This is a genomic window from Bradyrhizobium lablabi, assembly GCF_001440475.1.
Lineage (GTDB): Bacteria > Pseudomonadota > Alphaproteobacteria > Rhizobiales > Xanthobacteraceae > Bradyrhizobium > Bradyrhizobium lablabi.
The window spans coordinates 84146-140243 of the sequence record NZ_LLYB01000060.1; the positions used below are offsets into that span (position 1 = coordinate 84146).

At 62.7% G+C, this 56098-nt stretch carries 58 protein-coding genes (1 of these 58 only partly in view); 39 read left to right on the top strand and 19 right to left on the bottom strand.

The features are described 5' to 3' along the window. The 6 genes from CQ14_RS13250 to CQ14_RS13275 form a co-directional block, all read right to left on the bottom strand. Window positions 1–1058, bottom strand: a 1058-nt coding sequence (locus CQ14_RS13250) for a CpaE/TadZ family protein (RefSeq protein ID WP_245320341.1), incomplete at its 3' end; no start/stop codon positions are given. Next, window positions 1055–1810: a CpaD family pilus assembly protein gene (locus tag CQ14_RS13255; RefSeq protein ID WP_057858329.1), complete on the bottom strand. Its 756-nt coding sequence runs from the start codon at window positions 1808–1810 to the stop codon at window positions 1055–1057. The genes CQ14_RS13250 and CQ14_RS13255, both read right to left, overlap by 4 nt. Before the next feature lie 9 nt (window positions 1811–1819). Next, entirely contained in the window at window positions 1820–3277 is a 1458-nt protein-coding gene (locus CQ14_RS13260; RefSeq protein WP_245320328.1) for a type II and III secretion system protein family protein, read from the bottom strand. Between the two features lie 41 nt (window positions 3278–3318). Further along, window positions 3319–4110 carry a Flp pilus assembly protein CpaB gene (gene cpaB / locus CQ14_RS13265; RefSeq protein ID WP_057858331.1) on the bottom strand — a complete coding sequence of 264 codons (792 nt, stop codon included), beginning with the start codon at window positions 4108–4110 and terminating at the stop codon, window positions 3319–3321. Between the two features lie 126 nt (window positions 4111–4236). Next, window positions 4237–4761, bottom strand: coding sequence for an A24 family peptidase (locus tag CQ14_RS13270; protein WP_057858332.1), 525 nt, complete (start codon window positions 4759–4761; stop codon window positions 4237–4239). A 212-nt stretch (window positions 4762–4973) separates the two neighbouring features. Continuing rightward, window positions 4974–5138 (bottom strand): Flp family type IVb pilin, encoded by a 165-nt coding sequence (locus tag CQ14_RS13275; RefSeq protein WP_057858333.1) that lies wholly within the window; start codon window positions 5136–5138, stop codon window positions 4974–4976. 308 nt (window positions 5139–5446) lie between these two features. Here CQ14_RS13275 and CQ14_RS13280 point away from each other — a divergent pair, with 308 nt between their 5' ends. From CQ14_RS13280 to CQ14_RS13310, 7 genes are all read left to right on the top strand, one after another. Further along, a complete protein-coding gene (locus CQ14_RS13280) occupies window positions 5447–6277 on the top strand; it encodes a sterol desaturase family protein (protein WP_057858334.1) in 831 nt (276 codons plus the stop codon). Window positions 6278–6296: 19 nt separating this feature from the next. Further along, window positions 6297–7754: a hypothetical protein gene (locus tag CQ14_RS13285; RefSeq protein ID WP_057858335.1), complete on the top strand. Its 1458-nt coding sequence runs from the start codon at window positions 6297–6299 to the stop codon at window positions 7752–7754. After that, on the top strand, window positions 7751–8803 hold the full coding sequence (locus tag CQ14_RS13290; RefSeq protein ID WP_057858336.1) for an acyltransferase family protein: 1053 nt from the start codon (window positions 7751–7753) through the stop codon (window positions 8801–8803). The genes CQ14_RS13285 and CQ14_RS13290 overlap by 4 nt, the downstream gene beginning before the upstream one ends. Before the next feature lie 59 nt (window positions 8804–8862). Beyond that, window positions 8863–9690 (top strand): sterol desaturase family protein, encoded by an 828-nt coding sequence (locus tag CQ14_RS13295; protein WP_057858337.1) that lies wholly within the window; start codon window positions 8863–8865, stop codon window positions 9688–9690. A 136-nt stretch (window positions 9691–9826) separates the two neighbouring features. After that, window positions 9827–10327, top strand: coding sequence for a pilus assembly protein N-terminal domain-containing protein (locus tag CQ14_RS13300; RefSeq protein ID WP_057858338.1), 501 nt, complete (start codon window positions 9827–9829; stop codon window positions 10325–10327). A 164-nt stretch (window positions 10328–10491) separates the two neighbouring features. Beyond that, a complete protein-coding gene (locus tag CQ14_RS13305; RefSeq protein WP_057858339.1) occupies window positions 10492–11025 on the top strand; it encodes a TadE/TadG family type IV pilus assembly protein in 534 nt (177 codons plus the stop codon). A gap of 20 nt (window positions 11026–11045) precedes the next feature. Beyond that, window positions 11046–11618 (top strand): TadE/TadG family type IV pilus assembly protein, encoded by a 573-nt coding sequence (locus CQ14_RS13310; RefSeq protein WP_057858523.1) that lies wholly within the window; start codon window positions 11046–11048, stop codon window positions 11616–11618. Between the two features lie 136 nt (window positions 11619–11754). Here CQ14_RS13310 and CQ14_RS13315 read toward each other — a convergent pair whose 3' ends face one another. The 3 genes from CQ14_RS13315 to CQ14_RS13325 all read right to left on the bottom strand — a co-directional run bounded on the left by CQ14_RS13315 (window position 11755) and on the right by CQ14_RS13325 (window position 14007). Continuing rightward, the gene (locus tag CQ14_RS13315; protein WP_002714433.1) at window positions 11755–11967 is read right to left on the bottom strand and encodes a cold-shock protein; all 213 of its coding nucleotides are present in this window, start codon (window positions 11965–11967) and stop codon (window positions 11755–11757) included. A 271-nt stretch (window positions 11968–12238) separates the two neighbouring features. Then, entirely contained in the window at window positions 12239–12526 is a 288-nt protein-coding gene (gene infA / locus CQ14_RS13320) for a translation initiation factor IF-1 (RefSeq protein WP_057838523.1), read from the bottom strand. 23 nt (window positions 12527–12549) lie between these two features. Then, window positions 12550–14007, bottom strand: a complete 1458-nt coding sequence (locus tag CQ14_RS13325) for a DEAD/DEAH box helicase (protein WP_057858524.1) — start codon at window positions 14005–14007, stop codon at window positions 12550–12552. Between the two features lie 541 nt (window positions 14008–14548). Between CQ14_RS13325 and urtA the strand changes: the two genes are divergently transcribed. From urtA to CQ14_RS13400, 15 genes are all read left to right on the top strand, one after another. Further along, window positions 14549–15865, top strand: a complete 1317-nt coding sequence (gene urtA / locus CQ14_RS13330; RefSeq protein ID WP_057858340.1) for an urea ABC transporter substrate-binding protein — start codon at window positions 14549–14551, stop codon at window positions 15863–15865. A 143-nt stretch (window positions 15866–16008) separates the two neighbouring features. Beyond that, window positions 16009–17622: an urea ABC transporter permease subunit UrtB gene (gene urtB, locus CQ14_RS13335; RefSeq protein ID WP_057858341.1), complete on the top strand. Its 1614-nt coding sequence runs from the start codon at window positions 16009–16011 to the stop codon at window positions 17620–17622. Beyond that, window positions 17619–18785, top strand: coding sequence for an urea ABC transporter permease subunit UrtC (gene urtC / locus CQ14_RS13340; protein ID WP_057858342.1), 1167 nt, complete (start codon window positions 17619–17621; stop codon window positions 18783–18785). The genes urtB and urtC overlap by 4 nt, the downstream gene beginning before the upstream one ends. A gap of 4 nt (window positions 18786–18789) precedes the next feature. Beyond that, window positions 18790–19551, top strand: coding sequence for an urea ABC transporter ATP-binding protein UrtD (gene urtD / locus CQ14_RS13345; RefSeq protein WP_057858343.1), 762 nt, complete (start codon window positions 18790–18792; stop codon window positions 19549–19551). Between the two features lie 3 nt (window positions 19552–19554). Continuing rightward, window positions 19555–20250, top strand: a complete 696-nt coding sequence (gene urtE, locus CQ14_RS13350; RefSeq protein ID WP_057858344.1) for an urea ABC transporter ATP-binding subunit UrtE — start codon at window positions 19555–19557, stop codon at window positions 20248–20250. Window positions 20251–20292: 42 nt separating this feature from the next. Next, window positions 20293–21129, top strand: coding sequence for an urease accessory protein UreD (locus tag CQ14_RS13355; RefSeq protein WP_057858345.1), 837 nt, complete (start codon window positions 20293–20295; stop codon window positions 21127–21129). Between the two features lie 24 nt (window positions 21130–21153). Then, a complete protein-coding gene (locus tag CQ14_RS13360) occupies window positions 21154–21456 on the top strand; it encodes an urease subunit gamma (protein ID WP_057858346.1) in 303 nt (100 codons plus the stop codon). A gap of 9 nt (window positions 21457–21465) precedes the next feature. Continuing rightward, window positions 21466–21771: an urease subunit beta gene (locus CQ14_RS13365; RefSeq protein WP_057858347.1), complete on the top strand. Its 306-nt coding sequence runs from the start codon at window positions 21466–21468 to the stop codon at window positions 21769–21771. A 173-nt stretch (window positions 21772–21944) separates the two neighbouring features. Further along, window positions 21945–23660 carry an urease subunit alpha gene (ureC, locus tag CQ14_RS13370; protein WP_057858348.1) on the top strand — a complete coding sequence of 572 codons (1716 nt, stop codon included), beginning with the start codon at window positions 21945–21947 and terminating at the stop codon, window positions 23658–23660. A 48-nt stretch (window positions 23661–23708) separates the two neighbouring features. Then, window positions 23709–24008 carry a putative quinol monooxygenase gene (locus CQ14_RS13375; protein ID WP_057858349.1) on the top strand — a complete coding sequence of 100 codons (300 nt, stop codon included), beginning with the start codon at window positions 23709–23711 and terminating at the stop codon, window positions 24006–24008. A 25-nt stretch (window positions 24009–24033) separates the two neighbouring features. Further along, on the top strand, window positions 24034–24333 hold the full coding sequence (locus CQ14_RS13380) for a putative quinol monooxygenase (RefSeq protein WP_057858350.1): 300 nt from the start codon (window positions 24034–24036) through the stop codon (window positions 24331–24333). A 67-nt stretch (window positions 24334–24400) separates the two neighbouring features. Continuing rightward, window positions 24401–25039, top strand: a complete 639-nt coding sequence (locus CQ14_RS42190) for an urease accessory protein UreE (protein ID WP_082649845.1) — start codon at window positions 24401–24403, stop codon at window positions 25037–25039. Then, complete coding sequence (locus CQ14_RS13390) at window positions 25020–25757, top strand: urease accessory protein UreF (protein WP_057858352.1); 738 nt, start codon at window positions 25020–25022, stop codon at window positions 25755–25757. The genes CQ14_RS42190 and CQ14_RS13390 overlap by 20 nt, the downstream gene beginning before the upstream one ends. 135 nt (window positions 25758–25892) lie before the next feature. Then, window positions 25893–26525: an urease accessory protein UreG gene (gene ureG, locus CQ14_RS13395; RefSeq protein ID WP_057858353.1), complete on the top strand. Its 633-nt coding sequence runs from the start codon at window positions 25893–25895 to the stop codon at window positions 26523–26525. 370 nt (window positions 26526–26895) lie between these two features. Beyond that, window positions 26896–28545: a CHASE domain-containing protein gene (locus CQ14_RS13400; RefSeq protein ID WP_057858354.1), complete on the top strand. Its 1650-nt coding sequence runs from the start codon at window positions 26896–26898 to the stop codon at window positions 28543–28545. Between the two features lie 346 nt (window positions 28546–28891). Here CQ14_RS13400 and CQ14_RS13405 read toward each other — a convergent pair whose 3' ends face one another. Beyond that, window positions 28892–29440, bottom strand: coding sequence for a sigma-70 family RNA polymerase sigma factor (locus tag CQ14_RS13405; RefSeq protein ID WP_057838540.1), 549 nt, complete (start codon window positions 29438–29440; stop codon window positions 28892–28894). Beyond that, window positions 29440–29637: a NepR family anti-sigma factor gene (locus CQ14_RS13410; protein ID WP_057838541.1), complete on the bottom strand. Its 198-nt coding sequence runs from the start codon at window positions 29635–29637 to the stop codon at window positions 29440–29442. Before CQ14_RS13410 ends, CQ14_RS13405 begins: the two co-directional genes overlap by 1 nt. A gap of 303 nt (window positions 29638–29940) precedes the next feature. Between CQ14_RS13410 and CQ14_RS13415 the strand changes: the two genes are divergently transcribed. The 10 genes from CQ14_RS13415 (at window position 29941) to CQ14_RS13460 (ending at window position 42893) form a co-directional block, all read left to right on the top strand. Then, window positions 29941–30747, top strand: coding sequence for a response regulator (locus CQ14_RS13415; RefSeq protein ID WP_057858355.1), 807 nt, complete (start codon window positions 29941–29943; stop codon window positions 30745–30747). A 153-nt stretch (window positions 30748–30900) separates the two neighbouring features. Next, complete coding sequence (locus tag CQ14_RS13420; RefSeq protein ID WP_057858356.1) at window positions 30901–31899, top strand: DUF808 domain-containing protein; 999 nt, start codon at window positions 30901–30903, stop codon at window positions 31897–31899. 288 nt (window positions 31900–32187) lie between these two features. Beyond that, window positions 32188–32793 carry a LabA-like NYN domain-containing protein gene (locus CQ14_RS13425; protein ID WP_057858357.1) on the top strand — a complete coding sequence of 202 codons (606 nt, stop codon included), beginning with the start codon at window positions 32188–32190 and terminating at the stop codon, window positions 32791–32793. 278 nt (window positions 32794–33071) lie between these two features. Further along, entirely contained in the window at window positions 33072–33953 is an 882-nt protein-coding gene (locus tag CQ14_RS13430; protein ID WP_057858525.1) for a DMT family transporter, read from the top strand. A gap of 84 nt (window positions 33954–34037) precedes the next feature. Next, window positions 34038–35324, top strand: coding sequence for an MFS transporter (locus CQ14_RS13435; protein ID WP_057858358.1), 1287 nt, complete (start codon window positions 34038–34040; stop codon window positions 35322–35324). Window positions 35325–35710: 386 nt separating this feature from the next. After that, window positions 35711–36316: a hypothetical protein gene (locus CQ14_RS13440; protein ID WP_057858359.1), complete on the top strand. Its 606-nt coding sequence runs from the start codon at window positions 35711–35713 to the stop codon at window positions 36314–36316. Window positions 36317–36341: 25 nt separating this feature from the next. Beyond that, window positions 36342–36926, top strand: coding sequence for a hypothetical protein (locus CQ14_RS13445; protein WP_057858360.1), 585 nt, complete (start codon window positions 36342–36344; stop codon window positions 36924–36926). A gap of 29 nt (window positions 36927–36955) precedes the next feature. After that, window positions 36956–38350, top strand: coding sequence for a Dyp-type peroxidase (locus CQ14_RS13450; protein ID WP_057858361.1), 1395 nt, complete (start codon window positions 36956–36958; stop codon window positions 38348–38350). Next, window positions 38347–39687 carry a catalase gene (locus tag CQ14_RS13455; protein ID WP_057858362.1) on the top strand — a complete coding sequence of 447 codons (1341 nt, stop codon included), beginning with the start codon at window positions 38347–38349 and terminating at the stop codon, window positions 39685–39687. Before CQ14_RS13450 ends, CQ14_RS13455 begins: the two co-directional genes overlap by 4 nt. After that, on the top strand, window positions 39684–42893 hold the full coding sequence (locus CQ14_RS13460) for an AAA family ATPase (protein WP_057858363.1): 3210 nt from the start codon (window positions 39684–39686) through the stop codon (window positions 42891–42893). Before CQ14_RS13455 ends, CQ14_RS13460 begins: the two co-directional genes overlap by 4 nt. 20 nt (window positions 42894–42913) lie before the next feature. Here CQ14_RS13460 and CQ14_RS13465 read toward each other — a convergent pair whose 3' ends face one another. After that, entirely contained in the window at window positions 42914–44350 is a 1437-nt protein-coding gene (locus tag CQ14_RS13465; RefSeq protein WP_245320329.1) for a sensor histidine kinase, read from the bottom strand. 85 nt (window positions 44351–44435) lie between these two features. Between CQ14_RS13465 and CQ14_RS13470 the strand changes: the two genes are divergently transcribed. After that, window positions 44436–44822 (top strand): hypothetical protein, encoded by a 387-nt coding sequence (locus CQ14_RS13470; RefSeq protein WP_057858364.1) that lies wholly within the window; start codon window positions 44436–44438, stop codon window positions 44820–44822. A gap of 33 nt (window positions 44823–44855) precedes the next feature. Here CQ14_RS13470 and CQ14_RS13475 read toward each other — a convergent pair whose 3' ends face one another. The 3 genes from CQ14_RS13475 to CQ14_RS13485 all read right to left on the bottom strand — a co-directional run bounded on the left by CQ14_RS13475 (window position 44856) and on the right by CQ14_RS13485 (window position 48205). Beyond that, a complete protein-coding gene (locus CQ14_RS13475; protein WP_057858365.1) occupies window positions 44856–45707 on the bottom strand; it encodes a carbohydrate ABC transporter permease in 852 nt (283 codons plus the stop codon). Beyond that, window positions 45704–46576, bottom strand: coding sequence for a carbohydrate ABC transporter permease (locus CQ14_RS13480; RefSeq protein ID WP_057858366.1), 873 nt, complete (start codon window positions 46574–46576; stop codon window positions 45704–45706). The genes CQ14_RS13475 and CQ14_RS13480 overlap by 4 nt, the downstream gene beginning before the upstream one ends. A gap of 249 nt (window positions 46577–46825) precedes the next feature. After that, window positions 46826–48205 (bottom strand): ABC transporter substrate-binding protein, encoded by a 1380-nt coding sequence (locus CQ14_RS13485; RefSeq protein WP_057858367.1) that lies wholly within the window; start codon window positions 48203–48205, stop codon window positions 46826–46828. Between the two features lie 415 nt (window positions 48206–48620). Between CQ14_RS13485 and CQ14_RS13490 the strand changes: the two genes are divergently transcribed. Further along, entirely contained in the window at window positions 48621–49811 is a 1191-nt protein-coding gene (locus tag CQ14_RS13490; RefSeq protein WP_156434952.1) for an acyltransferase family protein, read from the top strand. Between the two features lie 70 nt (window positions 49812–49881). On the opposite strand, the gene CQ14_RS42200 is transcribed toward CQ14_RS13490, so the two are convergent. Further along, window positions 49882–50043: a DUF2934 domain-containing protein gene (locus CQ14_RS42200; RefSeq protein ID WP_082649846.1), complete on the bottom strand. Its 162-nt coding sequence runs from the start codon at window positions 50041–50043 to the stop codon at window positions 49882–49884. 79 nt (window positions 50044–50122) lie between these two features. Next, window positions 50123–50302: a DUF3072 domain-containing protein gene (locus CQ14_RS13495; protein WP_057858369.1), complete on the bottom strand. Its 180-nt coding sequence runs from the start codon at window positions 50300–50302 to the stop codon at window positions 50123–50125. A gap of 97 nt (window positions 50303–50399) precedes the next feature. Between CQ14_RS13495 and CQ14_RS13500 the strand changes: the two genes are divergently transcribed. Together CQ14_RS13500 and CQ14_RS43545 are read left to right on the top strand one after the other, a co-directional pair. Then, window positions 50400–50684, top strand: coding sequence for a hypothetical protein (locus CQ14_RS13500; protein WP_057858370.1), 285 nt, complete (start codon window positions 50400–50402; stop codon window positions 50682–50684). Beyond that, window positions 50674–50868 (top strand): hypothetical protein, encoded by a 195-nt coding sequence (locus CQ14_RS43545; protein ID WP_057858371.1) that lies wholly within the window; start codon window positions 50674–50676, stop codon window positions 50866–50868. The genes CQ14_RS13500 and CQ14_RS43545 overlap by 11 nt, the downstream gene beginning before the upstream one ends. A gap of 259 nt (window positions 50869–51127) precedes the next feature. Here CQ14_RS43545 and CQ14_RS13510 read toward each other — a convergent pair whose 3' ends face one another. Continuing rightward, window positions 51128–53050 (bottom strand): AsmA family protein, encoded by a 1923-nt coding sequence (locus CQ14_RS13510; RefSeq protein ID WP_057858372.1) that lies wholly within the window; start codon window positions 53048–53050, stop codon window positions 51128–51130. 278 nt (window positions 53051–53328) lie between these two features. Between CQ14_RS13510 and CQ14_RS13515 the strand changes: the two genes are divergently transcribed. The 3 genes from CQ14_RS13515 to CQ14_RS13525 are packed head-to-tail and all read left to right on the top strand — an operon-like array spanning window position 53329 to window position 55372. Next, window positions 53329–54036: a CoA transferase subunit A gene (locus tag CQ14_RS13515; RefSeq protein ID WP_057858373.1), complete on the top strand. Its 708-nt coding sequence runs from the start codon at window positions 53329–53331 to the stop codon at window positions 54034–54036. Window positions 54037–54057: 21 nt separating this feature from the next. Next, the gene (locus CQ14_RS13520) at window positions 54058–54708 is read left to right on the top strand and encodes a 3-oxoacid CoA-transferase subunit B (RefSeq protein ID WP_057838558.1); all 651 of its coding nucleotides are present in this window, start codon (window positions 54058–54060) and stop codon (window positions 54706–54708) included. Between the two features lie 4 nt (window positions 54709–54712). Then, window positions 54713–55372: a GNAT family N-acetyltransferase gene (locus CQ14_RS13525; RefSeq protein WP_057858374.1), complete on the top strand. Its 660-nt coding sequence runs from the start codon at window positions 54713–54715 to the stop codon at window positions 55370–55372. Between the two features lie 99 nt (window positions 55373–55471). Here CQ14_RS13525 and CQ14_RS13530 read toward each other — a convergent pair whose 3' ends face one another. Then, a protein-coding gene (locus CQ14_RS13530) for an ABC transporter permease (protein WP_057858375.1) crosses the window boundary here: on the bottom strand, window positions 55472–56098 show its end. 1020 nt of this gene lie beyond the right edge of the window; only the last 627 of its 1647 coding nucleotides appear in the window; the start codon falls outside the window, past its right edge; it ends in the stop codon at window positions 55472–55474.

Genomic DNA, 56098 nt, shown 5'->3' on the forward strand with positions numbered 1-56098 from the left:
GCCTTGGCGAACTCGGCGGCGGGGATCTCCGGCCGCTTCGGGATGCCGACCTGGTTGAGGCAATAGAGCGGCGCGCGGTCGTTCGGCCGCGATGCCTTCAGGAGGTCGAAGATGTTCTTGGTGTTGCGCAGATTGGCAAGATCGGGCGCCGCGACGATCAGGATGTCGTCGGCCGCGATCAGGGCGCGCTTGGTCCATCCCGACCATTGATGGGGAACGTCGAGCACGATGCAGGGCATCGTGGTGCGAAGCGTGTCGAAGATCGAATCGAATGCCTCGGCGCCGAAATCGTAGACACGGTCGAGCGTCGCCGGCGCCGCCAGCAGGCTCAGATGATCGGTGCATTTCGACAGCAGCCGGTCGAGGAACGCGGTATCGATCCGGTCGGGCGAGAACACCGCATCCGCGATGCCCTGTGGCGGATCCTGATTGTAGTCGAGCCCGGCGGTGCCGAAGGCAAGGTCGAGATCGGCGACCACCGAATCCAGCGCCAGATCGCGTGCGATCGCCCAGGCGACGTTGTGGGCAACGGTGGACGCGCCGACGCCGCCCTTGGCGCCGACGACGGCGATGATGCGGCCGACGGCCTTGGCTTCCGGCGACGAGAACAGGTTGCAGACCGAGCGCACGACGTCGATGGCATTGACCGGGGCGATGACGTAGTCGCTGACGCCGCGGCGGACCAGTTCGCGATAGAGCATGACGTCGTTGATGCGCCCGATCACGATCACGCGGGTTCCGGCGTCGCAAACAGAGGCGAGCTGGTCGAGGCCGACGAGAATGTCGTTGCGGCCTTCGGTCTCCAGGATGATGACGTTGGGGGTCGGGGCCGAGCGATAGGCCTCGATGGCGGCGGCCATGCCGCCCATCTGGATCTTGAGATGGGCCTTGCCCAGGCGGCGGTCTTCGCCCGCCGACTGCACCGCGGCCGCCGTTTCCACCGTCTCGCAGAAAGCCTGCACCGACACCCGCGGCGCCGGCGCGATGTGATCCTCGGTCGACGGCGCCGTGATTTCCGGCTGCTGCTGTTCTGTATTCTGGCGCGAGTAAGTGATCATTTGCCGGTATCGCTGAGTTTGGCCTTGTCGGCCTCGGGATAGGTGGTCGTGGTCGTCATGCCCTTGCGATATTTGTCGAAGGCGATGGCACGGCGCGGAGTAAAGGCTGGGGTTTCGGGACGCGGCTGCGCGAGGTCGGCCGGATTGTCGACCATCGCCGCAAGATTGCGCTGATTGGCGCAGCCGAAATTGTAATAGGACTTGTTGTCGAAGTAGTTCTTGTTGTTGATCGACGGACCGAGATCCTCCGGCCACAGGCCGCATGGGCCGGCCACCGCCGAAATCTTCGGATAGTTGAGACGGATCGCGGCCATATGCCTGGGATCTTCGGGACGATACTGGCGGACATTGACCGCGCGCGGCGGCACGCCGGCGGCGGAGAAGGTCGCCTGGATCTCCCGCAATGAATCCTCGGCCGCCCGCGCATTCGGCGTATTGACGGGCACGTCGACGCTGATGGCGCCGGTGCCTTCGCGAAGCCAGGTCTGCGCCAGGTACATGACGTCGGCGCGCTGGGAGGCGGAAAGGCCGCCGCGTCCGCGACCGACGAAAACGACGATCGAGCGGTCGGCTTCCTGGACCGCGATCGGGTGGCGCAGGCGGTAATCCTCGGGCACGCTGGCTGTTGTCGCCGGATCGACGACGGCATGCTTGCAGGCACCGAGCGCCACGGAAAGACCGATCAGCGCTACGGTCAGGCGGAGCGCGCGCTTGCGATCGGCGGGTCTTGGGAATGTGCTCTGTGATGTCATCGTCCCGCCTCAGTCCGTAATAAAGCCGTAGGTGCCGCGATAATTCCGAGTCTTTTCGACGCGGCCCGGAACGCCGTAGATGCGATTGATGCTGCCGAGCAGGTCGGCCTGCGGGTCCGCCACGGCGGCGAAGCCGTCGTCGGGGCGCGACAGGTCCTTCTGCGCCACCGCGCGGACCACGTATGGCGTGACCAGAACCATCAGCTCGGTCTGGTTGTTGACGTAGTCGCGGCTGCGGAACAGCGAGCCGAGGATCGGCAGTTGCGCCAGGCCGGGCAGGCCGTTGATGGCCTGCTTGGTCTGCTCCGCGATCAAGCCCGCCATGGCCATCGCGCCGCCGGAAGGAATCTCCAGCGTGGTTTCCGCGCGGCGGGTCTTGATCGAGGGAATGGTTAGCGCGTTCGTCGAGTTGTTGTTGAGCGCCTGCGTCAGCGTGATCGAGTTGTCGTTCGACAGTTCCGACACCTCGGTCATGACGCGAAGGCTGATCCGTCCTTCGGTCATCACCACCGGCGTGAAGTTGAGCGAAATGCCAAACTTCTTGAACGAGATCTGGGTCGTACAGACGCGTGTGACCGGATCGCAGGCATAGCCTGCGGGAACGGGAAATTCGCCGCCGGCAATGAAGGTCGCGGATTCGCCCGAGATCGCGGTCAGGTTGGGCTCGGCCAGCGTGCGAACGACGCCGGCGCTTTCCATTGCGCGCAGCGTAGCCGTCACTGACGACGAAGTGCCGCTGCCGAACGTTCCCTGCGCCGAGTTGCCCGAGACCAGCGAACGGCCGAGGGCGGTGAACGGGTTGGCGTTGGTGAAATTCACCACCGAGGTGCCGTAGGTGAAGCTGGCCGAGAGATCGATGCCCAGCTGCTTGATGATATTGCGGGAGACTTCGGCGACCGTCACCTTCAGCATCACCTGGTCGCGGCCGCGGACCGCGATCGAATTGACGACCTTCTCGGCGCCGCCGACCAGGCGGGCGGCGATGTCGGCGGCCTGTTGCGCTTCGACCGGGCTTGCGGCGCTGCCAGTCAGCACGACGCCATCGCCGACACCTTCGATCACGATGTCCGAATTCGGCAGCGACTGCTTCAGCGCGGCGCGCACGCCGTTGAGGTCGCGCTTGACCGCTATGTCATAGGCTGCGATCTGCGCTCCGGTTGAATCGAAGAAAACGATGTTGGTCTGGCCGACCGCGGCGCCGATGATATAAGCGCGCTGGGTCGTCCGCACGACCGCGTTGGCGACCTTGGGGTCGGCGACCAGCACGTCCTTGATCTCGCGCGGCAGATCGACCACCATCGATTTGCCGATTCCGAGCGAAACGAAACGCGCGTTCATCTGTCCTTCGGCGGCGGCCGGAGCCATCGCGCGGTAATCGCTTGCTACCACCGGCGTCAGCGCCGGATTGAGCGTGAGAGCAGCCACGGCCGAAAACGACAGGGCGCGGACGATGAACGTTCGCATCATCGGCTGAATTTCCCTGCACTTCATATCGTGCGTCCTTTCGGTCACTTCTGCATCGTCTGCTGGCTGGCGACGCCATAACGAATGACGTTGAAATTTTCGCCGCGCCTGTTGCGTAGCTGCTCGTCCGGATTTTCGGTCGCCTTGACGTCGGCGATGCTGCGCAGCGCCAGCGTCAGCGTGCCGCTCTGGCGCGACTGCGCCAGGGTCTCGGCCTGTTCGGGCTTCAGCTCGAGGGTGACGGTCTTGCCAACCAGCGAGTTGGCGCCTTCCTTTTCCTTCGGCGCCTGGTCGATCGCGAGAACACGAACATTGGCGAGGATGATTTCCGAAGTGGAGACGTCCGGACCTCTGCCGTTGGCGCTCCTCTCGCGCTTGGTCAGAAGCACGTCGACGCGGTCGTTCGGCAGGATGAAGCCGCCGGCGCCGGTTTCCGGCGAAATTTCGGTGGAAATGGCCCGGTAGCCGGCCGGCAGGATCGCCGCCATGAAGCCGGAGCCGTCGACTTTCACCAGCTTCTGCTCGCGAATCGGCTCGCCCGCGATGAACGGGGAGCGTGCGATCGAGCCGGTGATTTCGGTGATGGCGTCGGCCTTGCTGGCCTTGTTGATGAAGTTGCTGCTGGCGGTCGCGGCCGGCCACATCTGCCATTGCAGATCGTCCGGCTTGACCGACTGGCCGAGGCCGATGTCCGATTTGGCGACGAGAATTTCGACGGTCTGCATCTGCGCGACCGGCTCCGGCGCTGGCTTGTCGCCGGACCCGCTGGCGAGATAGGCGGCAATGCCGCCGGCGACGATCGCGATGGCCAGAACCACAATGCGTGGCTTATTCATACGCTTCACTTTCCACATTACGCTGCGACGCTTCCGTCGCGGTGATGGGAGTTGACCAGCTATTCGTCAAAGCATGGTTAATGAGGCGTGTGTAAATTGCCTTAACGGAAAGTTAGCGACGCCGGATCAGCGCATGGCGAGGTGAGTGAGGCCGACCGCCTTGATCCATTCGGTCTCGGGATAGACGATCAGCGCGCCGAGCGCGAGGGCGATGCCGTAGGGGATTCCGCTCTGTTTGTCGTGCAGCCGGTTCAGCCAGGCCTGTCCCGTGAGGAAGGCGGGCAGCGGCCATTGCCGGAACTGAATCAGCAGGATCGTCAGCGCGCCGCCGAGCAGCGAGACATAGAGCAGATAATTGAGCAGGTGGTCGAAGCCGAACCAAAGCGCCACGCTGGCCGCGACCTTGGCGTCGCCGCCGCCGACCCATCCCATCGCGAAGCAGCCAAAGGCCACAACCAGAACGGCGGCGCCGGCGCCGAAATGCAGAAGGATGTCGTGCAGACCCATGCCGCCGAGCACCGCAAGTACGACGAAGCCGGCGATCAGTGCCAGCGACACCCGGTTCGAAATCGTCATCGTGAACAGGTCGCTCGCGGCGGCGAACGCCATCAGGGCCGGAAACAGCAGGAGGCGGGCGGTATCGAGGATCATGAAATCACGCTTGCTGCGGTTGACCGGGGTGCAGGCTCCGGCCGAGCCTAGTCACGAGAAATGAACAATCGGGAAACGAGGGAAGTCGCGGGGGGCGCGCGCTTGCCGGATCCGGTGCCTGACCACCGCGTCCGGCGCGTGCGCGCTCTGGTGAAAACGAAAAAGGCCCCGGCTTTTTTCCGGGGCCTTCCACGCTAACTCGTAGCGGTCGCTTACTTCAGCGAGCTCGAGATCGTGTTGAAGTTCGTCGACAGCTTGGTGCCGAGACCGTTGACGGCGGTGATGATCGCGATCGCGATGCCGGCGGCAATCAGACCGTACTCGATGGCGGTGGCGCCGGACTCATCCTTCACGAAACGCGAAACGAGATTCTTCATAGATGATAACTCCTGTGTACACGTGGCTGGTCGAACTTAAGTTTGGTCTCGCCGGCGTTCTCAGCACCGTGACCATGGCGTCACCCTAGGGTGCGACAATTTCGACGCAGTTAATTCGACCATCGAAAAATGCTAGGAACTTGCTGTTATTCAGCACAGTAAACGCTGCATTAAAGCGTTCGATAAAAATCCAAGCGCGACTTCGAAGCGCCTTCGTCGCGATCGCAGCGTGTCGGTCGAGTCCTTTGATTCACGGCTCCTTAAGCGCAAGCGGATACGCCTTGCAGGTCTGATCGAGCGGGGCCGTCATGTCGAGTTTACCAATGGAAGTCATCGAGGTGGTGGGCCAGACGATGGCGAAGGTCGTTCCGGTCACGATCATGCTCGCTGTTGTGTTCACGGTGCTCTCGCACTTCTGGGCCTGCAATCCGGGCAAACCCTGGTGGCGCAAGCGCGAGCTCATTACCGACATCTGCTACTGGTTCTTCGTGCCGGTGTTCGCACGCATCTTCCGCATCGGCCTGCTGGTGCTCGGCGCCTCAGTCGTCTTCAACATTCACGAGGTCGACGAACTGATCGCATTCTACGACAACGGCCATGGGCCGCTGGCGCAGCTTCCGCTGTGGATGCAGGCGATACTGTTCCTGGTCGCATCCGACTTCATGCTGTACTGGCTGCACCGCATGTTTCACGGCGGCGGCTTCTGGAAATATCACGCCATCCATCATTCCTCGGAAGATCTCGAGTGGATCTCGGCGGCGCGCTTTCACCCCGTCAACCTCTTCATCGGAACGATCCTGGTCGACGTCGTCCTGCTGATGGCGGGCATATCGCCCAACATCATGCTGTGGGTCGGGCCGTTCACGACCTTCCACTCCGCCTTCGTTCACGCCAACCTGAACTGGACGCTCGGGCCGTTCAAATATGTGCTGGCCACGCCGGTCTTCCATCGCTGGCATCACACCTCGCTGGAAGAGGGCGGCAACACCAATTTTGCGGGCACCTTTCCGCTCTGGGACATTCTGTTCGGAACGTTCCGCATGCCCGAGAACCGGCTGCCTGAAACTTACGGCGTGGACGAAGATCAGCAGGTCCCGACCGAGATTGGCGGGCAACTGGCTTATCCATTCCGCCACTAGGACCCGCCGGTAATTTCGCATGAGCATCGAAGCAGAGGCGATCCAGAGGGAGAAAACCTTCAGCCTTGCCGATGTCCCGGCATGGCTGTGGCTCGGCATCGGCGTCTACGCGCTGTTGCTGATCCGCGGCGCGGCGCTCCTGAACGATTCCGACACCTACTGGCAGATCGCCGTGGGGCAGTGGATCCTCGACCATCAAGCCTTGCCGCGCGTCGACATCTATTCCTTCACCAAGGCCGGAGAGCCGTGGACGTCGTCGTCCTGGCTGGCGCAGGTGCTGTATGCGGTGAGCTACAATCTGGCGGGCTGGACCGGGCCGGTCGTTCTCGCCGCGAGCTCGATCGCCGCAACCTTCGCGTTGTTCACCCACATTCTAGGCCGCCGCATCCCCGCCGGCTATGCGGTCGCGGTCGCGATCGCGGCGCTGGTGCTTTCGATGGGGCATTTTCTGGCGCGCCCGCACGTGCTGGTGCTGCCGATCATGCTGGCCTGGGCGTACGGGCTGATGTCGGCGAGCGAGCGCGGAGAGGCACCGTCGCCATGGCTGTTGCCGTTGCTCGCGTTGTGGGCGAACCTGCACGGCGGGTTCGTGTTCGGCCTCGTGCTGGTCGGTGCATTCGCGCTGGATGCCTTGTGGAATGCCGAGCATGCCCGGCGACGGTCGGTGACGCTGCGCTGGGCAGCGTTCGGCGTCGGCGCGCTGGTGGCCTGCTGCGCCACGCCGTACGGGTGGGGATCGATCCTCGCCGCCCGCAAGATCCTCGATCTCGGCGAACTCCTGCATCTGATCTATGAATGGATGCCGGCGGACTTCAGCAAATTCGGTGCGTTCGAGATGGCGATCCTCGTGCTGATCGCCGGCGCGCTTTCCGGCGGCGTCAAGCTTACGCCGCCGCGGATCGCGCTGGTGCTGGGCCTGCTGCATATGGCGCTGTCGCATGTCAGGAACGTCGAAATTTTCGCGCTGCTGCTGCCGATCGTGGTGCTCGCGCCGGTGGCCTCGCAGTTCGCGCTGCGGCCGGCCTGGTCCGCCCGCGCCGGTGCCCCGATGTCCGTGGTTGCAGCGGTAATCGCCCTGCTCGGCGGCTGGACGTGGCTGCTGGCAGCCAACACCACCTTCGCACCGCCCCAAAACCATTCGCCGGCGGCGGCTGTCGATGCGCTGATGGCGCATCATCCGAAGCGGGTTCTCAACGATCTCCCGTTCGGCGGCTATCTGATCTGGCGGCAGATCCCGGTCTTCATCGACGGGCGTGCCGAGCTCTACGGCGAAGCCTTTGAGATGGCCTATTACCGCGCGATGCAGCTCAAGGACGTGAACGAGCTTCTCAATATCCTCAAGACCTGGCAGATCGATGCCGTGCTGCTGACGCCTTTCACGCCGGCGGTCAGCCTGCTTGATCACACCGCGGGTTGGCGGCGCGTCTACGCCGATGGCAACGCCGTATTGCACGTCCGTACCGCCGGCACGCCATGACACGGCGCAACCAGTCGCTGGATCTTTTGCGCGGCGTGGCCATCTTGCTGGTCGTGCTGGTGCACTGCCAGGAAGAGTCCACCGGCGTCGTTCCCGGCCTGTCCTGGTTTGCCAGGAATTACGGCGGGCTCGGCGTCCAGCTCTTTTTCATCATCAGCGGCTATACGATGATGCTGACATTTGGCGACAGGCTCGATCTGGTCGCCGCCCGCTCGTTCTACATCCGGCGCTTCTTCCGGATCGCGCCGCTGTTCTGGGTCGCCATTGTTTTTTACCTGCTGGCGACGCGCGGCCGCGGCATCACGAACTTTGCGCCTGACGGCGTCGGCGTGAGCGAGGTGCTGCTGACGTTCTTCTTCCTGCATTCGTGCAGCGTCACCGCCTACAATTCGGTGGTTCCGGGCGGCTGGAGCATTGCGGTGGAGATGCAGTTCTATCTGCTGTTCCCGCTGCTGATCTACCTGTTCCGCCGCCGCAACGGCGCCACGCTGTGTTACGCGTCGATCGCGCTTGTCAGCGTCATCGGACAATTGGCCGTCGAGCCCTATCTGATTCCGCGGCTGGCAGCGTCGCTGCCCGCCAGCCAGACGTATCTGGCTGAAGGCGTCTTCACCAGCTGGCTGCCGCGCCAGGTGATCTGCTTCGGCTTCGGTATTCTGCTGTATGACTATATCGAGCTGAAGAACAGGCCGACATTCGCCGCGCTGGTGCTGCTCGGCGCTGCGCTGATCGTCACGCCGCAGGGCGCCGACGTCGCGTTGCTGGCTGCATTCGCCTTCGGTCTACTGATCTCGAACGTCTCGCTGTCGTGGATGACGGTGCTGGGACGTCACTCCTACGCCATCTATCTCGTTCATTTCGCCGTGGTGTCGCTGATAGCCGGACTGGTCCCGGTGGGCCTGGTGCCGCTGTTCGTGCTGGTCTCGGCCGTGTCGCTGGCGTTCAGCTATTATCTGATCGAGCCGCGGATCGAGCGTCCCTTCAACCGGCTGGGCCACGCACTGGCGTCGGCCGGCAGTGCCCCGAAAGCCGTCGTGACGACCGCCTGAAGCCCGCTGACGGTCGTGCAAACTGGCGGCGAGGCGGGGATTCTGCTACGCCGGTCGAAATGAACCTGCCGACCGAAATCGTCGAAATGCTCGGCCAGACCCTGGCCAAGGTGTTGCCGGTCACGATCGCGCTGGCACTGCTGTTCTCGCTGCTTTCGCATTTCTGGGCCTGTAATCCCGGCAAGCCATGGTGGCGCAAGCGCGAACTCGTCACCGACGTCTGCTACTGGTTCCTGGTGCCGCTGTTCGCGCGCGTATTCCGCATCGGGCTGCTCGTACTCGGCGCCGCGCTGCTGTTTGGAATTCGCGATGCGGACGAACTGATCGCCTTCTACGACAACGGCCACGGCCCGTTGTCGACGCTGCCCTTGTGGCTGCAGGCGATCCTGTTCCTGGTCGCAGCCGATTTCATGATGTACTGGCTGCACCGGATGTTTCATGGCGGCGGGTTCTGGAAATACCATGCCATCCATCATTCCTCGGAGGACGTGGACTGGATCTCGGCGGCGCGCTTTCATCCCGCCAACCTGCTGCTGGGGACCATCGGAGTCGACGTCGCGCTGCTGCTGGCCGGCATTTCGCCGGGCGTGATGCTCTGGCTCGGGCCGTTCAACATCTTCCATTCGGCCTTCGTTCACGCCAACCTCAACTGGACGCTCGGGCCGCTCAAATACGTCGTGGCCACGCCGGTGTTTCACCGCTGGCACCACACCGCCCGCGAAGAGGGCGGCGACACCAATTTCGCTGGCACCTTTCCGCTGTGGGACCTCCTGTTCGGGACTTTCCGGATGCCGAAAGACCGGCTGCCGGAGCAGTATGGCGTGGACGATCAGGTCTCGTTTCCCCGCGAGATCCTCGGGCAGCTGGCCTATCCGTTCCGCAAGTAGGTAAATGGCGGATTTCTTGCCGCCGGGCCGGGCCTATTTGCCCTTTGTTCATGAATTGTCGTCAGATTCACCCTGTCGGGCGCCGGTTCCGCTGTGTATCCGCCATTGCCGGCCTGTTGATGCCCCGGGGTAGAGTATGTCGTTCAAGTTTCCGCGTATTCGCGCACGCGCGCGTTTTGGATTGCGTTCCCTCGCTGCAGGAATCCTGCTGTGGCCGGCCGTCTGCCTGGCCTCGGCCGATCCCGACCGCATAGCCGTCTATGTCGATCAGGCGAAGCTCGTGAAGCTTCCTGCCAAGGTCTCCACCATCGTGGTTGGAAACCCGCTGATTGCAGACGTAACGCTGCAGAGCGGCGGCATCATCGTGGTTACTGGCAAGGGCTACGGCGCGACCAACTTCATCGCAATGGACCGCAACGGCGAGGTGCTGGTGGACCGCCAGATTCAGGTCGAAGGCCCGCCCGATCAACTCGTGACCGTGTATCGCGGCGTCGAGCGGGAATCCTATAGCTGCATGCCGGTTTGCCAGCGTCGCGTTACCCTCGGCGACGGCGACATGTACTTCAGGACCGCAATCGGTCAGGCCGGTTCGCTCTCCGGCCAGGCCGCGGGAGCCGCGGCGGGCGGCATCAGGTGAGTCTGCTGCGATAGAAACCCGCCGGCCAATCTCCGGCGGGCTTGCGGCAGGGTTAAGAGACGGTTGACGGAGCGGGTCGTTCTGGCTGGATCGGCCGAAACAATTCAACAATCAGTTTCGGATAGGTTTTTGCGGCAATCCCCTCGCGTTCTGAGGTCTCGTTGATGCCGCCTTCCACACCTCCCAAGACAAGCATCCTGCGCCGGTTTCGTCGCAATCGAAGGGGCACGGCCGCCGTCGAGTTCGCGCTGGTCGCGCCGATATTCTTCGGCGTCCTGTTCGCGATCATCGAACTGGCGCTGGTGTTCTTTGCCAGCCAGATCCTCGAGACGGTGACGCAGGATACGTCGCGTCTGATCTTGACCGGCCAGGCGCAGAACTCCTCCTTCACCCAGGCGCAATTCAAGAACGCCGTTTGCGCCAAGCTCACCATCATGTTCGATTGCGTCAACGGCATCTCGATCGACGTGCAGAGCTACAAGGCGTTTTCCAGCGTCAACGTTTCCGACCCGATCGTTTCGGGAAATTTCGTTCCTCCGAACAACTATCTGCCGGGTGGACCCGGCGACATCGTCGTCGTGCGGCTGTTCTACAAATGGCCGCTGTTCGTCACCGGCCTCGGCTACAACGTCGCCAATATCAGCGGCAACCAGCGGCTGTTGACGGCGACCGCCGCGTTCCAGAACGAACCTTACTAGGGCCAAGGGTAATGAAACCGATGAGCACAATCTGGCTTCGCATGCGCCGCCGCGCGTTCGAGTTGCGGGGCAACAACAGCGGTGTGGCGGCCGTCGAATTCGCCATGATTATTCCGCTCATGGCGATGCTGCTCGTGGGAACCAACGAGTTCTCGGCCGGCGTCGCCATCGACCGCAAGGTGACGATCATGGCGCGCACGCTGTCGGACCTGACGTCCCAGAACGAGAAGGTCACCGATACGCAGTTCACCAACTTCTTCAATGCCAGCAAGGCCGTCATGACGCCTTATGCGTCGAGCCCGGTGGAGGGGACGATCACGGAACTCTGGATCAATCCGACCACGCTGAAGGCGCGGGTGCAGTGGAGCAAAGGCGCCAACGCGCACTCCCCGGGCGACATCATCGAGATTCCGGAGGCGCTCAAGATCGCCAACACCTACCTGATCTACAGCGAGGTGAAATACAAATATGTTCCCAGCGTCGCCTGGTTCCTCAACAAGGCGAATGGCATCACGCTGAGCGATGTCAGCCTCACCCGTCCGCGCCAGTCGCTTTGCGTGATGTACAACACCACTGTCTGCGAACAGAAATGAGACGCCCGTGCCGGGTGAACTGCCAGGAAAATGATGAGATGAAAAAGGCCGCGCCATGGGCGCGGCCTTTTGATTTATTCGGCTGAATTGTTCAGCGGCGATCTTCGGGACGCTGTCGCATGCGCCCGAAAATCGCTTATCCGGCGGCGCGCAGATTGTCGGCCGAAGATTTGCCAGAGCGGCGATCTGCCACGATTTCGTAGGAGATCTTCTGGCCTTCACGCAACGTTCCGAGGCCGGCACGCTCGACAGCGCTGATGTGCACGAACACGTCATTGCCGCCGTCATCCGGCTGGATGAAGCCATAGCCCTTGGTTGCGTTAAACCACTTCACTGTTCCCATGCTCACTGGGGTAGTCCCTTCTCAGATATACAAGTCGTAGCCCACCCTTCGATGGGCTGGTGAGATCGAATTTTTGGAAGGGTCGTCAGCGTCTAAACCGGCTGTACCGGTGGATAGCTAATGTCGTCCGGCCGAAAATCGATGCTTAATATTATTCGATTGCATCATTCAAAACAATCCTGACGTGCACGATTTTTTGATTCGGCCGGCCAGCCGGCCGCATTCGCGCACGACAGGAGCGTATCGGGCGCGTTTTCGTGGGACGTTAAGGGTTCGTTTACCTGCGACGGAACTGTCCGCCGCGCGGTGGCGCCCCACGCGGGGCACCGGGATTGCTGGGACGCTCGTCCTTGTGACGGAAGATCAGGCGTCCTTTCTCCAGATCATAGGGTGACATTTCGATCGTGACCCGATCGCCTGCGAGCGTCTTGATCCGGTTCTTCTTCATCTTGCCCGCGGTATAGGCAACAATTTCGTGTCCGGCATCGAGCTGCACGCGATAGCGCGCATCGGGGAGGATTTCGGTCACCAGTCCTTCGAACTGGATCAGCTCTTCTTTAGCCATGGTGGTCTCCAGGTCGATCGAGGCTAGCGCTGCGGTCGGTGGCTTCGGTTCGATTGGTTATTCGGTCGGCTCTCGCGATGCAAGAAGGCGACGCCTTGAATGCCCTCGCTGTGTCCGGCTTGGCTCTTGCTGCCCTGCTGCGGCTGACGCGGCGACTCATGTCGGTTCGGCTGCGGCGCGGCATTATTACCACCACCGCGGCGGCGTCGGCGAGGGCCTTTTGACGGTTGTGCCTGCTCATTGGAACGGCCGGCATGGGCGCGCGGCGCGGAACGCCCGTTACGGTGCTGGGCGGAGTGATGTGCGGCCGGCGGAGCGGCATCGCGGCTGCCTGGCGTGCGGCGATCTTCCTTCGGCAGCGAAATACGGATCAGCCGCTCGATGTCGCGCAGATAGCCCATTTCCTCGGCGCCGGCGATCAACGAGATCGCGACACCTTCCCTGCCGGCGCGGGCGGTACGCCCGATACGGTGCACATAGGTTTCGGGCACGTTGGGCAGATCGAAATTCACCACATGGCTGATGCCGTCGACGTCGATGCCGCGGGCGGCGATGTCAGTAGCGACCAGGGTGCGGATCTCGCCGGAGCGGAACGCCGCCAGTACGCGTTCCCGGTGGTTCTGCGACTTGTTGCCGTGAATGGCGTTGGCTTCGATGCCGGCCTTTGCCAGCACCTTCACCACCTTGTCGGCGCCGTGCTTGGTGCGGGTAAACACCAGCGCGCGGTCGACCGGTTCCTGCTTCAAAAGCTGCGCCAGCACCGCCGGTTTGGCGGCGAAATCGACTTGGATGATGCGCTGGGCGATCCGGTCGGCCGTCGAGGCCACCGGCGTCACCGCCACCCGCGCTGGGTCGCGCAGCATGGATTCAGCTAGTTCCGCGATGTCCTTCGGCATGGTGGCAGAGAAGAACAGCGTCTGCCGCTTGATCGGCAGCTTGGCGACGACTTTGCGGATGTCGTTGATGAAGCCCATGTCGAGCATGCGGTCGGCTTCGTCGAGCACCAGGAACTCGACCTGGTTCAGCTTCAGCCCGTTGCTTTGGACGAGATCGAGCAGGCGGCCGGGGGTGGCCACCATGACTTCCACGCCCTGCATGACCGAGCGGACCTGCCGGCCCATCGGCACGCCGCCGATCGCGAGCGCCGAGGTCAGCCGGATGTGGCGGCCATAGGCGTTGAAGCTGTCGAGGATCTGGCCAGACAATTCGCGGGTGGGAGACAGCACCAGCACGCGGCAGCTCTTCGGCTGCGGCCGGACGCGGTTCTCCAGGATCCGGTGCAGGATCGGCAGCGCGAAGGCCGCGGTCTTGCCGGTTCCGGTCTGGGCGATGCCGACGACGTCACGGCCGGTCATTGCGATGGGGATGGTCTGGGCCTGGATGGGCGTGGGCGTGTGGTAATTTTCTTCCTTGAGCGCACGCGAAATGGGATCGGCGAGGCCGAAATCCTGAAAGGAGGTCAAAAGGGTGGTTCTTTCCATAAAGAGCAGGCGCCCGGCGGTTTCGGCCAGGGAGCGCGCGAGTGTGTCCAGAGACACCCGCGTGTCTGGGGCGTCGGTTTTGCTAGCTGAAGGGGGCAAGCCAGAAACCGCAAAACGGGATCAGAACACGCGGCTCGCAGGGACCTGATGATTCTCTAGGTCACGGGGATCATATGGAGCAGTCGCAAGGCGCTTTCAAGGTGAATTCCGCGTGCGCCGCCCGCGCGGTTAAAGGAAACTGATCGGCTGGCCCGTGTGGTGCCCCGCGTCAGACCCAAACGATCAAAAAGCGTGCAAGAAATTTAGCCAAATTGCGGCTTTTGCACAAAAAATAGATAGTTTGCCGCCAAAGCATACATTTCTGAAGCCTAGGAAATAGGCATATTTGCTGTCACCGGTTTTCGCGCAGCCGGAATTTCCAAGCGATTAGAATAGCTTATGCCATCATAAAACCGTGGCATGGTTCTTGCGATTCCCTTAACGCAGGCGGCCGTGGGGCCGTTCGCAGCGTTTAACGCCTGCGTCAGGGAGATGACATTTCATGCTTACAAAATTGACTCACGATATAGCGACGCTGAGCCGCCGCCACTGGCTGGCGGCCACCGCCGGCCTGGTTCTGGGTCTGGCGGCGTTCTCGAACGCCAAAGCGCAGGAGACCATCAAGGTCGGCGTCCTGCACTCGCTCTCCGGCACCATGGCCATCAGCGAAACCACGCTGAAGGACACCATCCTCTTCCTGATCGACGAGCAGAACAAGAAGGGCGGCGTGATGGGCAAGAAGCTCGAAGCCGTCGTCGTCGACCCCGCGTCGAACTGGCCGCTGTTTGCCGAAAAGGCCCGCGAGCTGATCACCAAGGACAAGGTTTCGGTCGTGTTCGGCTGCTGGACTTCGGTGTCCCGCAAGTCCGTGCTCCCGGTGTTCAAGGAGCTGAACTCGATCCTGTTCTACCCCGTGCAGTACGAGGGTGAGGAGAGCGAGCGCAACGTGTTCTACACCGGTGCTGCGCCGAACCAGCAGGCGATCCCCGCGGTCGATTACCTGATGAAGGACGAGAAGGTGAAGCGCTGGGTGCTGGCCGGCACCGACTACGTCTATCCGCGCACCACCAACAAGATCCTCGAAGCCTACTTGAAGTCGAAGGGCGTCAAGCAGGAAGACATCATGATCAACTACACGCCGTTCGGTCACTCCGACTGGCAGACGATCGTCGCCGACATCAAGAAGTTCGGCTCGGCCGGCAAGAAGACCGCCGTGGTCTCCACCATCAACGGCGACGCCAACGTTCCCTTCTACAAGGAGCTCGGCAACCAGGGCATCAAGGCGACCGACATTCCGGTTGTCGCGTTCTCGGTCGGTGAAGAAGAACTCGCCGGCATCGACACCAAGCCGCTGCTCGGCCATCTCGCCGCCTGGAACTACTTCCAGTCGATCAAGTCGCCGGAGAACGAGAAGTTCATCAAGGCGTGGCAGGCCTACACCAAGAATCCGAAGCGCGTGACCAACGATCCGATGGAAGCGCACGTCATCGGTTTCGACATGTGGGTCAAGGCGGTCGAGAAGGTGAAGTCGACCGATCCGGACAAGGTGATCGACGCTCTCCCGGGCATCGAAGCCAAGAACCTGACCGGCGGCACCTCCAAGATGCTTCCGAACCATCACATCACCAAGCCGGTGTTCATCGGCGAGATCAAGGCCAACGGCCAGTTCGACGTGGTGTGGAAGACCCCGGGCCTGGTGGCCGGCGATGCCTGGTCGAAGGAGCTCGAAGGCTCCAAGGACCTGATCGGCGACTGGGTCGGCAAGAAGTGCGGCAACTACAACACCAAGACCAACAAGTGCGGCGGTCAGGGCTCCTGATCCCGATCTGATCCGAAGGATCATGATCCTCCTGACGTAAAAAAGCCTTTTAAAAAAACTTCCAAGAGAACCTGAACTACAAGCAAGAACGGAGAAGGCGGCGATGCCGCCGCCTTCTCCCCACACTCCTGCCGGGGCGTATTGTGTCTGCCAATTTCCTTGACCGTTTTCGCGCGGTTCTGCTCGCCATCCTGCTCGCCGCTTGCTTCGCCGTGCCGGCGCTGGCCGGTCCGTTCGAGGATGCGGTCGCCAAATTTGCCAATGACGATTTCTCCGACACCGACGAGGCGATCGGCGCCGTCGCGACTTCGGGCAATCCGCTCGCCTTTCCCATCATCAGCGCGCTGCAGGACGGCCGGCTGTCGGCCGATCCCGACACCAAGCAGGTTTTCGTCACCGGCGCCGACGGCAAGATCATCGACGCCGCTACCGGCGCGGCCGTCGACAAGCTGCCCGACAATGCCGCCGCCGTCCGTCTCAACAACCGCCTGCGCCGTGCGGTAGAGGCCGCGCTCGGCGGCCTGACGCTGTTGTCGCCCGATCCCGCCAAGCGCATCGCCGCGGCGCAGTCGGTGTTCAAGAGCCACGACGAGAATGCATTGCCGGTGATCGACGGCGCACTGGCCAAGGAGACCAACAAGGCGGTGAAGGCGGCCTTTGCCGAGGCCCGCGCCGCCATCCTGCTCTACAAGTCTGACGCCACCGAGCTGGAAAAGCTCGAGGCCGTTGCCGTCATCAAGGCGCGCGGGGATCAGGAGGCGTTGGCGCTCCTGACCGGGCTCGGCAGCGACGTGCCGCCTAACGTCGCGCGCATTGCGGCCAGCGCAATCGCCTCGATCCAGAGCGATCTGCAGATGTGGTCAATGGTGCAGAACGCCTGGTACGGCCTGTCGCTCGGATCGGTGCTGCTGCTCGCCGCGATCGGACTCGCCATCACCTTCGGCGTCATGGGCGTCATCAACATGGCCCATGGCGAAATGGTGATGATCGGCGCCTACACCACTTTTGTGGTGCAGGAGGTCATCCGCACCCGCTATCCCGACCTGTTCGATTACTCGCTGCTGATCGCGGTGCCGCTGGCGTTCCTCGTTGCGGGGGCGATCGGCGTCCTGATCGAGCGCGGCATCATCCGCTTCCTCTATGGCCGTCCGCTGGAAACGCTGCTTGCGACCTGGGGCCTGTCGCTGGTGCTGCAACAGGCCGTGCGCACGATGTTCGGCCCTACCAACCGCGAGGTCGGCAATCCCTCCTGGATGAGCGGCGCATTCGAGCTCGGCCAGATCACCATTACCTATAACCGGCTCTGGATCCTCTGCTTCACGCTGGCGGTGTTCGTCATCCTGCTCGCGATGCTGCGCTACACGGCGCTGGGGCTGGAGATGCGCGCGGTGACGCAGAACCGGCGCATGGCGGCGTCGATGGGCATCGCCACCTCGCGCGTCGATGCGCTGACCTTCGGCCTAGGCTCGGGCATTGCCGGTATCGCCGGCGTCGCGCTGTCGCAGATCGACAATGTCAGCCCCAACCTCGGCCAGAGCTACATCATCGACAGCTTCATGGTCGTCGTGTTCGGCGGCGTCGGCAATCTCTGGGGCACGCTGGTCGGCGCCTTCACGCTCGGCATCGCCAACAAGTTCCTGGAGCCGGTGGCCGGCGCCGTGCTCGGCAAGATCGCCATTCTGGTGCTGATCATCCTGTTCATCCAGAAGCGTCCGCGCGGCCTGTTCGCGCTCAAGGGCCGGGCGGTGGAAGCATGACGCCGCATGTCCTGACGCGATCGCTGGATCGCAGCGCCACCATCTTCATCCTGATCGTCGCAGGCCTCGGCGTGCTGATCCCGCTATCCAACCTGCTGCTGCCGGCGGGCTCGGCGCTGCAGGTGCCGACCTATCTGGTCGCGCTGTTCGGCAAATACGCCTGCTACGCCATTCTCGCGCTCTCGATCGATCTGATCTGGGGCTATTGCGGCATTCTCTCGCTCGGTCACGGCGCTTTCTTCGCGCTCGGCGGCTACGCGATGGGCATGTATCTGATGCGCCAGATCGGCAGCCGCGGCGTCTACGGCAATCCGATCCTGCCCGATTTCATGGTGTTCCTGAACTATCCAAAACTGCCGTGGTACTGGCACGGCTTCGATATGTTCTGGTTCGCGGCCTTGATGGTTCTGCTTGTGCCGGGCCTGCTCGCGTTCTGCTTCGGCTGGCTCGCGTTCCGCTCCCGTGTCACCGGCGTCTATCTCTCGATCATTACGCAGGCGATGACCTACGCGCTGCTGCTGGCGTTCTTCCGCAACGATTTCGGTTTTGGCGGCAATAACGGCCTGACCGACTTCAAGGACATTCTGGGCTTCAACGTCCAGGCCGACGGCACCCGCGCGGCGTTGTTCGCGCTGAGTTGCCTGGCGCTGATCCTGACCTTCCTGATCTGCCGGGCGGTTGTCACTTCGAAACTCGGCAAGGTCTTGATCGCGATCCGCGACGCCGAATCGCGCACCCGCTTCCTTGGCTACCGCGTCGAGTCCTACAAGCTGTTCGTGTTCACGCTGTCGGCCTGCATGGCCGGTGTCGCCGGCGCGCTCTACGTGCCGCAGGTCGGCATCATCAACCCGAGCGAATTCGCGCCGGGCAATTCGATCGAGGCGGTGATCTGGGTCGCCGTCGGTGGCCGCGGCACGCTGGTGGGCGCGGCCCTCGGCGCCGTCGTCGTCAACTACGCCAAGACCTTCTTCACCTCGGGGCCGCTAGCGCCGTACTGGCTGTTCATGCTGGGGGCGCTGTTCATCCTGGTGACGCTGCTGCTGCCGAAGGGCATCATCGGCACTTTCAATGCCTGGCGGGAGTCCCGCAAGGCCACGGAAGCTGCCAATGCCGAAAGCGCCGCGCTCGAGGACGGCGTCGGCGAACCGAAGCCCGCGGAGTGAGCGCATGAGTGTCATGGAAGGAAGGACCACTTCGGCGCTACTCTATCTCGACGGCGTGCACGTCTCGTTCGACGGCTTTCACGCCATCAACAATCTCTCGCTGACGCTCGAGCCCGGCGAGATGCGCGCCATCATCGGCCCGAACGGCGCCGGCAAGACCACGATGATGGACATCATCACCGGCAAGACCAAGCCGGACGAGGGCACGGTGCTGTTCGACGGCATGACCGACCTGACGCGTCTCGATGAAACCCGCATCGCCGAACTCGGCATCGGCCGCAAATTCCAGAAGCCGACGGTGTTCGAGAGCCAGACCATCGAGGACAACCTGCTGCTCGCGCTCAATGTCGATCACAGCGTCAGGGGCACGCTGTTCTGGCGCGGCAACGGGGCCGAGGCCGAGCGGATCGATCGCGTGCTGGAAACCATCCGCTTGACCAATGCCCGCAATCGCCTCGCCGGAAGCCTGTCGCACGGCCAGAAGCAGTGGCTGGAGATCGGCATGCTGCTCGCGCAGGATCCGAAACTGCTGCTGGTCGACGAACCCGTCGCTGGCATGACCGACGTCGAAACCCATCAGACCGCGGAGCTGTTGAAAGAGATCAACAAGGAGAAGACGGTCATGGTCGTCGAACACGACATGACCTTCGTGCGCGAGCTCGGCGTCAAGGTGACCTGCCTGCACGAAGGCACGGTGCTGGCCGAAGGGACCATCGATCAGGTCTCGTCGAACGAGCGGGTGATCGAAGTGTATCTGGGGCGCTGATCCATGCTGAAGGTCGACAACATCAGCCTTTACTACGGTGCGGCGCAGGCGCTGCGCGGCGTCTCGCTGTCCGCCGAGCCGGGCAAGGTGACCTGCGTGCTCGGGCGAAACGGCGTCGGCAAGACCTCGCTGCTGCGCGCGCTCGTCGGGCAATATCCGATCGCGGGCGGCTCGATCACGCTCGAAGGCAACGACATCACCGGCTTGAAGCCCTATGAGCGCGCACGGCGCGGCATCGGTTTCGTACCGCAGGGCCGCGAGATCTTTCCGCTGCTGACGGTGGAGGAAAATCTCAAGACCGGATTCGGCCCGCTCAAGCGCGACGACCGCCATATCCCCGACGACGTGTTCTCGCTGTTTCCGGTGCTGAACACCATGCTGGGCCGCCGCGGCGGCGACCTCTCCGGCGGGCAACAGCAGCAACTGGCGATCGGCCGCGCGCTGGTGATGCGGCCAAAGCTGTTGCTGCTCGACGAGCCGACCGAAGGCATCCAGCCGTCGATCATCAAGGACATCGGCCGCGCCATCTCCTACCTGCGCAGCCTTGGCAACATCGCAATCGTGCTGGTCGAACAATATCTCGACTTTGCTTGCGAGCTCGGCGACAATTTTGCGGTCATGGACCGCGGCGCGGTCAAATTTGCCTGCGACCGCTCCAACCTCGATCCCGCCGAGATCAGCCGCCAGATGGCGCTGTAAACCTCGCGCATCGGGGGCGTCGTAAACGTCGTTGGGGGACGGATGCAGGCCGAAATTGCGCGCGGGACTTCAGCCACCTTCGCGGCCAACCGGGCACAGGGCTCGGTTCGGTTCGGCGTGCATCTTGACGACGGTGTCACGCGCCGCGGCGACCTGCATGAATCCGGCTCGCTGCGCGTGCGTTTTCCTTCCCCTGAAACGGAAGGCCTGTCGGGCGTCTTCGTCAACACCGCCGGCGGCATTGCCGGCGGCGACCGTTTCGACATCGACATCAGGGCAGGCGAGGGGGCGCGGCTGACGCTGACGACGGCGGCGGCCGAAAAGGTCTATCGCGCACCCGGTCCTGCCGCGGAGCTCACCATTGCCCTGAAAGCGGAGGCCCGTGCGCACCTCGCCTGGCTGCCGCAGGAGACCATCCTGTTCGACCGTGCGCGGATCATCAGGCGGATCGATATCGACCTGGCCGAGGACGCCTCGCTTCTGCTCTGCGAAATCGTCGTGTTCGGCCGCGCGGCGATGGGCGAAACGATGCAGCACGGCGAATTCGTCGACCGCTGGCGGCTGCGCCGCGGCGGTCGCCTCGTGTTTGCCGAGACCGTCCGGCTCGATGGTGACATCGGCGCAAAACTGGCGCGACCGGCCGTTGCGAAAGGCGGCGCAGCTATCGGCACTGCGCTGATTGTGCCCGGCGACGAGACCGTGGTGGAGCGGATTCGCGAGGCGTCGGACGCGTTCGGCGGCGAGGTCGGCATCTCCTCGTGGAATGGATTTGCAATGGCGCGCTTCTGTGCCCAAGATGCGGCCAGGCTGCGCGCCGACATGATGACTGTGCTCGGCCGCGCCAGCGGCGCAGCGCTACCCCGCTTGTGGCTCAACTAGATCTTCAATTACCAGAGTGCTCGCATGAACCTCTCCCCCCGCGAAAAGGACAAGCTCTTGATCTCGATGGCGGCCATGGTGGCGCGCCGCAGGCTCGAGCGCGGCGTCAAGCTCAACCATCCCGAGGCGGTTGCCATCATTTCCGACTTCATCGTCGAGGGCGCCCGTGACGGCCGCACCGTCGCCGAACTGATGCAATCAGGCGCGCAGGTCATTACCCGCGCCCAGTGCATGGACGGCATTCCGGAGATGATCCACGACATCCAGGTCGAGGCGACGTTTCCCGACGGCACCAAGCTCGTCACCGTCCACGAACCGATCCGATAGGAGCGCGGCATGATCCCCGGCGAACTCTTCATCAAGGACGGCGAGATCGAACTCAATGCCGGCCGCAAGACGGTGACGCTCACCGTCGCCAACACCGGCGACCGCCCGATCCAGGTCGGCTCGCACTATCATTTCTTCGAAACCAACCCCGCGCTGAAATTCGACCGCAAAAAATCCCGCGGCATGCGCCTCGATATCGCCGCCGGCACCGCGGTGCGTTTCGAGCCCGGCCAGACCCGCGACGTCCAGCTCGTCGCGCTCGCGGGCAAGCGCACCATCTACGGCTTCCGCGGCGACGTGCAGGGGAAGCTGTGATCTGTAGGGACGCGCTGTGATCCGCGGTGAGGTGAGCATACTGGTCGGGCTCCCTCCCCCCTTGCGGGGTCCGAGGCGAGCGAAGCTCGCTCTCGAGGTTGGGGAGAGGGGTAAGCCGCGAGTCCCCATGCATGGGATTTCGACAACAACGACCGACAAGGCTGGAGCCTGACATGTCCGTAAAAATCAAACGTTCCGTCTACGCCGACATGTTCGGGCCCACCACGGGCGACAAGGTGCGGCTGGCCGATACCGACCTCATCATCGAGGTGGAAAAGGATTTCACCACCTATGGCGAGGAGGTGAAGTTCGGCGGCGGCAAGGTGATCCGCGACGGCATGGGGCAGTCGCAAGTCACCAACAGGCAGGGCGCGGCCGATACCGTCATTACCAATGCGCTGATCGTCGATCACTGGGGCATCGTCAAGGCTGACGTCGCGATCAAGGAAGGCATGATCGCCGCCATCGGCAAGGCCGGCAATCCCGATATCCAGCCCAATGTGACCATCGTGATCGGTCCCGGCACCGACGTGATCGCGGGTGAAGGAAAAATCCTCACCGCCGGCGGGTTCGACAGCCACATCCATTTCATCTGCCCGCAGCAGATCGAGCACGCGTTGATGTCCGGCGTCACCTCGATGCTTGGCGGCGGCACCGGTCCCTCGCACGGCACGTTTGCGACGACCTGCACGCCAGGCCCGTGGCACATGGGCCGGATGATCCAGTCGTTCGACGCGTTCCCGGTCAATCTCGGCATCTCGGGCAAGGGCAACGCGGCGCGACCCGCCGCGCTGGTCGAGATGATCAAGGGTGGCGCCTGTGCGCTGAAGCTGCACGAGGATTGGGGCACGACGCCGGCCGCGATCGACAACTGTCTCGCGGTGGCTGACGACTACGACGTCCAGGTGATGCTGCATTCGGACACGCTGAACGAATCCGGCTTCGTCGAGGACACGGTGAAGGCCTTCAAGGGCCGCACCATCCACGCCTTCCACACCGAAGGCGCCGGCGGCGGCCATGCGCCAGATATCATCAAGATTGCGGGCCTGAAGAACGTGTTGCCGTCCTCGACCAATCCGACGCGGCCGTTCACCCGCAACACCATCGACGAGCATCTGGACATGCTGATGGTGTGCCACCATCTCGATCCCTCGATTGCGGAAGATCTGGCGTTCGCCGAGAGCCGCATCCGCAAGGAGACGATTGCGGCGGAAGACATCCTGCACGATCTCGGCGCGCTCTCGATGATGTCGTCGGACTCGCAGGCGATGGGCCGGTTAGGGGAAGTCATCATCCGCACCTGGCAGACCGCCGACAAGATGAAGAAACAGCGTGGCGTGCTGCCCGAGGACAAGGGCAACGACAACGACAATTTCCGCGTCAAGCGCTACATTTCGAAATACACAATCAACCCCGCGATCGCGCATGGTGTGTCAAAGCTGATCGGCTCGGTGGAGAAGGGCAAGCTCGCCGACCTCGTGCTGTGGTCGCCGGCGTTCTTCGGCGTGAAACCGGATTGCATCATCAAGGGCGGCTCGATCGTGGCCGCCCCCATGGGGGATCCCAACGCCTCGATCCCGACGCCGCAGCCGGTGCATTATCAGCCGATGTTTGCCGCCTACGGCAAGTCGCTGACGGCGTCCTCCGTGGTGTTTACGTCAAAGGCCGCCATCACCGGCGGGCTGGCGCGCAAGCTCGGCATCAGCAAAACACTCTATCCGGTCAAAAATACCCGCGGCGGCATCTCCAAGAAGAGTATGATCCACAACGGCGCCACGCCGAAAATCGAGGTCGATGCCGAGACCTATGAGGTGCGCGCAGACGGCGAGCTTCTGACATGCGCGCCAGCCGAGGTCCTGCCGCTGGCACAGCGCTATTTCATGTTCTAAGGTCGGTCCCGGAACTTGAGCCAGAACAAAAGTCCGGGAGGATCTTAAGTGATTTACGTCGTTGCCACGCTGACCATCAAGCCCGAAACGCGCGCCGATTTCATCGCCGCTGCCACCGCCTGCATCAAGGAAACCCGCAAAGAGCCGGGCAACATCGCCTACGACCTGCACGAAAGCGTCACCGATCCCGCCAAGATGGTGTTTGTTGAGCAGTGGGAGAACATGGAAGCGCTGGGGCCGCATCGCACGGCGGAGCACATGAAGACGTTCGGCCGCGTTGCCGTGAAATGCATGAGCGCGCCGCCGAAGATCGAATATATCACGCCCGAAAAAGTCGAAACCCGCTAACAAGAAAAGCCACGGGAGCGAACTCATGATCTATGTCATCGCCACCACGCCGATGAAGCCGGAAAACAAGGACGACTTCATCAAGGGACACAAGGCCTGCACCGTCGAAACGCTGAAGGAGAAGGGCTGCATCTCCTATGAAGGCCATGTCAGCGTGAACAATCCCAACCTGTATGTGGTGGTGGAGCGCTGGGAAACCCGCGACGACCTCAATGCGCATGGCCGCGCGCCCCACATGAAGGTGTGGCGGGAGTATTCCTCGCAGATGAAGACGGCGCCGACGGTGATCGAGATAATCAGCGACGGCAAAGTGGAGAAATTCTAGCAAAGCGTTTTCAAGCGAAGTGGGAACCGGTTCGCATGAAGAAAACGCGTCAAAATAAAAGGCTCTCATGATCCGCGCGACCAACGTCCTGGGCCAGCATCGCTGGACGCAATCAGCAGCCGATACCGTCGTGCTCGATTTTGACGATCGGCACCGGCGGCGGATGGCGATGACGGGTACGCGCGGGCTCGAATTCCTGCTCGATCTGGAAAATGCGGTCGCGTTGCGCGGCGGCGATGCGCTGGTGCTGGAGGACGGCAGGCTGATCGAAGTGGTGGCGGCGGCCGAGCCCCTGATCGAGATCCGCGGCGCCGATCCCCTGCACCTGGTTCGCATCGCCTGGCATCTCGGCAACCGCCATCTGCCGACGCAGATCATGCCAAAGGGCCTGCGCATCCGCCGCGATCACGTCATCGAGGCGATGGTGAAGGGGCTCGGCGGGCGCATCATCGAGATCGAGGCGCCGTTCGATCCCGAGGGCGGCGCCTACGCGCAAGCCACGCACGATCATGCCGCGCATGATCACGGCCACCACCATCATGATCACGGTCATCATCACCATGATGATCACGCGCACCACCACCACGGTGATCACGATCACCACAGTGATCACCATCACCACGGTGATCACGATCATCATCACGACGAGCATTGCGACCACGATCATCACCACCACGATCACTCCCATGCTCATGACCACAAATGAGCCCACGCCCGTCGACGCAAGCGGCGGGATGACGGCGGAGGAAGCCGCGGCGCTGTACCGGCTGATGACGTGGCTGTCGCCGTCGTTTCCGGTCGGTGCGTTCTCCTATTCCAGCGGTATCGAATGGGCGGTGGAGGCGGGCGATATCACGGATGCCGCATCGCTGCGCAACTGGCTGGCGGCGTTGCTGGCCGATGGGGCAGGTTTCTGCGACGCCGTGTTCGTGGCGCAGGCGCATCGCGCGGCGGTCGCACGGGATGATGAAAAATTGCGTGAAACTGCCGAACTGGCGGCTGCCTTCGTGCCCTCGCGGGAACGCCAACTCGAAACCACGACGCAGGGCCGCGCCTTCATCGATATCGCCCGGTCGGCCTGGGCGTGCGACGGCCTCGACGCGACGGTTGCGGCTTGCGGTGGCGCGATCGTCTATCCCGTTGCGGTCGGCATCGTCGGCGCCGCCCATGCCGTCCCGCTGCCGCCTGCAATGCACGCGTTCCTCCACGCGCTGGTGTCCAACTGGATTTCCGCCGGCGCGCGCCTCGTCCCGCTCGGACAGACCGACAGCCAGCGCATTCTCGCCGGCCTCGAAGCCGATGTTGCCGCCACCGCCAGGCGCGCGCTCGCCGCCTCGCTGGATGATCTCGGCAGCGCTACCTTCCGCGCCGATCTCGCCAGCCTCCGCCACGAGACGCAATATACGAGGCTGTTCCGGTCATGACGCTGCAGCAAGCCGTAGCCCGGATGAAGCGAAGCGCAATCCGGGGCCGTCTCACACTCGGATCAACCTGTCCCGGATTGCGCTGCGCTCCATCCGGGCTACGATCGTTCACGCGCAATTGGAAGAGCATTCGCCATGTCTAATTCTCACGGGCCCTTGCGGATCGGCGTCGGCGGCCCCGTCGGCTCCGGCAAGACCGCGCTGATGGACCTGCTCTGCAAGTCGATGCGCGAGCGCTACGACATCGCCGCCATCACCAACGACATCTACACCAAATGGGATGCGGAATTTCTGGTGCGCTCGGGTTCGCTGACGCCGGATCGCATCGCCGGCGTAGAGACCGGCGGCTGTCCGCACACCGCTATCCGCGAGGACGCCTCGATGAATTTGGCGGCGGTTGCCGACATGCGCGCGAAATTTCCCGATCTCGATCTGGTGCTGATCGAATCCGGCGGCGACAATCTCGCCGCGACATTTTCGCCCGAACTCGCCGACCTCACGATCTACGTCATCGACGTCGCCGCCGGCGACAAGATCCCCTCCAAGGGCGGACCCGGCATCACCCGCTCGGATCTTTTGGTGATCAACAAGATCGATCTGGCGCCCTATGTCGGCGCATCGCTCGAGAAGATGGATACCGATGCGAAACGGATGCGCGGCGAGCGGCCGTTCGTGATGACCAACCTGAAGAAGAGCGAGGGGCTCGATCGCATCATCGGCTTCATCGAGGCCAAGGGCGGCCTGCGCCCGGCCGCGAAGGCCAAATAATCCAGGAAGACAGGCAGGCCTGGTTAATCGGTCCGGCCGGGCTCGGAGCGGCCGGACAAGCGGTCAGGCCAGCGGCCGGGCGAGCCGAACGTTAATCTTAATATGCCGTCCGCCGCCATGGCCCGCGGATTTGTCGCTCCGCAGCGGAACCAAATCGGCGCTGTCAGATTATCAATCTCTGGCCCCGCAAGATCAGCGTTAACGGCGGCCGTGTTGTTGCCCGCTGCCAACCTCTCAGTTGCGTGCTGATGATCGCTCCGTCATATTCGCCGCGGTTGGCTTGCGCGCTATTGCCAATGCGTTTCTGCCCCGGCAGAGCCCAAAATGCTTTCAATACGTCTTCGCCAACACGTCATTCCTGAGTAAGCGAGTGGTTCGGCTGGGCTTCATTATCGGCTTTATCGCGCTGATCGGAGTTCTGCTCTCCGGTCTCGCGGCCTATCGCGTCCACGATCAGGAGCTGGCGCTCGACGGGATCGCGCTGGCCCGCGCCATCGACGTTCATGCCAGCCTGGTGCAGGACCGCCTGACCGAGCGCGAACTGCTCGCCCGCGTTGCATCCGGCCTGTTCCGCGCACCGTCGGTAGTGAAGGCCAACATGCTGCAGCCGCTGCGTTCGGCAATCTATGCCTTCAAGACCGATTTCGTGGTCGCGTCGTGGATCGCGCGGCTCAAGCCGGGCGATCTGCCTGTGGCGCAGGCGGAGCTGAAGGGCGCGGGCTTCACCAATCCGACGATCCGGGATTTCGACGACAAGCCGCTGGACATCAAGACGATCAACAAGCCGATTGACGTGCTGATGGACGTTGAGCCGCGCAACGCGGATACGCTGGGCGCGCCGGGCCGGGCCTACGACCGGCATTCGGTGATCGGGCCGATGCTGGTGCAGGCGGCCGCCGCCGGAAAGCCGCTGGCGTCGGATCCGATCCCGCTGTTGCGCCAGAACGGGCCGATCGGCATCGTGCTGGCGTCCGCCATCGTGCCGGAAGGCAGCACCGAGCCGGCAGGCTTCGTCACCTTTTCGTATGAGTTGGCGCCCTTGATGCTGACCAATGACGACCGCTCGCTGTTTGCGGTGGTGCTGAAGGACCCCGACGACGTCAGCGACGAATATGTCGCCAACGAGCAGGGTGTCGTCACCTTGCGGCCGGTGAAGCAGGGCGACCCCTTGCCGTCGGTGGTGCGCACGGTGACGTTCGGCGGTCGTGACTGGTCGCTCGGCTATTATGCCAAGAACAACGCTGTGCAGCGCGCGCAGCAAACGGCGATGATCGTGGCGGCGATCGGCCTGGCGCTCACCGGTATCGTCTGCGGCCTGTTCGGCTATGTCGCCTATAACAATCTGCGGCTCAGCCGCGAGATCCAGGTCCGGATCGGTTTCGAGCGGCGATTGACCGCCGTCATCGACGAGCTCAACCACCGGGTCAAGAACATCCTGGCCGTGATCCAGTCGATCGTGACGCGCACGCTGCGCCACGGCTCCGACATGGACGTGTCGCGCGAGCTGTTGATCGGCCGCATCCACGCGATGTCGAACGTGGTGACGCTGCTCAGCGAAAGCCAGTGGCAGGGCGTCAAGCTCAGGGGCCTGTTCGAGTCGCGCGCGATACCGCATGCCGACCGCATCGTGGTCAACGGCCCGGACATTTCGGTGAGCGCGCGCGCCGCGCAGTCGCTGTCGCTGCTGTTTTTCGAGCTGGCCTCGCATTCCGATGAGGGGTTGTCGCTGGTCGGCAAGCATCCGCATATCGTCGCCAACTGGGAGGTCACCGGCGAGGAGCCGGACGAGGTCTTCCATTTCCGCTGGGAGGAGTTCAACACCAGCGCGGCGACACGGCGAGAGGACAGTGATTTCGGCCTCATCCTGCTCGACCGCGTCGCGCCGGAAGCGATGGGCGGCACCGCGAAGCGCTACTTCACCGACGTCAGCTATGTCTACGAACTCACTGCTCCGATGGTCACCGTCGTCGACATGACCGAGCGCGACCGCACCGGCGAGATTTCCGCTCCACTGCGTTGACGGGATCGCAAGGTAGGCAAAGGTGCATTTGCGCCATGCCCACCCTATGGCTTCGGAACCCCTGCATGCCCCACGCATTTAGCCCTCATCAAAAGGGAGGAGTTCGTCATGGGACGTTATCTCTTGCTGTGGCTGCTGGGCGTGCCAATTCCGATTCTGATCCTGATCTACGCTTTCGGCGGCCTGCATTGAGTTTGACCTGTAGGCCGGATGGAGCAAAGCGCAAATCCGGGGGCGACGGCGCGGCAAGCGAATCCCGGGTTGCGCTTCGCTTCACCCGGGCTACACCTCAAACAAAAAGGCGGCCCAGCGGGGCCGCCTTTTCCATGTCATTTCGATAGCGTCATCATCCGCCATTGCCGCCGATCACGGCGCGCACGGTCTCGTCAGGTCCGAAATCCTCGGCGCCCTCGACATAGAGCAGCGCGGAGAGTTTCGAGCGCGCGCGGTTGACGCGGCTCTTGATGGTGCCGACTGCGCAGCCGCAGATCGCCGCAGCGTCCTCATAGGAGAAGCCGGAGGCACCGACCAGAATCAACGCTTCGCGCTGGTCCTGCGGCAGCTTGTCGAGCGCGGTGCGAAACTCCTCGAATTCCAGATGCGCGCCTTGCGACGGCTGGGTCTTCAGGGTTTTCGCATAATTGCCCTCGGCGTCCTCCACCTCGCGCCGCCGCTTCCGGTAGTCGGAGCGAAACAGGTTGCGCAGGATGGTGAACAACCAGGCCGGCAGGTTCGAACCGGGCTGGAACGAGTCGATGTTGGCAATGGCGCGCAGCAACGTTTCCTGAACCAGGTCGTCCGCACGGTCGCCATTACCTGAGAGCGAGATCGCGAACGCGCGCAGGCTGGGTACCGACGCCAAAATGTCGTCGCGAAGAGAGTCGGTGAGAGGCATTAGTCCCTCCCGTCATTTTTTGCTGTTTCGTCGATTTGGGCCGCTGCCGCTTCCGGCCCATCGAGCTTTCGGATCAATTCCGCAAAGCGGTCCGGCACACCTTGTCGGACCACGTCGTCGTACATGGCGCGGAGCTGATGGCCGATCCTGGATTGAATCTCGGCGTTAAGCCCGCCCTGCTTCTTTACTTCCTTCATGGTGTGATCCACGCTTCCCCGAGAGTTAATTCTCTGTGTTTTCAAGAGGTTACCTCGAAATTGGGCATAGGCCGCCGCGTTATAGGTCACAGGCTAATGCGAATACGCCCGGAAGGTTCCGAATTCCTGGAACTTTTTCTGGAACTTTTTTGCCCTTCGCGAGTAATCGGGGGGACAGGGGAACCCGGGTCCCCCAGCAAGAAACTAAATTTGACGCCCGCCACGGCGTTTCAAGGTTACGTCCGCCCGGCTGAGACCCTAACTACGGCCAAGGATACGGCCTAAGATAAGGATGGAATGGGGATGTCCCGATCACAGCTTGTTGCTGAACATCTGCCGCTGTTGCGGCGCTATGCCCGTGCGCTGACCGGAAACCAGGCCTCGGGTGATGCCTATGTGGCCGCCATGCTGGAGGCCCTGCTGCAGGATGGCTCCCTGCTCGACGAACGCTACGGCCCGCGCGCCGGGCTGTTCAAACTGTTCACCCAGATCTGGAATTCGGTCTCGCTCAACGACAACCCTGACGTCGCGACGCTGGCGCTGCCGCCGGAGCGGAGGCTGTCGAACATCACGCCGCTGCCGCGGCAGGCTTTCCTCCTGCTGTCGCTCGAAGGCTTCTCCGAGGAGGAGGTGGCGTTCATCCTCAATACCGACATCGCAGAGACCCGGCAGTTGACGGATGCCGCCGGCCGCGAGATGGCGGCGGAAATCGCCACCGACGTCCTGATCATCGAGGACGAGACCTTCATCGCCATGGACCTCGAGAGCCTGGTGAAGAACCTCGGTCACAACGTGATCGGCGTCGCCCGTACCCATGCGGATGCGGTGGCGCTGGCCAAGAACAAGAAGCCCGGCCTGATCCTCGCCGACATCCAGCTCGCCGACGGCTCGTCCGGCCTCGATGCGGTCAATGAATTGCTGCGCGTGTTCGAGGTGCCGGTGGTGTTCATCACCGCGTATCCCGAACGCTTCCTGACCGGCGAGCGCCCCGAGCCGGCGTTCCTGATCTCGAAACCGTTCCAGCCCGCGATGGTCTCGGCGGTGGCGAGCCAGGCGCTGTTCTTCCAGCGCAACTCGCGCAACCGTGCGCCACGGGCGGCTACGGGCTGACAGTTCTTTGTTGAGTGAGTAGAAATGGATCCGGCGCGCCCCACTGCGCGCCGGATTTTTTTTGCGTGAATTGTTGGTTGCCCATACTGGTCATGTGCTGGAAGCGGTGCACCCGCCAATGTCACCGCAACGAATCTTTGATGGGTGCAATCGATGAGTATCGGGCTGATAGGCCTTCTCGATGATGTTGCCGCGATTGCGAAAGTGGCCGCAGCCTCGCTCGATGATGTCGCCAGCCAGGCCGTCAAGGCGGGTGCGAAGGCTGCAGGTGTCGTCATCGACGACACCGCGGTCACGCCCGGTTACGTGATCGGGTTCGAGCCGAAGCGCGAACTTCCCATTGTCGGCAGGATCGCTGCGGGATCGCTACGCAACAAGCTGTTGATCCTGCTGCCGGCTGCCCTGATGCTAAGCTACTTCCTGCCCTGGACGATCACGCCGCTCCTGATGCTGGGCGGTGCGTATCTCTGCTACGAAGGGGTAGAGAAGGTGCTCGAGGCCGTCATGCCCCATCATGCGCACCAGCATGAAGCCGAACTCGGCACCGTGGCGTTGAACGCGCCGTCGGTCGAAGATGAGAAGGTCGCAAGCGCGATCAAGACCGACTTCATCCTTTCGGCCGAGATCATGGCGATCACGCTGGCCGCCCTTTCCGTCGGGAGCATCTGGAAGCAGGCCCTGGTGCTGGCGGTGGTGGCCATCGGAATCACCGTCGCCGTGTATGGCGTGGTGGCCCTGATCGTGAAGGCCGATGATGTCGGCGTGGCGCTGGCACGGAGCGAAAGGGTCTCGTTCGCCGGCCGCGCGCTCGGACGCGGCATTGTTCGCGGCATGCCTGGGCTCCTGAAAGTCCTCAGTGTGGTCGGGACTGCTGCCATGATCTGGGTTGGCGGCGGCATCATCCTGCATGGCGTCGAGGTCTACGGCCCTCCCGCGATCCACCACGCCGTCAAGACCGCGGCGGAGGCCGTGGCTCACGCATTTCCGTCGCTTGCCGCGATCCTCGAATGGGCGGTAGAGGCGGCCATATCCGGCGTCATCGGCCTCTTGGTCGGCGCCGCAGCGATTCCGGCGGTCGGATTTGTGTTCGCGCCTGCATGGAAATCGCTAAAGCGTCTGCTGCAACGCGGTCAGGATATGCCGGCTCGATGAGAGCAGCCTCTTGCCGGCAGGAGACCATAAACCTTCGTATAGGCTGTCCATCCGTTTCGATGTCGGCCATTTACTTCGGTACAATTGAGCATGGCGCGAATCGACCATACCGTCGGCATGTCGAGGCAGGTGCGCACTCTCGCATTGCTCGGCGCGTTGTCTGTTCCTCCCGGTCGCCGACGCCGCCTGCCTCGTCACCTCGGTCAATTTAGGCGCTATTGCCTGCGGCCAAACTCTGAGCGAATGTTTCTCTTGGCCTGCGTATCCTGAATGAGGGGTCAGTGCCCGATGTCATTGTCCGGAAGAATTGCGCTCTTTATCGACGGTGCCAATCTATACTCGACCGCCAAGGCGCTCGGTTTCGATATCGACTACAGGCGTCTATTGAAGGAATTCCAGGAGCGTGGCGCGCTGCTGCGCGCCTTCTACTACACCACCATTATCGAGGATCAGGAATATACGTCGATCCGTCCGCTCGTCGATTGGCTCGACTATAACGGCTACACCGTCGTCACCAAGCCCACCAAGGAATTCGTCGACGCCACCGGCCGCCGCAAGGTGAAGGGCAGCATGAATATCGAGCTTACGGTCAATGCAATGGAGCTCGCCGATCATGTCGATGCCATGTTTCTGTTCTCCGGCGACGGGGACTTCCGTCCGCTGCTGAAGGCGGTGCAGCGCCGCGGCGTCCACGTCACCGTCGTTTCCACCCTGGCCAGCCAGCCACCGATGGTGGCCGACGAACTGCGCCGTCAGGCCGACACCTTTCTCGACCTTGCGGATTTGAAGCCAAAGCTGGGCCGCGATCCGTTGGAGCGGCCGCCGGCACGCGAGCTCCGCCAATCGCCGCAATTTTCACGCGCGACGGTCAATGGAAATGGCCTCGGGAAGTGATTGATCGGTTGATCGGCAGGGGTGCCGGGCTAGCGCGCGCCGTGTGAACCAGTTCACGTCGTCTTGGCCGGGCTCGCGGTACTATCGTCGTGACACGGAGACGACGCCTCGGGACGGGCGACCCAAGTTCGCGGCCAGGCACCTCCCCCTGGCTGGGCCACCAGCTTCGATCTGAAAGCTGGTCGGACTGATCCGGCGCGCTACACCCAGCGCGCGCCGGATCTTTTTTTGTGCGCGCCGACGTGGAGCCATTGTCTGCAAGCTGCTAAGCGATGGGCATGGATGCGGCGCGGCGCGACAAGTGGATCGGCTTTCTCTGCCTGGGCGTCACCGCCGTCGGATGGGCGCTGAACTGGCCGCTGATGAAACTGTTGCTGCAGCAATGGCCGCCGCTGTTTGCCCGCGGGCTGGCAGGCGTCGCCGCGGCAGTCATCCTGTTCGGATTAGCGAAGACGTGGGGACAGTCGCTGCAGGTCCCGCGCGAGGCGCTGGTCCGGCTGTCGTTCGCGTCGTTCACCAATGTGTTCGCCTGGATGGGATTTTCCACGGTGGCGATGAAGTTCGTCCCCGTCGGCGAGGGTGCGCTGATCGTCTACACCATGCCGATCTGGGCCACGCTACTGGCATGGCCGCTGGCCGGAATCCGGCCCAAGCTCGTGGACATCGCAGCGCTGGTGCTCGGCGTCGGCGGTATTGCCGTGCTGTTGGGCGGCAACGGTTTGACCTTCGACAGCGGGCGGATCGCCGGAATCCTGCTGCTGTTTTCGGCGGCGATCCTGTTTGCGATCGGCACTATCCTCAACCGCGTCGCCTTGCCGATGCCGCCCTTGGTCGTGGTCGCCTGGCAGGTCGGGCTCGGCTGCCTTGTGATGCTGCTGCTCGGCGTCGCCTTCGAACAACCGAACTACGGCGCGCTCACGGCGCAAGGCCTGGCGTGCTTCGTCTACATGACGCTGGTGCCGATGGGCCTCTGCTATCTCACCTGGTTCGAGACCTTGCGCCGCCTGCCGCCGTCATCGGCCTCCACCGGGATGCTACTGGTGCCCCTGATCGGAGTGATCTCGGCGGCGCTCATCCTCGGCGAGCCGCTCGGCCTGCGGGAGGTGGTGGCGATGGTGCTGGTGCTCGCCGGCGTGGCGCTGGCGCTGCAGCGGGCGTAAGCCGCATTGCTTGTTGAACTGCGCGGTCGGCCCGCATAGGCTCGCTGGAGCAACAAGAAAATAACCGGAAACGTCCTCTCATCGATGCAGTCCGCCGAGCGGCCTTTTCCCCACCGCCGGGGCCTGATCATCGTCGCGACACTGGCTACCGCCTATGTCGCCAGCCATTTTTTCCGCGCGTCCAATGTCACCATCGGCCTCGATCTGATGCGCGATCTCGCCATCGGGCCGGAAGCGCTGGGGGCGCTGACCGGCGCGTTCTTCTTCGGCTTTGCCGCGATGCAGATCCCCTGCGGTTTCTTCTTCGACCGTTTCGGACCGCGCTATACCGTGGTCGGCATGCTGATCGTGGCCTCGATCGGCGGCGCGATGTTCACGCTGGCGCCGAGCTGGCCGGTGCTGCTCACCGGCCGCGTGCTGATGGGTGCCGGCTGCGGCGTGATGCTGATCGGCAGCATGGTGGTGATCTCGCGCTGGTTTCCGCCCGATCGTTTTTCCACGCTGACCGCGATGGTGCTGTCGATCGGCCTGCTCGGCAACCTCGCAGCCACCACGCCGCTCGCCTGGGCGTCGCAGGCGGTCGGCTGGCGTCCGGTGTTCGGCGCCGTCGTCATCTTCATCGCGCTCGCCACGGTCGCAATCTTTCTGGTGGTGCGCGACGCGCCGCCCGGCCATCCCTTCCTGAGCCGCAAGGTGGAACCATCAGGCGAGATGCTCAACGGCTTCCTGGAAGTGCTGCGCAACCCGCGCCTGAAGCCGATCCTGGCGCTGAATTTCTGCAACTACGCCTGCACCTTCACCGTGCAGGGCCTCTGGGGCGGCGCGTTTCTGCGCGAGGTCCATGGCTTGACCCCGATCGCGGCCGGCAATGTCCTGCTCTGCGCCGTGATCGCCTACCAGGCCGGCATGCTCGCCTTCGGCCCGCTCGACCGCCGGCTCGACACCCGCAAGGGCATCGCGATCGGCGGCACGCTGGTGATCGTTTGTCTGCTCGCGATCCTAGCGCTGTTCTCGCAGCCGCCGGCCTGGCTGCCGGTTGCCGTCATCATCGCCATGGGCTTCTTCTCCGCCTCCAGCACCATGGTGATGACGCACGGCCGCGGCATCTTTCCCGACCGCCTGATCGGCCGCGGCATCGCGACCATGAACACGTCGGTGATGCTCGGCGTCGCCTGCATGCAGACGCTTTCCGGCATCATCATCGGCGCGTTTGAGCCGCTTGGCAGCGGCGCCCGTACGGAAGACGCCTACCGCGCGCTGTTCGGCACGCTGACACTGGTGCTGATCACGGCAGTCGCGATCTACAGCCGCTCGCAGGACGTCAAGCCGAGCGACGAGATGAAGGGTGCTCGCGATCCGGCGCGAGCGTAGCGGGAGGGCGCGGCCCAAGCTTCTGCGCCGCCCAACGGGATGGACAAATACTCCGCTTGGGCTCAAGCCCGATGTTTGTGATGTATTTCACAGACACCATGTGGCCAAATTTGATATGACGCCCGCGCGTCCCATCACCACTCCCGGCGCGCCCATCTGCGGCGACTAGTCTTGGAGAAGAGCGGACGCGCGCAATTGTCGTTTCTTGGATGCCGATAATACTGCAAGGCTGATTCAAATTCGTCTCCTGCCCGATGCGACTTCCAAACAATGGGTGTTGCAGCTCGAGCGCTGGTATCGATGCTTATTTAACTAGTGGTGTTTTTCGTAGGGGTGGGGGGCCAAGCAACGGCGCTTCATTCACCCCTCTTCGCGACGAGGTTCTCATGGCCGATCGTGCGCGCAATAAGGACGGGCTTGGCAAAGCCGTCACGTTCAACGTCATCACGCCGATGAATCGCTTCGGCACCTGCGTCGTTCGCGTGCTGCTCTGGATATTCGATCGCTGGAAGCGAACCCAGAACACCGCGAAGGCGTTGGCGTTTCTGCCTTTCGTTCATTGGGTTGTCATCAAACGCGATCGCTTCCCGCAACTCGAAGGTCAGCCGGCGGAAAAGCTGAACTACGATTATCTGTTCTTTCTGAGCACGTTCAATGGCCCATGGGAAACCTACATCGAGGCCTTCGCGGACGTCCTCTATGTGCCGCTCGACCTCGTATGGTTCTGGAGCATTCGCTATCCCATGGCCCGGCCGGTCGCGCCGCTGAAGCGGTACATCAAGCGCAACCAGGTCGAGTCGGATCACTCCTACAGCGCTTACCCCGGCGCCTCCGTGCGCGACGTTCGAGCGGGCCTCGAAGTGCGCCGCGAACTCGAATTGTTCGAGAAAAATTCGCGCGATCTGCCGCCCGATAAATTTGCGACGGAATTCAATCGCCTGCTCATGAGCGTGCAGAACAAGCTGGGTAGCTTCGGTCCCATTCCCGAGTAGCGGGCTGTTTGAGCGGAGTACGCGTATGGCAAATCAGAACGGCGAAAAATACGGTTTTACCGGACTGTTTCCAATCAAGCCTGGGCATACAGCCGCCTTGCGCACCTTTCTGCGCACGCTGGATGACAACCCGCGCGGTTCGCCGTTGAGCGAGGTGCCGGTCGTCCACATGGCCCGCTTTGTCGTAATCGACAGGCTTACCTATCAGGGAATCCCGGCGAAGATCGATACGCTGAAGTCGACTTACCTGCTGTTCGCCTGCGACTTCGACGGTTTCAGCATCGACGTACTGATCCGTGAAATGATCGAGCATATCCCGGATCAATTGAAGACCATTTGGCAGCACTGCCGTGGCTTTCCGGGCATCGAGAGCCGCGACGGTCTCTCTGTGTATTTTGAGCAATGTGAGGTTGGGACCAATTTGCTGCTGGCCGACCAGCCCGACGCCACCGTGAACGAAATTCTGCTGGGACTGATGTACCGGCGAGGGCTCGGGGAATTCATCAGGCACGTTCAGGAAAAACAGCCAACTCCGGCAGAACTCAAGCAAGACTTCGCGACGTTGTGGCAAAGGCTGCAAGAAGTCAGGCCACTCGCAGGAGATTTGTGACGACATAGCGATTGAAAGTGAGGCCCGCGATGTTCGATTTTTCCAATATTCAAGGCAATATTCTTCGTGGCTACGCCTCCTTTCCGCACGCACGTTTCCTGTATTTGGCGGTTCACGATGCGGGCGATGGCAGGTCGTTGTTGAAGGCCCTGCTGGATTCGGGCTCCGTTACTCCTGCGCAGTGGAGCGAAAAGCCGGACGCGGCGCTCAATCTTGCCCTGACCTTCGCCGGACTGCGGGCCTTGGGCCTTCCGGAGGAAAGTCTCGCGACTTTTCCGGCCGAGTTTCGCGAGGGCATGAAGGTTCGTGCAAAAGCACTCGGAGATGTCGGCAAGAGTTCACCGCAATGGTGGGATGAACCCTGGAAAACCAGCCGTGTCGATATTTTGGTCATGATCTACGGCAGGACCGAGGGGGCGCTCGAGGAGCGTTGCCGAACGTTCCGGCAATCGTTGCCCGCCGGCGTAACGGAGCTGGGTCCCGATCAACCTGCTGGATTTTTCAGTAAGGATAACGAGAAGGCCCGCCGCGAGCATTTCGGCTTCGTCGACGGGCTGAGCAATCCCGCCGTCGAGGGCGTATCGCGCGACGGCGGCGCCGGAAGGTCACAGGAAATCGGCAATCCCGATGAGAGGGGACGATTTCGCAAGATTCCGCTCGGCGAGTTCATCCTCGGCTATCCCGGTGAAGGTGGCGATCTCGCGCCGATGCCGCTGCCGAACCTGCTTTCGCATAACTCGACTTATCTTGTGTTCCGTAAGCTCGAGCAGAACGTGCCGCTGTTTCGAGACTACATTGCGGAGCAAGCCAGGTCGTTTGCCCGGACGATCCCAGGCGGCCTGCCGAACGGCGTGACCGCGGAAGACTTTCTGGCGGCTAAGATGATGGGACGTTGGCAAGACGGATCTTCGCTGATCGAGCATCCGGATCGACCGACCAAGGCGCTCGATAATGGATTCGCTTATGCCGACGATCCCGCGGGTGCACGGTGTCCGCTGGGAGCGCATGTGAGACGCACCAATCCGCGCGACGCGCTCGGTTTCGGCGGCAAGACGATGAGCCGGCACCGCCTGATCCGGCGCGGCATCACCTACGGCAAGCCTCTTCCGCCCGACGAGCGGGATGACGAAAGGCGCGGCATCCTCTTCATCGCCTTCAATTCCGGCTTCGATCAGTTCGAGTTCGTGCAGCAATTATGGGTCAACTTCGGTGACGATTTCGAGCAGAGCAATGACGGCGATCCGATTGCCGGTAGCAGCCAGGGCGGCCAGATGGTGATCCCGGGCGATGAGACCACGGGGAGGCGGCCGTTTATCTGTTTCAACATTCCGCGTTTTGTCGAAACCAAGGGCGGCGATTATTTCTTTGTCCCGAGTCTCGCCGCGCTCAGGCTGCTGGCCTCCGGCAGGGTTCGCGCGTCATGACCCGGTCAGGCACACGGCGACGGTTAGACGATCCCGCAGGCGGGAAGACGCTCACGGCACGCCTGCTGGGAGATCAGCCGGTCAGCCTCGGCTTCCGTGCGCTGCGCCGCATCTCCGAATTCAGGGAGATGCTGCGCGCGATCGCGCTCCCGGCGCCTAGGGGCGACGCGCGGAGATCGTCTGCGACGCCGGAACGATACCAGCAGCTCGTGAACGCGCTGGAGCTGCCGCCGGACCGGCCAGTGCCGTTGCATGTGCTTGAGCGGGCCGTGCCTGGCGAGGCAACCATGACCCGGCAAATGGCGCGCATTGCCGCAGAAGCGGTGATTACCAACTACTGCGAGAGCAGGGTCTCGGACTGCTTCGTCCCTGCGATGCGCGACCAGCACGCGAAGTCGCACGGATGCGTGACCGCGGAATTGATCGTTCGCGAGGATCTTCCGGCCGAGTTCACCACGGCGCTATTTCGTCCAGGCGCTCGCTATCCGGCCATGGTGCGGTTTTCCAACGGGCTCGGTCGGCGCCAGAGCGACCGCAAGGTGGACGCGCGCGGCATGTCCATCAAGCTTCGCGAGGTCGGGACGAAGACCATTCTTGCCACGCTGGCGCCCGACAAGGCGTCACCCGGCGAGCATGATTTCGCGCTTAGCAGCTTTCCGATCTTCTTCTGCAAGGATGCGGTCGATTATACGCAGTTGATGAACGCGGTGAGTGCACCACAGGCAACCTGGCGGGAAAAGCTTCACAAGGCAGCGTTATGGCTCGGGTTCGTCGTTCAGCGTCCGCGCCAATTTTACCTGTTTCTGCGGACGGCGCTGCAAGGCCTTTTCACCATCCGAAATCCGCTGACCGCCACCTATCACAGCATGTCGCCGTTCCTGTTCGGCGAACACAGGGTCGTGCGCTATCTGGTCGGTCCTGCCGGCGGTCCGGATAAATCCGCTCGATGGTGGACATTCATGTTTTGGGCTCGATCGGACAGCTTTCTTCAGGATGCGCTTGTGCGGGATCTGGACCCGCATACGCATCAGCCCGGCCATGATGTCGTGTTCGATTTCTCCATACGGGTGCGGGACGGCGCCACGACGGATGACGTCGAGGACGCGTCCCGGTGGTGGACCCGCCGCAACGACAAGGTCGTGCGGCTGGGGAGCATTGCCATTCCAAGGCAGAGCTTTCTGACGCAAAATCAACTCTACGACACCGAGCACATGGTGTTCAACCCGTGGAACTGCCTGCCTGAGCACAGGCCGCTTGGCAGCGTCAACCGGATGCGGCTTGCCGTCTATCTTGCCTCGCGGCAGATGAGGCGGAAACTGAATGGGGTGGCGCCGTGAACAGCCAGCCATTGCCCGCTCGATCGGGCGGACTTCAGCGAACGCGATCGCCGCCGCACATCGAGAGCGAAGCTCTGCACGCCGAGCGCCGGCAGCTCACCGTGGTATTTGTCGACATCGTCGGCTCAACGCCGTTGAGCGAGCGGCTTGATCCCGAAGAATTTTTTGCGGTGATCCGAACCTATCGCGATATCTGCGACGAGCATATTCGACGCTACGGCGGTCACATTGCCAGAATGATTGGCGACGGGTTGCTGGCATATTTTGGTGTGCCACAAGCCCACGAAAATGATCCCGAACGTGCGGTGCGCGCCTCGCTGGCGGTTGCTGCGGCAATCAAGAAGCAGAAGTTTCTGCTGTCGGATGGCAGTTTCGTCCGCCTTGGCGTGCGTATCGGGGTGAACACCGGGGAGGTCGTCGTCGGCAGCGTACCCGGCGAACCAGCCGATCGGCGGGAAGTATTCGGCAGCTCGGCTCATGTCGCTGCCCGCCTGCAGGGGCTCGCCGGCGAGAATGGTGTTGTGGTCGGTTCCGGCACTTACGAGCTGACGCGCGGAACATTCAGTTACGCGCCGCTGGGCAGACGCGTGCTCAAGGGCGTCGAGGAGCCAGTGGAAGCCTGGCGCGCAGAAGCCCTGACATCCAACGAAAGCAGGTTCGAGAGAGCGCGGAGGTCGCCGCTCGCTCCGATGATTAACCGCGCCAGCGAAAGCGCAGCGCTTGCCGAGATGTGGCAGCAGAGTGTAGCGGGGTCAGGACAGGTCGGCGTCATTTCCGGCGAACCTGGCATCGGCAAGTCACGCCTGATCCGCGAGTTCCGCAGACATCTCGGTGCGACTCCGCGTAATACCCTGTCGTTTCAGTGCTCCCCCTTTCACGTCAACACCCCGCTTGCCCCCGAAATCGAGCGGCTCAGGCGCGCGACCGGCATCCAGGAAACCGACGACCCGGAACTCGCATTGGCGAAACTGCGAGCGCTTCTTGCGGGAGCCCCCAATGTCGCGCGCGCGCTTCACTACTACGGCGCGATCCTGTCGATACCCGCCTGCTCGGACTACGAACCCGCCGATCTCGGATCTCCCCTCCAGCGCGAATGCGCTTTCAGGGAGGTTATGGACGTTCTCGTCGGGGCCTCGCACAAGCACCCTGTGCTGATGATCTTCGAGGACGTCCAGTGGATGGACCCGACCACCATTGAGTTGCTGGTACGGGCAATAGTTCGTTGTTCAGGCGAGCGGGTAATGATCCTGATCACGCATCGCGATGACTACCGGGCGGACTGGTTGTCGGGCTTGGCAGTCCGACGGATTGCCCTTCACAAGCTGGCGCCGCACGAATGTGAGCAGATGATCGCAGCCGTCGCAGGTAACGATATCGTCTCGCGCCGGATTACCACCCAGATTGTGGAAAGAACCGATGGCGTGCCGCTCTTCGTCGAGGAGTTTACGCGGGCCGTGCTCGATTCCCGCGCGATCGAGCGCGCCGGTGACGGCTTGGCGGTGGCCGAAAAGCTGCCCAAACCATTAGTGCCGTCGAGTATTCACGATTCACTGATGGAGCGCCTTGATCGTCTCGGTCCGGCCAAGCGTGTCGCCCAGATCGCCTCCGTGTTCGGACGGCAGTTCAATTATGAAGGTATTGTCCACGTATTTCCGGGCAAAGACGAAACGCTGAGGCACGCGTTGCAGGCACTGGAAAGCGCCGGGGTCGTGTATCGCCTCGTGGAAGACCAGACTGCGCCGTTCATGTTCAAGCACGCGATGATACAGGAGGCCGCCTACTCCTCGCTGCTCAAGGAGGAACGGCGCGAACTCCATGCGCGCGTCGCATCGTGGCTGCTCCAGGAGGCCAAGGAGAGCAGTCAGCCCGCCGTGCTCGGTCATCACTATGCACGCGCAGGCAACATTCCCGAGGCGATCGAGGCTTGGCTTCAAGCGGGCAAATCCGCGCTTGGCCGATCAGCCACCAAGGAAGCCGTGGCCCATCTTCGCGAGGGCCTCTCGCTGATACCGAAGCTGCCTGCTTCACCACGGCGCTTCGAAGCCGAAATCGCGCTGCAATCGAACCTGGCGATGGCATACACCGCTAACGCAGGATGGTCCGATCCGCACGTCTATGGACCCTATAGCCGCGCTCTCAAACTTTGCGCGAGCTATGGCACCGTTCGCGAGAAGGCGACGGTGCTGTGGGGCAGCACCATAGCCAAACTGGTCAACTGCGAGCTCACCAAGGGTCTCGAACACGCACAGGATTTCGTCCGGCGGGCCGAGCAGTGGCGTGACGATGAAGCGGCGCTCATGGCGTACGCCGCTGCTGTGATCGCCAATTTCTTTCTCGGCCGCCTGGAGCAGGCGGCCGAACTCGCGGCTCTGATCGGCGCGCGCTACAATCCCCGCGATCATGGCAAGCTGGTCCAGATCTATCAGCATGATCCATTGATCGTGTCGCTGGTCTTTTCCGGACACATCGAATGGTTGTTGGGCCGGCCCGGCCGGGCCAGAGAGTGCTGTGAGACGGCGCGCCAGCTCGCGAGCGAGATCGGGCATCCGTTCATGTTGGCCTTCGCCTCCATTCTTGGCGTTAGCGATCACTGGTACGAGGGCGATCTTGCGGCCAATCTGGCCAGCGTCGAGCGTGGCTTGAAGGTCGCTGAGGAGTTTGGCTATCCGATGTACCGGGTGATCGGTCCATTGTGGGCGACCCCTGCGCTGGCGGCGCGAGGCCCTGCGCCGGAAGTGCTCGAACGATTGTGCAGCCTGCTCGGTAAACTGCCTACCGAGAACAGGTGTATCCAGATGCCGTTCTATCGAATCCTGCTCGCCACGGAGTTCGGAAGGATCGGGCAGATAGAAAGGGCGCGAAGCTTTGCTGCTTCGGCCGAATCCCTGATGAAGCAAACCGGCGAACGCTGGGCTGCTCCCGAGATTTATCGGGTTCACGGCACGCTGTTGTGCCAGGAACCCTTGCGGGACGACCGGGCGGCCATGCGCCTGTTCAAGCGCTCGCTTGAATCGGCCAGGAAGCTTGGAGCGGTTGGCTGGGAATTGCGCACTGCGATCAGCATCTCGCGCCTGATCGCTGGCGATGGCGCATCCGGGCGGGCTGAAGCGCGAGAACTGCTGATATCAACCAGGGCGAAATTTGCCTCTGCGGAAACTTCCGGCGATCTGCGCGAGGCTGACGAACTGATAAGAGCGCTGAACTGAAGGTTTGAACTGGAGTGCTGTCAGTTCGCCAAATTCGCCAGCGGGATTTGCACCTTGATGACCAGGCCGTTCCGCGACCAATCGTAGTCGATGCGGCCGTTATGCGAGGCAATCGTTGAGGCGACGAGATTGCTGCCAAACCCCAACTGGGCTGGCGCCTCGACCGGCTTGCCGATTTCACGCCAGACGATGTCGACGTTTTCGTTTTCGATCCGCCATGCCACGGCGACCTTTCCGTCATCCCGAAGAGCGCCGTATTTGGCGGCGTTGGTTGCGAGTTCGTGGAAGACGAGGGCGATGCTGTTGGTGGAGCGCTCTCCCAGCGACACCATCGGCCCGTTCAGGTCAGGCATGGTGTAGGGCCTGAGGACAGTACGGATGGCTTCTGCCATGTCCACGCCCTTGAGGGCGTTACCGGCATTGAACGAGCGCCGAACCAGCGAATGGGCATCGGAGAGCGCGTTGAGACGGCCGGTCAGGGCTTCGGCGAGTTCTTCCTTGGTCTCCGTATACCGCGCGGTCATCTTGATCATCGCGCCGGTGACGACAAACAGATTCTTGACCCGGTGGCTCATCTCGTTGGCCAGGATCTCCTGGGCTTCGAGCGCCTTCTTCAAGTTGAGATCGGCGTGGATCATCTGCAGCGCGATGCCGGTGAACACGGCCATTTCGGACAGCACGCGCGCATGACCCGAGTGGAACTTGTGTCCCTCCTTGGCGACCACCCAAAGCGTGCCAACCGGGATGGTGCCGTTTCTCAACAACGGCACCAGCAGAACCTCGGGGACGGTGATGTTGGCTTCCGCAATCCAGGAATAAGCGCGCTCGGGCCGCTCCATCAGGATCGGACTGCTCTGGTCGAGACAAACGCCGCACGGGCTGAAGCTCCGGGGCGTGGTCGCGCCCTCGAACACGGATAATTTGCCGACCAGGGAGTTCCAGCGAAACACGTCGCCGTCGAGCACGCTGACGCCTGCCGAGTCCGCGTCGCAGGCTTCCATCGACAGCCTGACGAGGCGCGGCAACACTTCGGCGGGATGATCCGCCATGTTGCTGGCGAGGTCCTGCAACGCCAGCTTTTCGCTGAGGTAATCGGGCGCCGGCGCCGGACGAACCAAGAGCTCGTCGGTCGTGAAAACCTGCGCCACGGCGGCAGGCAGTTCTGTTGGGCGGCCCATGATCTCTTCCCCGCCCGGCACTATAACCCGGAGATCTTCGGCAGCTAGCTCGTTAGTTTGTCGGGGCAGAGTTTCGTCAGGATGGTAGCCGGATCGCGCCGCCAGTTCAGCATTGCTCGACGTCGATCGCATCCGCACAAAAAAAAGCAGGGCGCGACCGGCATCACCACGGTCGCGCCCTACGTCGCCGGTCAATGGGGCAGGGGGAATAACCGGCTGCCGGGATGACTCCGAGGCCCCCGGAGTCGTTCCATGGTGCCGCAAATATTTTTCGTACACGGTTAAGTGATCGAGAAACGCCGGACCTCCGGCGGCTCGCTTCGGGTTGTGTCCGTGATCGCCATGGGGCGAGGGACAAACCGTCATGTCACAGATTTTCCAAGTAATTTTTGCCGCACTCGCCGTCTCCGCCACGTTTGGCGCCGTCCAGCTTGCTTCCGGTCATGATCTCACCGGGCGCCGGGAACTTACCCCGCCCGCGCCTGCGACGGACATCAACCGTGCTGCCAAGGCCGACCGCGCAACGCTCAGGACCGCTCCTGGCGAGAGCGAGACGATTACGATCCGCAGCGTGGGCCTTGAGGATACGTCGGTGGTGGTCCGGGTTCCCGTCGTCAAGGACGAAGCACGAAACCGCCCGCCGCTGCCGGCCAAGCCCAACAAATCGAAGACGGCGATCGCCTGCGAACCGCCGGTCAGCGTGCTGACCGAAGTAGCCAAGCTGCTTCAACCCGGTCGCTGCGTGACCTGATCGCGGCGCAGGACGAACCTCTCCGTCATTGCGTCAAGACTTCACCGCGCCCGCAGTCAGCCCGCCGACCATATATCGCTTGAATGCGTAATAGATCGCGGCTGGCGGCAGCGCGTAGATGAAGCCCGTGGTCATCAGCAATTCCCACGGCGAATCGTCGGCGGCCAGGAAGTTGCCGAGTGCGACCGGGAGCGTGATCTCGGTGTCCTTCGAGAGCAGCAGGAACGCGTAGAGATATTCGTTCCAGGCCAGCAGGATGGCGTAGGTGCCGATTGCGACCAGCGAGGGCATCATCAGCGGCACATAGACCAGGCGGAACAGTTGCAGCGTGGTGGCGCCGTCCATGGTGGCGGCTTCATCCAGCTCGACCGGCAGCTTGTCGGATGCCTGCTTCAATACCCAGATCGCGTAAGGAGAGGCGATCGTCACCATCGCGAGGATCAGCGACCAGTGATTGTTGAGGAGGCCATAATTGCCCATGGTGCGGTACATCGGCACGGCGAGGAACGCCGCCGGGATGAAATAGGTGAACAGCGCCAGATTCATCACCCAGCGGCCACCGGGCACACGCAGCCGCGAGATCGAGAACGCCGCCGCGGTCGCGATGATCAGTGTCAGCGCGCCCGCTGAAAGCGCGATCACCACCGAATTGAAGAACTGGATCCAGAAATCGCGCAGGAAGTAGTGCTCCTGGTAGAACACGATCTTGAAATTGTTCAGCGTCGGATGTGCCGGCCAGAGCTTGCCCGAAAACGCATCCTCCTTCGGCGAGATCGCGAACAGGAACATGTGATAGATCGGCACCATGGTCCAGATCAGCACGGGAATGCCGATCAGCAGCAGCTTCGCTTCGGTGCCGATTTCGCGGAGTGTTGGCAGCTTCATCGCGACAACCGTTTCATCATGAAATAGACCAGCGGCAGCACGAACGGCAGCGCGCAGACGATCGAGGCCATCGCGAGCGATAGCTGGTCGAGCCGGAGATAGCGGATGCCCAAGGTCGCCAGCACATGGGTGAGGTCGGCGGGGCCGCCGCCGGTCAGCAGATAGACGCTGTTGAAGTCGCCGAGCGTCCAGATCATCGAAAGCAGCGTGCAGGTGACGTAGAGCGTCTGCATCGACGGCCAGGTGATGTAGCGGAATTTCTGCGTCCAACTCGCGCCGTCGACTTCGGCGGCCTCATAGAGGTCATGCGAGATTGCGAGCCGCCCGGTCATCAGGATCAGCGTCCAGAACGGCAGCGATTTCCAGATGTGGACGCCGATCGCCATCGCGAGCGCCACGGTCGGATCGTTCAGCCAGTTCGGGCCGTCCTCGCCGGTGAACTTGAAGATCAGCTGGTTGATCACGCCCCATTCCGGGTTGAGCATGAAGCGCACGGAGAGGATGGTCGGAATCGACGGCACCGCCCAGGGCAGGATGAACAGCACCGACAGCCATTTGATCCAGGTACGCTGTTGCGCAAAGAAGCCGGACAGGAACAGCGCGATCGCCATTTTCAGATTGATGCCGACCAAGAGGAAGATCAGCGTATTGACCGCGGCGCGCGCGAAGATCGGGTCGTGCCAGAGCGCGACATAGCTCGCCGGATGTCGCGCCAGCCACAGCCCGTAGCCGACGGGGTAGACCACGAAGGCCAGGAACACGAGAAGATAGGGCGCGAGCAGCACGATGCCCCAGACCTGCGGCGTGGTCAGCCGGGCCGACAGCGGCGGACCTGGAATTGCCTGATCGCCCGAAAGCGTGATTGCCATAGGTTTACTCTTGAAACGAGATGCCGACCGCGGCGAGAGCGGCCGGTGTTGTCTGTGTATCTCTTCCCGCGAAGAGCGGACAGAAGAAAGAAGGCCTGACCTTTTTACCTCTCCCCGCTTGCGGGGAGAGGTCGGAGTGCGAAGCGCTCCGGGTGAGGGGGTACAGGACTCACCGCGAGCGGTACTCGCGGAGCGAGCCCCTCACCCCGATCCTCTCCTCGCGAAGAGCGGGGCGAGGGAGAGTCACGTCTAACCAGCGACCTGCTTGATGCGGGCGATCAGTTCGTCGACGGCCTTGTCAACCGGCACCTTCTCGCTCACCACGCGGTTCATCGCCTTGGCCCAGACGTTCTCGTTGTTGAGGATCGTGAACTTCCAGTTCTTGGTGAAGTCGAACGGCGTGGTGCCGCCGGTGAACTGGTTGTACACCGCCTTGCGATGCCGGTCAGCCTGCCAGAACGGGCTCTGCTGACTGGCGGTCGTCACCGGGAACCAGCGGCCGAGCGCGCCTTCGATATAGGGCCGCACGTTCTCTTCCTGCAGCAGGAACTTGATGAACTCCTTGCCCTCGGCCTTGTTCTTGGCGACCGTGAACATCAGCCCCGTCTTGACGTCGGAGCGGTACTTGATCGGCGTACCATCCGGCTTATTGGGGAACGAGGCGGTGATGATGGTTTCATCATAGTTCTTCTTGCCGAGCGCGCGCTGTTCCGGCGTCAGCGCCGGGTTGTTGGCGTCGTCGAGCCACTTCGCCGCGATCGAGATCGTGAAGTTGTGCGTCATCACGATCGTCTTGTTGTGGAAGGCGACGTTGTTGTCCGGATCCTTCCAGGTGGTGGAGGAGGGCGGCGTGCAGCCGCGGACGTAGGTATCGGTATAATCCTTCATCGCCTTGATCAGGTTTTCCCGTACCTTGGGATCGTCGACCAGGAGCTTGCCGTCGTCGTCGACCAGCTTGACGTTGTAGGCGTCCATGAAGGTGTAGAACGACTGGAAGGCGTCGGTGGATTCCACGCCCATCGGCTGGCCGACGGCGTAGACGCGTTGACCGGTGGCCTTGCGGATCGCCGGCTGCACCTTGTCGCACCAGAACGACCAGTAATCTTCCCACTTGGTCGGAATGTCGCTCTGCTTGAAGCCCGCCTGCTCCAGCATGTCCTGCCAGATCTGCACGTGCATGCTCTGCTGCTTCAGCGGAAAGCCGTAATAGGCCTTCTTCTTGGCGACGTCGTTATAGAGCAGCGCGGTCTCCAGCGTGTTTGGCGCGAACGCCGACTTCATCGGCGTCAGGATGTCGCCGAGATCCTCGAGCTTGCCCTCGAACGCCCATTTGCCCTGCGCCTGCACGTCATAGCTGTCGGAATAGGCGACATCGGGCACGGTGCCGGAATCCAGCGCCGCCACCGTCTTCGGAATCATGTCCTGAATGGCGTATTGCGACAGTTCGACCTTGATGCCGGTCTTGGCCTCGAACTTCTTGATCGCCTCGAGGAGCGCGTCGTCCTCGGATTTGTAAAAGCCCTTGCCGAACCAGACCGTGATGGTCTTCTGCTGGGCGAGCGCGGGTGCAGTGGCGTAAAACAGCCCGACCGCAGCGACCGCGAGTGAAACTGATCTCCTGGATATCACGTTGTTCTCCCTGAAAACCCGGCTTGTTAACCGGTTGGATAATGATAGCGCAACCAAGCGGCGCGATCCAGATGGGCTGGTGCCAACTTCTGTAGGGGGATGTTCGCGGCGCAAATGCGGCAAGGCGCCAGCGCACGTCCAGGCGTTGGTTCAACCATTTTGGCCTCATGGTTCAATCATTTTGGGCCAGCCATCATCCTGCGTCCGTGGATACCGCGAGCCGAGGAAGAATGGCTGGATGCATGGCATGAATGCGCGAGCCCGCAACGCGGAGCGCCGGAGCCCTTCACAATGCTGTCCTTAACGGACGTGGTGGAACGCCGGACCCTCGCTACCGGTTGGTGAGCGTTGAAGGTCCCGAACGCCTTCCGCCGCTCGAACCTCTGTCGGCCGCCAATTGCCGGGCCGCGTATCCGTGACCAGTCATTTGCTGGTTATCGGCCCGCCACGTTGCTGGTGGAGAAAGAGAAATATTCAGAATCTGCGCCAGAATCGCATTAAGGTTGAGCTCTTGGGGATATTCAATCTTCGTCTGGGGTTGGTGATGCAGTTCTCAACGGCTGATCAGCAAAGGCTGCCGGGGGTACAGGTTGCGCGGGCCATTGCGGCATTGAGCGTCGCCTATTTTCATTCCTACATCGCGCTACGGGCGCTCCCCGAGGCCGCCCAGATACCGATCCCGCCGTTGAAGCAGTGGGGCTATTTGGGCGTAAATCTGTTCTTCGCAATCAGCGGCTATGTGATTTGCCTGGTCGCAGCCAAGCCCTCGTTCTCAACATTACCCTTCGCCATCAAGCGTGTATTCCGGCTGTACCCGATATACTGGGTCGCGATGGCCTGCATCGTGGGTCTGATCGCCATCGGAAAATATCGTCAGGAACCGATCGGGCATTTTCTCTATTCGATGACGCTGCTGCCGCAGCAGGGCGCACCGGCTTATGATCTGAGCTGGACGCTCGAACGCGAGATGGTGTTTTACGCGACGGCCGCGCTTGTTGTTCCGATAGCCGGCATACGCGGTCTTGCGCTCGTCATGGCGTCGCTCGCTACAGCCGGCTGGTATTTCAAAAATCCGTGGAGCTACCATCTGATATCGACGACGCAGGCCGACTTTCTGGCCGGCATCGTGGTATTTCTCCTTGGCACGCACGCCAGATTTCTCGGGGCAATCATTCCCCTCGTCTCGGGGGTAGCGTTGCTGGTCTTCACGCATGCCAGCCCGAACGTGGTCCACATTCCCCTGTCGATGGGGATCATCCTGCTGGGGATGGTCCATCTGCAACTGCCGTGGGATCGTTGGCCGTTACGCTGGATGGTTGCGATGGGCGACGCCTCCTATTCGATCTATCTGCTGCATTACATCGTCTTCATCGGCTCGGTGTATCTTTGTGTCGCGGTGGCGCCACCCAACTGGATGTGCGAGCCGTGGCGCTTCGCGACACTGGCTGCCAGCGCGATCATCTCCATCCTGACCTGGCGGATCATCGAACGCCCCATGATCGGGGTCGGCAACAGGCTTGCCGCTGTTGCGGCACGGTGGCAATCGGCCAGCAGCCCGATGTCCCCTCGCGAACAATCAGCGGCAGTCCGCTTGCCTAATCAATGATCGCCATTCCGTCGCCGGCGGATATCGCTTTGCTGATCCGGGGGGCAATGGGCAAGCTGCTCGCGCCTGCCTACAGCGTATCGGGCGTGCGGACGGGCGACGATTTGTCGTCGTTGCGCAGCTCCTGCTCGGCTAGGCGCCAGAATTCGTCCTCTTTGCCTTCGGGCCTGCCGTTGCGCTCCCAGATCTGATAGGCGCGGTTCTGGATTTCCTTTTCGGTCGGCTCGCTCATCCAGGTCCTCCTATGCCGGGCTTCCCTTCGGGAATAAGCACGCAGCGCGGAGCATGGTTCCTGGATGGCAGCCGCTCGCTCAGAACGAGTTCGCGAGTTCGATCTCTGCCTTCAGCGCCGCAATCCGCCGTTCGGCTTCCCTCGCCGTCAGGTTCTTCTCGAACAGCTTTGGCTGATACGCCTCGGCGCTCAGCGTACGCAGCGTCGCCAATTGGCGCGGCGTCATCGGCGCGTCGAGCTGGTCCGGGAGGCGGGGCATCGGGAGAACTCCAAGATTCTTTGATCCGGGGCTGATTCTTAACTTGAAATTTGTTCTTTATTTGTTCTTATGGAGCTCAACCGCAGCGAGGTGGCCTATGGACAACAAGTTGAACGAAATTCGTAGAAAAATCAGGCTCTTGCGGACGGAGATGCTGACCGCCGGGGATAATATCCGCAGGCAGGTCAACCGGGATGAAGACTGCTCGGAAGCGGCCACGCGCCTGATGGCGATGCGGGCGGCCATGGTCGGTCTCATCGGCAAACGGAACAGGCTCGGCGGCGAGGAGCGCCTGCTCAATGTCGACGAGCGGCTGAAGCTGGATGTCCGCGCCGTCAGCAGGAGGCCTTCGAACGGGGCGGTCGACCGCCGTGAGCGATGATCCGATACAAGCTCTGCGCCGGCGGATTGCCGAGCTGGACCAGCTCGCGCGTCAGCTCGATCAATCCGGCCTCGACAACGCGCGGGCGCAGCTTCTGCTCTCGCGCTTGCGAGAGGAGCTGAAAGACCTCACAGAGGCCGGCGATGTCAGCACAGCTCAGATGGTACGATCACAACGCGGATAATCCGCCGTGGCTGAAAGCTCTGGCGGAGGTCCGGATCAGGGCGACGCGTGAAGGGTGGTGCCACGCCCACGTCCAGGCGTCGTCGCGATCGATCAATATGCCGAGGCGGCGCTGGGCAATCGGGATTATTTCCTGAACAAGCCGCATAGTATCGGCCGCAGCAATAATAATATCCCTGAAGTGGCCCGCATGAGTGCAGCAACATGCAGGACGGCAAGATCCCGGATCTCGCTTCGCTCATCCGGGCTAACGCTTGCTGCTAGTTCTGCTTCGCGCTCTCCGCGGCCTCAGGCGCGGGCTGTCGCGGTCCGCCCGTAAACCTCTCGATCACCGAGCGCACCGCATCGCGCGTCTTGCGATCCTTCACCGCGTCGAGCAAGGGCGCAGCGCCCGGCGAGCGGCGGATCAGGCTTTCCGGATCGGGAAACACCAGCGGATCGTCCCACGGGCCCTGCACCACGAAGGGCAGTTCAAAACCCTTGTCGCCGCCGGCGGCCGCCGGCGTCAGGCTGGCGACGCCCTTGAGGTCGTATTCGCGTGACGGCACCGAGGCCGTGCCGGTCAGCGACAGGCGTGTCGTCGGGCCGTCGACACGGATGTCCTCGACGGTGGCGACGCCGTCGTTGAAGCGCACGGAAACGTTGAGATTGTCGTAGGGCGTCGTGCCCGAACGGAAATTGCCGCCGCCGGCCAGCGGCCGCCGTTCCAGCCGCTTGAGCAGTTGCTCGACATTAAAACCCGCGATCGCGCCGTCATGGCCGGTCAAGGTCGCGGTGCCGTCAAGCGAGGAGGCGAGGCCGAACGGGCTCGAGCCGGATGCCATCAGCGAGAGGCCGAGATTGCCGCGGCCGGACAGCTTGGTGATGCCGAACAATTCGTTGGCGCAGGTCTGCAGGTCGACATCGGTAAACTGGAGTTGCGCCTTGACGTCGGCGACGGCATCGGAGCGCGCGATCCCGAGCGAGCCCTTGGCGATGCCGCCATACATCTGCGCTTCGCCGATCGAGAGCGCCAGCGCGCCGCCGCGCAGATTGGCGCCGAACGCGGTGCGGCCGAGCTTGGTGGGGCCGACCGTCACCCGCGCTGCCGACAGGCGCATGTCCAGGTCGGTGGCGGAGAGCGAGGAGAGATCGAACAATTGCCGGTTCCAGTCGCGCGCGCCGCTCGCGAGCAGGCGGACGGTCGAGATGTAAGGCGTGAAATCCAGGTTTCCTGCCGCCAGCGTCGCCTGCAGCGTCTGGCGACCATTATTGGCGACCGTCATCACGCCCTCGGCGGCGTTGCCGTCGAGTTCGACATTCACATTGGTCAAGGCGATCGAGGCGCCGACAACATTGGCGCGGGCCTTCAGCGTGAAACGGCCGAACCCGCCGCTGCCGGGCACCGCCTGTCCCATCCAGCGCAGCGCATTGCGCAGCGACAGGCTGTCGACCGAAACCGTGCCTTCCATCATCAGGCTGGTGCGGTTGGCGACAAAGCCGTCGAAGGCGAGCTTGAGCGGCGCGCTGACGAGCCGCGCCTTCAGGCCGGAGCGGTCGCCCGACAGCATCGCGACGAAGTCGCTGGCCGAGATCGAGCCGTCGACGCGTTCGCCGCGCCAGTCGAATTGTCCGGTCGCCGCGAACGAGCGCGAGATCGATGGCCAGGCCAGCGACAGATCGATGTCGCCGAGCTGTTCCTTGACGTTGTTGGTGGCGTCCTCGTATTTCAGCACGCCGTCCTGAATCCTGATTTCGGAGAACGACACCTGGTTCTCCGCGCCGGGCTTCATCGTGCGCGCGATCCGTTCGACGAACGGTGTCCAGTTGCTCTCGCCGCCGGCTTCTCTGACGACGCGGATATGCGGCCGCAACATCATGACATCGGCGATTTCGAACCGGCGCAGCAGCAAGGGCAGCAGGCGCAGGTTCGCCGTCAGCACGTCGACCTGCAGCGCGGGGTCGGTGGTGCCGCCGCCCTTCAGTCCGACATTGTGAAACGAGACGTAGCTTCCCGGAAACACGGACACGTCGATCGCGCCTGACACGACGAGATCGAGCCCGGTAACTGCGCGGATCTGCGCCTCGACCGCCTGGCGCAGCGCGTCCCGGTTGAGGAACCAGGACGTGCTGATCAGGCCGATAACAGCCGCGGCAAACAGCGCCGCGACCGGCATCCCGAGGCGCTTCATTCCTTGGGCCATCGTCAATGACATATCCGGATCTGATTAAACCGAAGTCGGGTTACTGTCTCTAGGGTCTTACTGATTAAGGGGCGCTGATCAGGGCCAGGCGCCGCATCGGTCAGCCCGTGCCAACCCACGCAACTTGAAGGGTTTTCTTGACGCTTTCAAGGCCGAGATGGCGCCGGGCGGGCGGTTCGGCGGCATAATCCCCGCATCATTGACGCACCGCGAAGAATTCGCCTAATAATCCGGATAATGCCGGCTTTCGGCCGTTCCCTCCATCAGGTCAGATTTCCATGAACAAGGTTTATCCCGACGCCAAATCGGCACTCGATGGCGTTCTCAAGGACGGCATGATGATCATGTCCGGCGGTTTCGGTCTGTGCGGTATCGCCGAGACCCTGTCGGACGCGATCCGCGATTCCGGCGTCAAGGGTTTGACGGTCGTTTCCAACAATGCGGGCGTCGACGGCATCGGCCTCAGCCGGCTTCTGGAAACGCGGCAGATCAAAAAGATGATCTCGTCCTATGTCGGCGAGAACAAGCTGTTCGCCCAGCAATACCTCGCCGGCGAACTTGAACTCGAATTCAATCCGCAGGGCACGCTGGCCGAGCGCATCCGCGCCGGCGGCGCCGGCATCCCGGCCTTCTACACCAAGACCGGCGTCGGCACGCTGATCGCGGAAGGCAAGGAAGTGAAGGAATTCGACGGCGAGAAATACATCATGGAGCGCGGCCTGTTCGCCGATCTCGCCATCGTCCATGCCTGGAAGGGCGACACCGCCGGTAACCTGATCTATCGCAAGACCGCGCGTAACTTTAACCCGATGATGGCGACCGCAGCGAAGGTCACGGTGGCCGAGGTCGAGCAACTGGTTCCGGCCGGTGAGCTCAATCCCGACCACATCCACACGCCCGGCATTTTCGTCAAACGCATCATCGAAGTCGGCACCGGCAAGAAGCGGATCGAATTCCGCAACACCCGCCCGCGGCCTGCGGCATAAGCGCGACACAGGAGAACTGACATGGCCTGGACCCGTGAACAGATGGCCGCTCGTGCCGCGAAGGAACTGCGCGACGGTTATTACGTCAATCTCGGCATCGGCATTCCGACGCTGGTTTCGAACTACATCCCCGATGGTATCGACGTGAACCTGCAGAGCGAGAACGGCATGCTCGGCATGGGCCCGTTCCCTTATGAGGGCGAGGAAGACGCCGACCTCATCAACGCCGGCAAGCAGACAGTGAGCGAACTGCCGTCGACCAGCTATTTCTCCTCCGCCGATTCCTTCGGCATGGTGCGCGGCGGGCATATCGATCTGTCGATCCTCGGCGCGATGCAGGTGGCGCAGAACGGCGATCTCGCCAACTGGATGATCCCCGGCAAGATGGTGAAGGGCATGGGCGGCGCGATGGACCTCGTCGCCGGCGTCAAGCGCGTCGTCGTTGTGATGGAGCACTCCGCCAAGGATGGCCCGAAGCTTCTGAAGACCTGCAACCTGCCGCTGACCGGCGAGCGCGTGGTCGACATGGTGGTGACGGATCTCGCCGTCTTCACCATCGACAAGCACGGCAAGGACGGCATGGCGCTGATCGAACTCGCTGACGGCGTCACGCTCGACGAGGTCAAGGCCAAGACCGAAGCCGAGTTCCGCGTCGCGCTGAAGAACGCCTGACGCGATGGCGGCGGGGCGGTCGCAGCCTGCGATCCGTCCCGCGCGCAACGACGACGCCGGCTTCATTGCCCGTAATATCCTGGCCTCGCAGCGCGGCCCGCTGCCGCGCGGCTGGTTCGACATCACGCTCGGCTGGAGTGAGCCGGAATGCCTGGCGTTCGTCGAACGGATTGCCACAGCAAAACAGCCGTCATGGTGGCACGTCTCGCAATTCATCATCGCCGAGGTCGAGGGAACGCCGGCGGCGTCGCTGTGCGCGTTGCCTGCCTCCGGCACCGGCCCTGCCGCGAAAGCGGCGATTGAAATGGCGGCGGCCGGGAGCGGGCTGACTGCATCCGATGTGGCCGCGATCTTCCAGCGCAGCGGCTATGCCAGGAATTGCTGGGTGCAGGGTGGCGAGGGCGACTGGCTGATCGAGCATGTCGCCACGCTGCCCCAGTATCGCGGACTCGGGCTGGTGCAGGCGCTCATCGAACATGCACTCGCCGCCGGAAGGGCCGCGGGTTTCGCGCGGGCATCGATCTCCTTTCTGATCGGCAACGAGGCGGCGGAGCGATGTTATGCGAAAGCGGGCTTTGCATTCGCCGAAGAGAAGCGCGATCCGGCGTTCGAAAAGCTCACCGGTTCGCCGGGCTTTCGCCGTTTTGTGCGAGCGACTGCGTAAGGTGGGCAAAGGCGCGTAGCGCCGTGCCCACCATCTGTCCTCAATCTCGGGGCGCAATGGTGGGCAGGCTTGCGCTTCGCCCACCCTACGGCATCGGCGTCACGCCGGCCCGGCCGGCACATCCGAAAAACGCGTCAGCCACGCCACCGGGCCGATGCTGGCGGCGACGATCAGCAGCGCGGCGAGCGCGCCTTCCTCAAAGCTTCCGCGGCTGGCGTATTGGTAGATCGAGGTCGCCAGCGTGTCGACGTTGAGCGGCCGCAACAGCAGCGTCGCTGGCAATTCCTTCAGGCAATCGACGAACACCACGATAACAGCGCCAAGCATGGCGGGGCGCAGCAGCGGCAGGTGGATCAGCCGCATCGTCGTGGTCTGGCCGGCGCCGACCGCGCGTGCGCTGTCGTCATAGTCGCGCGGGATCCGCTCGAACCCTGCCTTGATGAATCCGGTCGGCACCGCCAGAAACCGGATCACATAGGCGATCACCACGGCAGCGCCCGAGCCGACAATGATCAGTCCCGGCAGCGATCGTCCGAGCCAGCCGGCTAACGCGTTGATCGCGTTGTCGATGGCGAGCACCGGCGCGAGTAGGCCGAGCGCCAGCACCAGCCCCGGCAGCGTGTAGCCCAGTTGCGCGATGTTCATCGCGACGAAGCGCAGCGTCGTCGACCGCCAGCGCCAGGCCAGAATCGTGGCAAAGCCGAGCAGCAGCGCCGTTGTCGTGGC

Coding starts and splice junctions, on each gene's coding strand:
- CQ14_RS13290 (WP_057858336.1), top strand. CDS start 7,751: ATGACACGGCGCAACCAGTCGCTGGATCTTTTGCGCGGCGTGGCCATC.
- CQ14_RS13410 (WP_057838541.1), bottom strand. CDS start 29,637: ATGAAGGAAGTAAAGAAGCAGGGCGGGCTTAACGCCGAGATTCAATCC.
- CQ14_RS13355 (WP_057858345.1), top strand. CDS start 20,293: ATGCAGGCCGAAATTGCGCGCGGGACTTCAGCCACCTTCGCGGCCAAC.
- CQ14_RS13425 (WP_057858357.1), top strand. CDS start 32,188: ATGTCATTGTCCGGAAGAATTGCGCTCTTTATCGACGGTGCCAATCTA.
- CQ14_RS13365 (WP_057858347.1), top strand. CDS start 21,466: ATGATCCCCGGCGAACTCTTCATCAAGGACGGCGAGATCGAACTCAAT.
- CQ14_RS13475 (WP_057858365.1), bottom strand. CDS start 45,707: ATGAAGCTGCCAACACTCCGCGAAATCGGCACCGAAGCGAAGCTGCTG.
- CQ14_RS42200 (WP_082649846.1), bottom strand. CDS start 50,043: ATGAGCGAGCCGACCGAAAAGGAAATCCAGAACCGCGCCTATCAGATC.
- CQ14_RS13445 (WP_057858360.1), top strand. CDS start 36,342: ATGGCAAATCAGAACGGCGAAAAATACGGTTTTACCGGACTGTTTCCA.
- CQ14_RS13255 (WP_057858329.1), bottom strand. CDS start 1,810: ATGACATCACAGAGCACATTCCCAAGACCCGCCGATCGCAAGCGCGCG.
- ureC (WP_057858348.1), top strand. CDS start 21,945: ATGTCCGTAAAAATCAAACGTTCCGTCTACGCCGACATGTTCGGGCCC.
- CQ14_RS13390 (WP_057858352.1), top strand. CDS start 25,020: ATGCTCATGACCACAAATGAGCCCACGCCCGTCGACGCAAGCGGCGGG.
- urtD (WP_057858343.1), top strand. CDS start 18,790: ATGAGTGTCATGGAAGGAAGGACCACTTCGGCGCTACTCTATCTCGAC.
- CQ14_RS13260 (WP_245320328.1), bottom strand. CDS start 3,277: ATGATGCGAACGTTCATCGTCCGCGCCCTGTCGTTTTCGGCCGTGGCT.
- CQ14_RS13500 (WP_057858370.1), top strand. CDS start 50,400: ATGGACAACAAGTTGAACGAAATTCGTAGAAAAATCAGGCTCTTGCGG.
- CQ14_RS13525 (WP_057858374.1), top strand. CDS start 54,713: ATGGCGGCGGGGCGGTCGCAGCCTGCGATCCGTCCCGCGCGCAACGAC.
- CQ14_RS13360 (WP_057858346.1), top strand. CDS start 21,154: ATGAACCTCTCCCCCCGCGAAAAGGACAAGCTCTTGATCTCGATGGCG.
- CQ14_RS13470 (WP_057858364.1), top strand. CDS start 44,436: ATGTCACAGATTTTCCAAGTAATTTTTGCCGCACTCGCCGTCTCCGCC.
- CQ14_RS13415 (WP_057858355.1), top strand. CDS start 29,941: ATGTCCCGATCACAGCTTGTTGCTGAACATCTGCCGCTGTTGCGGCGC.
- CQ14_RS13520 (WP_057838558.1), top strand. CDS start 54,058: ATGGCCTGGACCCGTGAACAGATGGCCGCTCGTGCCGCGAAGGAACTG.
- CQ14_RS13280 (WP_057858334.1), top strand. CDS start 5,447: ATGTCGAGTTTACCAATGGAAGTCATCGAGGTGGTGGGCCAGACGATG.
- CQ14_RS42190 (WP_082649845.1), top strand. CDS start 24,401: ATGATCCGCGCGACCAACGTCCTGGGCCAGCATCGCTGGACGCAATCA.
- CQ14_RS13380 (WP_057858350.1), top strand. CDS start 24,034: ATGATCTATGTCATCGCCACCACGCCGATGAAGCCGGAAAACAAGGAC.
- CQ14_RS13440 (WP_057858359.1), top strand. CDS start 35,711: ATGGCCGATCGTGCGCGCAATAAGGACGGGCTTGGCAAAGCCGTCACG.
- CQ14_RS13480 (WP_057858366.1), bottom strand. CDS start 46,576: ATGGCAATCACGCTTTCGGGCGATCAGGCAATTCCAGGTCCGCCGCTG.
- cpaB (WP_057858331.1), bottom strand. CDS start 4,110: ATGAATAAGCCACGCATTGTGGTTCTGGCCATCGCGATCGTCGCCGGC.
- CQ14_RS13285 (WP_057858335.1), top strand. CDS start 6,297: ATGAGCATCGAAGCAGAGGCGATCCAGAGGGAGAAAACCTTCAGCCTT.
- infA (WP_057838523.1), bottom strand. CDS start 12,526: ATGGCTAAAGAAGAGCTGATCCAGTTCGAAGGACTGGTGACCGAAATC.
- CQ14_RS13405 (WP_057838540.1), bottom strand. CDS start 29,440: ATGCCTCTCACCGACTCTCTTCGCGACGACATTTTGGCGTCGGTACCC.
- CQ14_RS13300 (WP_057858338.1), top strand. CDS start 9,827: ATGTCGTTCAAGTTTCCGCGTATTCGCGCACGCGCGCGTTTTGGATTG.
- CQ14_RS13270 (WP_057858332.1), bottom strand. CDS start 4,761: ATGATCCTCGATACCGCCCGCCTCCTGCTGTTTCCGGCCCTGATGGCG.
- CQ14_RS13510 (WP_057858372.1), bottom strand. CDS start 53,050: ATGGCCCAAGGAATGAAGCGCCTCGGGATGCCGGTCGCGGCGCTGTTT.
- CQ14_RS13515 (WP_057858373.1), top strand. CDS start 53,329: ATGAACAAGGTTTATCCCGACGCCAAATCGGCACTCGATGGCGTTCTC.
- CQ14_RS13435 (WP_057858358.1), top strand. CDS start 34,038: ATGCAGTCCGCCGAGCGGCCTTTTCCCCACCGCCGGGGCCTGATCATC.
- CQ14_RS13305 (WP_057858339.1), top strand. CDS start 10,492: ATGCCGCCTTCCACACCTCCCAAGACAAGCATCCTGCGCCGGTTTCGT.
- CQ14_RS13275 (WP_057858333.1), bottom strand. CDS start 5,138: ATGAAGAATCTCGTTTCGCGTTTCGTGAAGGATGAGTCCGGCGCCACC.
- CQ14_RS13455 (WP_057858362.1), top strand. CDS start 38,347: ATGACCCGGTCAGGCACACGGCGACGGTTAGACGATCCCGCAGGCGGG.
- ureG (WP_057858353.1), top strand. CDS start 25,893: ATGTCTAATTCTCACGGGCCCTTGCGGATCGGCGTCGGCGGCCCCGTC.
- urtA (WP_057858340.1), top strand. CDS start 14,549: ATGCTTACAAAATTGACTCACGATATAGCGACGCTGAGCCGCCGCCAC.
- CQ14_RS13325 (WP_057858524.1), bottom strand. CDS start 14,007: ATGGAAAGAACCACCCTTTTGACCTCCTTTCAGGATTTCGGCCTCGCC.
- CQ14_RS13310 (WP_057858523.1), top strand. CDS start 11,046: ATGAGCACAATCTGGCTTCGCATGCGCCGCCGCGCGTTCGAGTTGCGG.
- CQ14_RS13495 (WP_057858369.1), bottom strand. CDS start 50,302: ATGCCCCGCCTCCCGGACCAGCTCGACGCGCCGATGACGCCGCGCCAA.
- urtE (WP_057858344.1), top strand. CDS start 19,555: ATGCTGAAGGTCGACAACATCAGCCTTTACTACGGTGCGGCGCAGGCG.
- urtC (WP_057858342.1), top strand. CDS start 17,619: ATGACGCCGCATGTCCTGACGCGATCGCTGGATCGCAGCGCCACCATC.
- CQ14_RS13420 (WP_057858356.1), top strand. CDS start 30,901: ATGAGTATCGGGCTGATAGGCCTTCTCGATGATGTTGCCGCGATTGCG.
- CQ14_RS13295 (WP_057858337.1), top strand. CDS start 8,863: ATGAACCTGCCGACCGAAATCGTCGAAATGCTCGGCCAGACCCTGGCC.
- CQ14_RS13450 (WP_057858361.1), top strand. CDS start 36,956: ATGTTCGATTTTTCCAATATTCAAGGCAATATTCTTCGTGGCTACGCC.
- CQ14_RS13430 (WP_057858525.1), top strand. CDS start 33,072: ATGGATGCGGCGCGGCGCGACAAGTGGATCGGCTTTCTCTGCCTGGGC.